Source organism: Pseudoalteromonas sp. PPB1, assembly GCF_015356275.1.
Taxonomy (GTDB): domain Bacteria; phylum Pseudomonadota; class Gammaproteobacteria; order Enterobacterales; family Alteromonadaceae; genus Pseudoalteromonas; species Pseudoalteromonas rubra_D.
On sequence record NZ_JACEQV010000023.1, the window covers coordinates 1 to 57,671 of the forward strand.

At 47.3% G+C, this 57,671-nt stretch carries 51 protein-coding genes, 1 tRNA gene and 1 pseudogene (1 of these 53 running past the window's edge); 11 read left to right on the forward strand and 42 right to left on the reverse strand.

Going from position 1 to position 57,671, the window contains the following annotated elements:
- Positions 1-320: 320 nt before the first annotated feature.
- From IY568_RS19155 to IY568_RS19175, 5 genes are all read right to left on the reverse strand, one after another.
- Complete coding sequence (locus IY568_RS19155) at positions 321-3,410, reverse strand: efflux RND transporter permease subunit (protein WP_194868423.1); 3,090 nt, start codon at positions 3,408-3,410, stop codon at positions 321-323.
- Positions 3,407-4,528, reverse strand: a complete 1,122-nt coding sequence (locus IY568_RS19160) for an efflux RND transporter periplasmic adaptor subunit (RefSeq protein WP_049864447.1) — start codon at positions 4,526-4,528, stop codon at positions 3,407-3,409. The genes IY568_RS19155 and IY568_RS19160 overlap by 4 nt, the downstream gene beginning before the upstream one ends.
- Before the next feature lie 144 nt (positions 4,529-4,672).
- The gene (locus tag IY568_RS19165) at positions 4,673-5,620 is read right to left on the reverse strand and encodes a pseudouridine-5'-phosphate glycosidase (protein WP_010386798.1); all 948 of its coding nucleotides are present in this window, start codon (positions 5,618-5,620) and stop codon (positions 4,673-4,675) included.
- A 28-nt stretch (positions 5,621-5,648) separates the two neighbouring features.
- The gene (locus IY568_RS19170; protein WP_010386797.1) at positions 5,649-5,873 is read right to left on the reverse strand and encodes an indigoidine synthase IndC; all 225 of its coding nucleotides are present in this window, start codon (positions 5,871-5,873) and stop codon (positions 5,649-5,651) included.
- A 20-nt stretch (positions 5,874-5,893) separates the two neighbouring features.
- Positions 5,894-9,769 carry an amino acid adenylation domain-containing protein gene (locus IY568_RS19175; RefSeq protein WP_194868424.1) on the reverse strand — a complete coding sequence of 1,292 codons (3,876 nt, stop codon included), beginning with the start codon at positions 9,767-9,769 and terminating at the stop codon, positions 5,894-5,896.
- 251 nt (positions 9,770-10,020) lie between these two features.
- Between IY568_RS19175 and IY568_RS19180 the strand changes: the two genes are divergently transcribed.
- On the forward strand, positions 10,021-10,515 hold the full coding sequence (locus IY568_RS19180; RefSeq protein ID WP_125562084.1) for a MarR family winged helix-turn-helix transcriptional regulator: 495 nt from the start codon (positions 10,021-10,023) through the stop codon (positions 10,513-10,515).
- A gap of 185 nt (positions 10,516-10,700) precedes the next feature.
- On the opposite strand, the gene IY568_RS19185 is transcribed toward IY568_RS19180, so the two are convergent.
- Complete coding sequence (locus IY568_RS19185) at positions 10,701-11,513, reverse strand: arylamine N-acetyltransferase family protein (RefSeq protein WP_171045103.1); 813 nt, start codon at positions 11,511-11,513, stop codon at positions 10,701-10,703.
- Between the two features lie 728 nt (positions 11,514-12,241).
- Entirely contained in the window at positions 12,242-13,819 is a 1,578-nt protein-coding gene (locus IY568_RS19190) for a S8 family serine peptidase (protein ID WP_194868425.1), read from the reverse strand.
- Between the two features lie 705 nt (positions 13,820-14,524).
- On the opposite strand from IY568_RS19190, the gene IY568_RS19195 reads away from it, so the two are divergent.
- Both IY568_RS19195 and IY568_RS19200 read left to right on the forward strand, forming a co-directional pair.
- Entirely contained in the window at positions 14,525-14,980 is a 456-nt protein-coding gene (locus IY568_RS19195) for a hypothetical protein (RefSeq protein WP_138538926.1), read from the forward strand.
- Between the two features lie 124 nt (positions 14,981-15,104).
- Positions 15,105-15,359, forward strand: a complete 255-nt coding sequence (locus IY568_RS19200; RefSeq protein ID WP_125562092.1) for a hypothetical protein — start codon at positions 15,105-15,107, stop codon at positions 15,357-15,359.
- Positions 15,360-15,394: 35 nt separating this feature from the next.
- On the opposite strand, the gene IY568_RS19205 is transcribed toward IY568_RS19200, so the two are convergent.
- The 3 genes from IY568_RS19205 to IY568_RS19215 are packed head-to-tail and all read right to left on the reverse strand — an operon-like array spanning position 15,395 to position 18,204.
- Entirely contained in the window at positions 15,395-16,684 is a 1,290-nt protein-coding gene (locus tag IY568_RS19205) for a sensor histidine kinase (RefSeq protein WP_194868426.1), read from the reverse strand.
- Positions 16,671-17,345, reverse strand: a complete 675-nt coding sequence (locus IY568_RS19210) for a response regulator transcription factor (RefSeq protein WP_138538928.1) — start codon at positions 17,343-17,345, stop codon at positions 16,671-16,673. The genes IY568_RS19205 and IY568_RS19210 overlap by 14 nt, the downstream gene beginning before the upstream one ends.
- A 22-nt stretch (positions 17,346-17,367) precedes the next feature.
- Positions 17,368-18,204 carry a MipA/OmpV family protein gene (locus IY568_RS19215; protein WP_194868427.1) on the reverse strand — a complete coding sequence of 279 codons (837 nt, stop codon included), beginning with the start codon at positions 18,202-18,204 and terminating at the stop codon, positions 17,368-17,370.
- A 138-nt stretch (positions 18,205-18,342) separates the two neighbouring features.
- On the opposite strand from IY568_RS19215, the gene IY568_RS19220 reads away from it, so the two are divergent.
- Together IY568_RS19220 and IY568_RS19225 are read left to right on the forward strand one after the other, a co-directional pair.
- Positions 18,343-19,305 carry an aspartyl/asparaginyl beta-hydroxylase domain-containing protein gene (locus IY568_RS19220; RefSeq protein ID WP_194868428.1) on the forward strand — a complete coding sequence of 321 codons (963 nt, stop codon included), beginning with the start codon at positions 18,343-18,345 and terminating at the stop codon, positions 19,303-19,305.
- Between the two features lie 241 nt (positions 19,306-19,546).
- The gene (locus tag IY568_RS19225) at positions 19,547-20,542 is read left to right on the forward strand and encodes an ABC transporter substrate-binding protein (RefSeq protein WP_194868429.1); all 996 of its coding nucleotides are present in this window, start codon (positions 19,547-19,549) and stop codon (positions 20,540-20,542) included.
- Between the two features lie 69 nt (positions 20,543-20,611).
- On the opposite strand, the gene IY568_RS19230 is transcribed toward IY568_RS19225, so the two are convergent.
- From IY568_RS19230 to IY568_RS19250, 5 genes are all read right to left on the reverse strand, one after another.
- Positions 20,612-22,006, reverse strand: a complete 1,395-nt coding sequence (locus tag IY568_RS19230) for a S41 family peptidase (protein ID WP_194868430.1) — start codon at positions 22,004-22,006, stop codon at positions 20,612-20,614.
- Positions 22,007-22,084: 78 nt separating this feature from the next.
- Positions 22,085-22,957 (reverse strand): helix-turn-helix domain-containing protein, encoded by an 873-nt coding sequence (locus IY568_RS19235; RefSeq protein WP_125562106.1) that lies wholly within the window; start codon positions 22,955-22,957, stop codon positions 22,085-22,087.
- A 197-nt stretch (positions 22,958-23,154) separates the two neighbouring features.
- On the reverse strand, positions 23,155-23,406 hold the full coding sequence (locus IY568_RS19240) for a hypothetical protein (protein WP_010386779.1): 252 nt from the start codon (positions 23,404-23,406) through the stop codon (positions 23,155-23,157).
- A gap of 194 nt (positions 23,407-23,600) precedes the next feature.
- A complete protein-coding gene (locus tag IY568_RS19245) occupies positions 23,601-24,434 on the reverse strand; it encodes a CheR family methyltransferase (RefSeq protein WP_049864740.1) in 834 nt (277 codons plus the stop codon).
- Positions 24,435-24,451: 17 nt separating this feature from the next.
- On the reverse strand, positions 24,452-25,384 hold the full coding sequence (locus IY568_RS19250) for a chemotaxis protein CheV (RefSeq protein ID WP_010386777.1): 933 nt from the start codon (positions 25,382-25,384) through the stop codon (positions 24,452-24,454).
- A gap of 139 nt (positions 25,385-25,523) precedes the next feature.
- On the opposite strand from IY568_RS19250, the gene flgA reads away from it, so the two are divergent.
- The 3 genes from flgA (at position 25,524) to flgN (ending at position 27,068) form a co-directional block, all read left to right on the forward strand.
- Positions 25,524-26,237, forward strand: coding sequence for a flagellar basal body P-ring formation chaperone FlgA (gene flgA / locus IY568_RS19255; protein WP_125562108.1), 714 nt, complete (start codon positions 25,524-25,526; stop codon positions 26,235-26,237).
- Between the two features lie 71 nt (positions 26,238-26,308).
- Positions 26,309-26,632 (forward strand): flagellar biosynthesis anti-sigma factor FlgM, encoded by a 324-nt coding sequence (gene flgM, locus IY568_RS19260; protein ID WP_049864732.1) that lies wholly within the window; start codon positions 26,309-26,311, stop codon positions 26,630-26,632.
- A 7-nt stretch (positions 26,633-26,639) separates the two neighbouring features.
- Complete coding sequence (flgN, locus tag IY568_RS19265; RefSeq protein ID WP_194868432.1) at positions 26,640-27,068, forward strand: flagellar export chaperone FlgN; 429 nt, start codon at positions 26,640-26,642, stop codon at positions 27,066-27,068.
- A 23-nt stretch (positions 27,069-27,091) separates the two neighbouring features.
- Here flgN and IY568_RS19270 read toward each other — a convergent pair whose 3' ends face one another.
- The 3 genes from IY568_RS19270 to IY568_RS19280 all read right to left on the reverse strand — a co-directional run bounded on the left by IY568_RS19270 (position 27,092) and on the right by IY568_RS19280 (position 28,550).
- Positions 27,092-27,433 carry a hypothetical protein gene (locus IY568_RS19270; protein ID WP_194868433.1) on the reverse strand — a complete coding sequence of 114 codons (342 nt, stop codon included), beginning with the start codon at positions 27,431-27,433 and terminating at the stop codon, positions 27,092-27,094.
- A complete protein-coding gene (locus tag IY568_RS19275; protein WP_125562114.1) occupies positions 27,433-27,924 on the reverse strand; it encodes an ImmA/IrrE family metallo-endopeptidase in 492 nt (163 codons plus the stop codon). The genes IY568_RS19270 and IY568_RS19275 overlap by 1 nt, the downstream gene beginning before the upstream one ends.
- A gap of 131 nt (positions 27,925-28,055) precedes the next feature.
- Positions 28,056-28,550 (reverse strand): LPP20 family lipoprotein, encoded by a 495-nt coding sequence (locus IY568_RS19280; RefSeq protein ID WP_228553457.1) that lies wholly within the window; start codon positions 28,548-28,550, stop codon positions 28,056-28,058.
- Positions 28,551-28,685: 135 nt separating this feature from the next.
- On the opposite strand from IY568_RS19280, the gene IY568_RS19285 reads away from it, so the two are divergent.
- Entirely contained in the window at positions 28,686-29,876 is a 1,191-nt protein-coding gene (locus IY568_RS19285; RefSeq protein ID WP_010386768.1) for a flagellar assembly protein T N-terminal domain-containing protein, read from the forward strand.
- Between the two features lie 131 nt (positions 29,877-30,007).
- Here the strand turns inward: IY568_RS19285 and IY568_RS19290 are convergent.
- From IY568_RS19290 to rppH, 15 genes are all read right to left on the reverse strand, one after another.
- Positions 30,008-30,082 (reverse strand) — tRNA-Arg (locus IY568_RS19290).
- Between the two features lie 129 nt (positions 30,083-30,211).
- On the reverse strand, positions 30,212-30,871 hold the full coding sequence (locus IY568_RS19295) for a FlgO family outer membrane protein (RefSeq protein ID WP_125562121.1): 660 nt from the start codon (positions 30,869-30,871) through the stop codon (positions 30,212-30,214).
- A gap of 2 nt (positions 30,872-30,873) precedes the next feature.
- Complete coding sequence (locus IY568_RS19300; RefSeq protein WP_125562123.1) at positions 30,874-31,527, reverse strand: FlgO family outer membrane protein; 654 nt, start codon at positions 31,525-31,527, stop codon at positions 30,874-30,876.
- A gap of 11 nt (positions 31,528-31,538) precedes the next feature.
- Complete coding sequence (locus tag IY568_RS19305) at positions 31,539-32,135, reverse strand: FlgO family outer membrane protein (protein WP_125562125.1); 597 nt, start codon at positions 32,133-32,135, stop codon at positions 31,539-31,541.
- Positions 32,136-32,203: 68 nt separating this feature from the next.
- Complete coding sequence (locus IY568_RS19310) at positions 32,204-32,890, reverse strand: SPOR domain-containing protein (RefSeq protein WP_194868434.1); 687 nt, start codon at positions 32,888-32,890, stop codon at positions 32,204-32,206.
- Positions 32,891-32,902: 12 nt separating this feature from the next.
- The gene (locus IY568_RS19315) at positions 32,903-35,878 is read right to left on the reverse strand and encodes a carboxypeptidase regulatory-like domain-containing protein (RefSeq protein WP_194868435.1); all 2,976 of its coding nucleotides are present in this window, start codon (positions 35,876-35,878) and stop codon (positions 32,903-32,905) included.
- 14 nt (positions 35,879-35,892) lie between these two features.
- Positions 35,893-36,705 (reverse strand): molecular chaperone, encoded by an 813-nt coding sequence (locus IY568_RS19320; protein WP_194868436.1) that lies wholly within the window; start codon positions 36,703-36,705, stop codon positions 35,893-35,895.
- Positions 36,706-36,768: 63 nt separating this feature from the next.
- Positions 36,769-37,224 carry a DUF4402 domain-containing protein gene (locus tag IY568_RS19325; RefSeq protein ID WP_194868437.1) on the reverse strand — a complete coding sequence of 152 codons (456 nt, stop codon included), beginning with the start codon at positions 37,222-37,224 and terminating at the stop codon, positions 36,769-36,771.
- Between the two features lie 35 nt (positions 37,225-37,259).
- Entirely contained in the window at positions 37,260-37,832 is a 573-nt protein-coding gene (locus IY568_RS19330) for a DUF4402 domain-containing protein (RefSeq protein ID WP_228553458.1), read from the reverse strand.
- A gap of 237 nt (positions 37,833-38,069) precedes the next feature.
- The gene (locus IY568_RS19335; protein ID WP_194868438.1) at positions 38,070-38,684 is read right to left on the reverse strand and encodes a hypothetical protein; all 615 of its coding nucleotides are present in this window, start codon (positions 38,682-38,684) and stop codon (positions 38,070-38,072) included.
- Between the two features lie 69 nt (positions 38,685-38,753).
- Positions 38,754-39,587, reverse strand: coding sequence for a thymidylate synthase (locus IY568_RS19340; RefSeq protein ID WP_125562140.1), 834 nt, complete (start codon positions 39,585-39,587; stop codon positions 38,754-38,756).
- A 152-nt stretch (positions 39,588-39,739) separates the two neighbouring features.
- Complete coding sequence (gene lgt / locus IY568_RS19345; protein ID WP_125562142.1) at positions 39,740-40,534, reverse strand: prolipoprotein diacylglyceryl transferase; 795 nt, start codon at positions 40,532-40,534, stop codon at positions 39,740-39,742.
- 9 nt (positions 40,535-40,543) lie between these two features.
- Complete coding sequence (locus tag IY568_RS19350; protein ID WP_125562144.1) at positions 40,544-41,356, reverse strand: sulfite exporter TauE/SafE family protein; 813 nt, start codon at positions 41,354-41,356, stop codon at positions 40,544-40,546.
- 66 nt (positions 41,357-41,422) lie between these two features.
- Positions 41,423-43,702 (reverse strand): phosphoenolpyruvate--protein phosphotransferase, encoded by a 2,280-nt coding sequence (gene ptsP / locus IY568_RS19355; RefSeq protein WP_194868439.1) that lies wholly within the window; start codon positions 43,700-43,702, stop codon positions 41,423-41,425.
- Positions 43,703-43,795: 93 nt separating this feature from the next.
- Positions 43,796-44,314 (reverse strand): RNA pyrophosphohydrolase, encoded by a 519-nt coding sequence (gene rppH / locus IY568_RS19360; RefSeq protein ID WP_010386751.1) that lies wholly within the window; start codon positions 44,312-44,314, stop codon positions 43,796-43,798.
- 431 nt (positions 44,315-44,745) lie between these two features.
- Here rppH and mutH point away from each other — a divergent pair, with 431 nt between their 5' ends.
- The gene (gene mutH / locus IY568_RS19365) at positions 44,746-45,420 is read left to right on the forward strand and encodes a DNA mismatch repair endonuclease MutH (RefSeq protein ID WP_125562148.1); all 675 of its coding nucleotides are present in this window, start codon (positions 44,746-44,748) and stop codon (positions 45,418-45,420) included.
- Between the two features lie 37 nt (positions 45,421-45,457).
- On the opposite strand, the gene IY568_RS19370 is transcribed toward mutH, so the two are convergent.
- The 7 genes from IY568_RS19370 to rlmD form a co-directional block, all read right to left on the reverse strand.
- Positions 45,458-45,808, reverse strand: a complete 351-nt coding sequence (locus IY568_RS19370; RefSeq protein ID WP_125562150.1) for a hypothetical protein — start codon at positions 45,806-45,808, stop codon at positions 45,458-45,460.
- A 195-nt stretch (positions 45,809-46,003) separates the two neighbouring features.
- Positions 46,004-46,366: a hypothetical protein gene (locus IY568_RS19375; RefSeq protein ID WP_125562153.1), complete on the reverse strand. Its 363-nt coding sequence runs from the start codon at positions 46,364-46,366 to the stop codon at positions 46,004-46,006.
- A gap of 216 nt (positions 46,367-46,582) precedes the next feature.
- The gene (gene eno / locus IY568_RS19380) at positions 46,583-47,875 is read right to left on the reverse strand and encodes a phosphopyruvate hydratase (protein WP_125562155.1); all 1,293 of its coding nucleotides are present in this window, start codon (positions 47,873-47,875) and stop codon (positions 46,583-46,585) included.
- A 185-nt stretch (positions 47,876-48,060) separates the two neighbouring features.
- Positions 48,061-49,695 (reverse strand): CTP synthase, encoded by a 1,635-nt coding sequence (locus IY568_RS19385; RefSeq protein WP_125562157.1) that lies wholly within the window; start codon positions 49,693-49,695, stop codon positions 48,061-48,063.
- 103 nt (positions 49,696-49,798) lie between these two features.
- Complete coding sequence (gene mazG / locus IY568_RS19390; RefSeq protein ID WP_194868440.1) at positions 49,799-50,599, reverse strand: nucleoside triphosphate pyrophosphohydrolase; 801 nt, start codon at positions 50,597-50,599, stop codon at positions 49,799-49,801.
- 2 nt (positions 50,600-50,601) lie between these two features.
- Complete coding sequence (relA, locus tag IY568_RS19395) at positions 50,602-52,758, reverse strand: GTP diphosphokinase (RefSeq protein WP_125562161.1); 2,157 nt, start codon at positions 52,756-52,758, stop codon at positions 50,602-50,604.
- A gap of 4 nt (positions 52,759-52,762) precedes the next feature.
- On the reverse strand, positions 52,763-54,088 hold the full coding sequence (gene rlmD / locus IY568_RS19400) for a 23S rRNA (uracil(1939)-C(5))-methyltransferase RlmD (RefSeq protein ID WP_194868441.1): 1,326 nt from the start codon (positions 54,086-54,088) through the stop codon (positions 52,763-52,765).
- 82 nt (positions 54,089-54,170) lie between these two features.
- Here rlmD and barA point away from each other — a divergent pair.
- Positions 54,171-56,947 (forward strand): annotated as a pseudogene (gene barA, locus IY568_RS19405) (two-component sensor histidine kinase BarA).
- A gap of 87 nt (positions 56,948-57,034) precedes the next feature.
- On the opposite strand, the gene IY568_RS19410 reads toward barA, so the two are convergent.
- The gene (locus tag IY568_RS19410; RefSeq protein ID WP_010386740.1) at positions 57,035-57,379 is read right to left on the reverse strand and encodes a 4a-hydroxytetrahydrobiopterin dehydratase; all 345 of its coding nucleotides are present in this window, start codon (positions 57,377-57,379) and stop codon (positions 57,035-57,037) included.
- A gap of 10 nt (positions 57,380-57,389) precedes the next feature.
- A protein-coding gene (phhA, locus tag IY568_RS19415) for a phenylalanine 4-monooxygenase (RefSeq protein WP_125562168.1) crosses the window boundary here: on the reverse strand, positions 57,390-57,671 show its end. 516 nt of this gene lie beyond the right edge of the window; only the last 282 of its 798 coding nucleotides appear in the window; its start codon lies off the right edge, out of view; it ends in the stop codon at positions 57,390-57,392.

Consider the following 57,671-nt stretch of genomic DNA (forward strand, 5'->3'; position numbering starts at 1 on the left):
GATAAGGGCTTTGTTGTAATCACGCCAGTTAGTGATACGCTTTTCTTTCAAAATTCAGTCTCGGTGTTTGCTTTTGAGATCTGATCACACAATGCTAGATTAGTTCAATGATTAAGGAAACAACGCCTCAGCGTGATGCTTAAGTAGATACTGGCTCGCATGCATCCGGGATGACTGAGTTGTTTGTCAGCTTTGATTGCACCCTGAACAAATTTCTGTGTTGTCCGCTAACGCAAAAAAGCGCCAGGTGAAGCTGGCGCTTTGCTGCGACTTAGGGCCTTAGAAGCCCGAATTCTGCGGCATGTTACTGGGTGTACTGATTAGCTCATGGCAAGTGCGGGTGTTGCTTTCGCAGTTGCGCGGGCTTTGACCTTACGTGCCTCGCGACGTGTCGCAAGTTTTACGTAGAAGGCCGGTAATACAAACAAGGTAAATAAAGTGCCTACCATCATGCCTGCAACCAGAATAATACCTATGCTGTTACGTGCTTCAGCACCTGCTCCGGTTACCAGCATCAATGGGAAGTGACCCAACACCGTTGCTGCAGTAGTCATCAGGATAGGACGTAACCGGGTAGCTGCTGATTCAACCACAGCATCCAGTTTACTGCGCCCTTCCTCTTGTAAATGATTCGCGAATTCCACAATCAAGATACCGTTTTTCGCAATCAAGCCTATCAAAGTAATTAAACCAATCTGAGAGTAAATATTCATCGTTGTCAGCTCAAAGTAAGACAGCGCCAGTGCGCCCATCATTGCCAACGGTACGCTGCCCAGCAAGACCACCAGCGGATCTCTAAAGCTGTTGAACTGAATGCTAAGTAGCAGATAAACAATCACCAAAGACACCGCCATCACACCCAACAGGCTGTTGCCTTGCTGTCTGATCTGTCTTGATTCACCTGCGTAATCAATCATGTAAGAAGGAGGCAAGACTTCTTTAGCGGCTTCTTCCAGCGCCGTTAGTGCCGCTTCTTTGGTTGAGCTTGGCAGCACACCACCGAAGATACGAAACGCATTTTGTTGACCAAAGCTGCTCAGCTGACGTGGTACTGTGGTCCAGTTGATTTCAGCAATGGCAGACAAAGGAACCATAGTGCCGTTGTGCGCCTTAATTTGCAGGCTCAGTAATTTCGACGGATCCGTTTTAATCTGGCTGTCTACCACAGGGATGACCTGGTACGCCTTACCCCTGGCGTCAAAGCGGTTCACATAGTTGTTCGAAAGCAGGATACCCAGCTGACGACTGACATGGGCCAGGTCCATACCCAAATCTGCAATTTGTTCACGCTTCAGAGTTACCTCAATTTGTGGCAAGTCAATTTTCAGGTCTGTGTCTGCATACAGGAAGTGACCACTGCCAAACGCTCTGCCTATCAGCTGATCGGCATACTGTTTCATTTCTTCATAACTGGCTGACGATTTGACCACCATTTCCACATCAAACTGACCCGCAGTCGGTAAAGGTGATGGCAAAATTGGCAGCGGATTAATACCCGGTAATTGTGCCAGACGACCATACACCTGAGGGATGAGTGACATCGTTGTGAAGTCACGCTCCGATGCGCTGATGAACTCTACCCCACCAAATGCACTGTTAGTGAAGATGTTTTGCCACATCTGCGTTGTGCCCGGCATTTCCAGTAAGGTATCAACCACACCATGCATGTTGTCTTCGTTGTAAGTCAGTGATGACTCAGGCGGAGACTGTACCAGTACATAAATCTGGCTTTGATCTTCAACCGGGGCTAACTCTTTTTTCGAGCCGGTGAAAAATGGCACGACCATCAGGCTTAATACCATGGCGCCCAGCAAAATTTGATTGCGCCAGTTCAATGAAGCACTCAGTACCGATTTATACTTTTTACGTAACCAGTCGAATCCACCATTTACTTTGCGAGTCAGCTTAGTTTCTTTACCACCCGGAGGCGTTACATAAGCACTCATAATAGGCGACAAGGTCACAGCTACAAATCCGGAAATCACAACGGCAATGGCCAGTGTAAAGGCAAACTCTTTGAATAAGATCCCGGTCAGCCCTGAAAGAAAGCCGATTGGCAGGTATACCATCGCCAGTGTCAGCGTCATCGAAACAATGGGTACAAACAGTTGTCTGGAGCTTTCCAGTGCAGCCTGTAACTTAGGCTTACCTTCACGAATGTAACGCGAAACGTTTTCGACTACGACGATGGCATCATCCACCACCAGGCCAACTGAGAGCACGATGGCCAGTACCGTTAGTAAGTTCATTGAGAATCCGACCACATACATGGCTGCAACCGCGCCCAGAATTGAAATAGGAATGGTCACCAGGGGCACAGCGGCACTTCTGAATGAGCCCATCATGAACAAGACCACAGCACCCACCAACACAACCGTTTCAACCAGCGTCTTAAAGATTTCGTTCAGTGCGTCACGCATATATAAGGTGCCGTCGTAGGCATAGTTAATACGGATGCCATCAGGCAGGGTTTCGTTGATTTCATCGGTCATCGCATATAAGGCATCACCAATGGCAATTTCGTTTGCACCTGGCAGCGGCCAGACCGAGATATACACGGTATCTTGCTGGCTTAAACGTGCACTGATGGTCGGCTGCTCAGAACCCAGTCTGACAGTGGCGACATCGCGCAGATAAATGGTTTCGTTGTTCGACTGTCTGATAACCATGCGCTTGAATTCATTTAAATCTTTCAGCTGGGTGTTGGCCACCAGGTCAATGCGTTGCTTACTGGTCTCGGTAAAGCCCAGGGTGGCAATCGTGTTGTTTGCAGCCAGTGCGCTGTACACTTCGTCAGCGCTCAGGCCAAATGCATCCAGTTTCGCTGAGTCCAGGTCAACTCGCAGCGCCGGGGTACGGCTACCTTCTATCGCGACCCGTTGCACACCCTCAATGCCATTAAGCACTGGTGTAACCTGACGTGATAAGTAATCCGTTAGCTGAATAAGCGACACGCCTTCATTTTCAATATTCAGATAGAACAAAGCATGAGGTCTGTCAGCGCGTTGTACAGTCACAACCGGATCTTCGGATTCTGACGGCAACATGTAGCTGACCTGACCCAGCCGGGCAGTCAGCTCAGCCAGTGCCTTGGAACTGTCTTCATTCAGGTTAAGGTACGCAGTCACAGTGCTGACCCCAGCCGTCGTGGTGGATTCCACATAGTCAATACCGGGGACCGTGGCTGTTACACGCTCTATGGGTTCGGTCACAAACCCTTTTACTGTATCTGCCGATGCGCCGATATAAGTGGTCGAGACCACCAAGGACGAGCTTTCAATTTTAGGAAATTGCAGGACGGTGATCTTCAACACAGACCATAGCCCACCGATGCAAATCATGGCAGATAACACCACGGCCAGCACCGGCATAGTTACAAATCTATCCATAAAGTGGGCTTTATTTTTCATAGCGAAACTCCTTCTTTCTGAGTGTCTTCCATTGCAACAGACTGTTCGGGTTGCTGAGGCTCTGAGACAAACGTTTTCAGGCCGCTGCGCAGTTTGAATGCACCCGCGCTAGCAATCAGGCGGTCTTCTTCAAGGCCATCCGTGATCATGACCATGTCGCCCAGACGCTCACCCAGCTCGACCTGCTGACGTGTTGCTCTGAGTGTGCCCTGTTCGTCTTTCTCCAGCAGATAAACATAGTCACCCAGTTGGTCCTTAACGATGGCCAGGTAAGGCACGGCAATAACTTCCTGATTGGTGCCTATCGGCAAGCTGATCTTAACCAGCTGATTCGTGTTCAACTGCTCGGTACGCTCGATGCGCGCACGGTATTTCAGTTGTCTGGATGCTGCTGTCATACCAGGCTCTACCGACTCAACGTAAGCCACTTGCGGGGCCGCGTTGTCACCAACCAGAGACACGCGAATCGGGGTATTGATGGCCAGTGCCTGATAGGTTTGTGGTACCGAGAAATCCACCCACATGTGCTCCTGCAATCCAACCATGTTGGTCAGTACAGTGTTAGGTGCCAGGTATTGGCCGACTTGCAGGTCGTGTATCCCAACATATGCGGTAAACGGTGCCTTAATGACTTTCTTATCAATACGCGCTGTAAGTAAGTCAACCTGTGCGCGGAACTCAGCCAGCTGCGTGATGGCTTCTTCCAGTTGCTGGTCGCTGAACTTTTTGCGCTCGTGCAGGTTGCGATAACGGACCAGTGTGCTTTCCTGCTGCGTGACGCGCGCCCTGGCCGCGGCCAGTTGTGCCAGCTCTTCTGCATGATCAATCTCTAACAGGGGCTCACCCGCTTTGACTAAGTCGCCCGACTTAAAGTGCAACTGAGTGATTTTACCCGATACCTCATTCACCAGATTGATGGTTTGTGGTGCTTTAATCACACCACTGATATCTATGTATGACTGATACGGTACTGTCTCTACACGCATTGCTTCTACCGTCGCGGCTTGCTCTGAAAACTCGGTATTACGTGCTTCGATCATGCGCCCTTTAAGGGCAATACTTCCTACTACCAAAGTGGCAACAACACTTGCTGTTGAAATCCAGGGTTTAATATTCATGACTTTCTCCTTTTCCTTTACCTTGGGGAACAGCCCGAAGGCTGCTCCTGAATAAAACTTTGCAAAAAGATACATCAAACAAAGAATCTTTATATAAAGATATATGACCAAAAAAATTTGTCAATGTCTTTTGTGCGTATTTCCTTATGCTGCGCTATCGTGCTCGCGCTGCTTTTGATTTGCATGTGCTACAGCCAGATAGCCAGCCACACGTGCCGTGTTAATCAAAACCGCGGAATTGGCTTGTGCTGAACGACCATTGGTAACTTTATCAATGGCTTTCATGATGTATTTAGTGACCGCATTACCACTCACACCTTCGGCCTCAGCGGCACGCACAGCATCATTAATCGCTTCATTGACTTCTTCACTGTCAATCGCATCTTCCTCACGGGTAGGCGTTGTGATAACTACACTGCGTCCTTCATCTAGGCGCCACTGCGTTTCAATGATTTCGGCCAGCAAATCAGCATCGTCGATACGTTGTGGTGCTTTAAAGCCACTTGAGCGACAGTAAAAAGCGGGGAAATCATCAAACTGATAAGAGATCACGGGTACGTTATGGGTTTCCAGGAACTCCAGCGTCAGGCCCAAATCCAGGATATTCTTCGCACCGGCACACACGACAGCAACGCGCGATTGGGTGAACTGAATTAAATCCGATGAAATATCCATGGTTTCCTGTGCACCACGGTGTACCCCGCCAATCCCTGCCGAAGAGAAGAAATCAATGCCCGCAATCTCTGCCGCGATTAGCGATGAGGCTACGGTGGTTGCACCCAGCTGTTTCTTGGCCAGTACCACAGGCAAATCACGAGTACTTACTTTAGGAATATTGGCCGTTGTTGCGAACAGCTCAATTTCTTCCTCGTTCATGCCTATCAGGAATTTACCGTCTGCAATACCAATGGTAGCAGGCACAGCACCTGATTCACGCACCGCGGCTTCAACCTTCAATGCAGTGAGGCGATTATCCGGGTAATCCAGTCCATGGGTAATAACATTAGACTCAAGTGCGACAACAGGTTTGCCTTGTCTCAGTGCTGCTTGAACTTCTGGTTTAATAACTAATGGGATTGATAAGTTGTTCATAATTTTGTCCTTGTCATAATTCGTAAATTTAGTAATTCGGAAATTTAATCAGTTTATCTTTTTGCGCCGTAATTAACGGCTGGTATACGTTTTGCTGCCAGTCCTCAGGTACTTGAGGGCACAAGGCAACTGAAATCACTTCTTCACCGCAATTGAGCTCTTTACTCAAAATTGCCGTAATGGTTTGTGCAATGGCTTCTTTCGCTATGTCAGAAACCGGGCACGCAAAATAATGAATATCTACATGTGGCATGGTTTTTCTCCTTAAATACGTTAGGCGGTCAGCAAGCGGTTAAAGGCTTCTGCTTCACTCTGGTAATCAACAATACAGTCAAACAACTCTTCAACACCCGGGTGTTTAAGCAAGGCATAGTGGTCTGCCTCCAGGTGAATTGTGCGAGTTTCGTCTTCTGCATATCCCGGAATGTTCTCCAGGAATGAATAATCATCTCCTTGCGCTTTGAATATCACCTTAGGTGCCTTCACATTACGCTCCAGCAATTCGTTAAAGGTGTATTTAAACTCGTAGGTTTGCACCACGATATCGACAATGCGTTTCACCATGTCCTGATTGAGTGCTCTGTGGTTGGTGCACACAAAGTCGATAAAGCTGGCTTTGTCGGTCACGACTTCCAGGCACTTTTCAAGCACCGGACCGCTGATCTTCTGGAAGAACACTGAGTATAAGATGGTGACAAATGCCCCTGAACTGAAACACGGTACGCGTGCCCGGCTGGCAAACTGCGGCAGCTCCGGCGATCCAGGTGCAATCAGGTATAGATCCTTCACCTCATCCCCTGCCTGCTCCAGCTGGTGTGCTACTTCAAACGCCACTCTGGCACCAAATGAATATCCCCATAATGTGTAAGGACCTTCTGGTTGTGCTTCTTTTAGCAATTTAATGTCTGCACGCGCCATCTCACTGATAGTCTGGTACGGCACTTCCTGCTCATTGATACCATGAGCCTGAACACCAATAAATTCAGCCTGATCAGCCACTTTCTCTGCCAGAGGCTTCAGGCTCATGGGGTAACCACCCAAACCCGGCCAGCAGAATACTTTGCTGTCTTTTGATGAATTATTTAATGAGATCAGTCGATTGTCTGTGTCGTGATCACTTTCCTGAATATGCTGGGCCAAATCCTCAATACTGGGGGCCTGGAACAACGTCTGCATAGGCAGGTTCAAGCTGAGTTCCTTATTAATGCGGTTAAGTAAGGTCACCGCTGTCAGTGAGTTACCGCCGCTTTCGAAGAAGTTGTCTTTAACAGACGCTTTATCCCATTTCAGTGTTTGCTTCCAGATTTCTGCAATGTGCTCTTCAAGCGGGTTACGTGGCTCGATATAAGGCACGTCATTACCTAGCTGAGACAGCTTCTCGTTGTCACGTAAAGCGATATAATCCACTTTGCCGTTGGCAGTTTGCGGGAATGCATCAAACGCCACGATTTGATTCGGAACCATGTAAGTCGGTAAGCGGCTTTGCAGGTCATCCTTCAGGATTTCTACCGGACCACGCATGTGGATGGCGTCTTCTTTCATCCCTTCGCTGCGCATCTGTTCATCAGAAACTTTGCCGCCGATACAGAAATAGAACGGCTTCATCTCTTTGCCTTGCTCAGCCAGGATAGCGCCGAAGCGATCCGCTGATGGCAGGTTATTCCCACTTTTCGAGCTGTAACCGGATGACATCAGACCAATATTCAGCTTGTTCATTTGCAGCTGTTGTAAGCGTCTGCCCAGGTCGACATAGTGTCGCCATGCTTCAGTCGTGTGACTGAGCATAGATACACCAAAGCTGGAACGCTCATAGACCTGCTGATTAATCGCGATGACGCTTTTCTTCTCTATGAGTTTTTCAGACAGTGGCACAAATTCACCACCTTGCAGCGAATACTGACCATTCTCCAGACCCTCAACACCTTGGATCTGCACTATTGACTCGACTTCTTGCAGCGGCACGCCTTGCGCCGCCGGGGTAATTTCATAACTGCCCAAGTATTGATCATCGTGCTCAACCGCGAGGCACTCTTGCAGTGACTCAGTGAATTCCCCTTTGCCAACAGCCAGCCCGAATAAAGGCAATACCTGATCAAACAGCCCCAGCATGTGTCCAGTTTCCATTTCCAACACTTCCAGAATGTTGTTTTTATAAACCGGCTCGATTGCCTGCTGCTTACCCAGGAAATGAACTTTCAGCTGAGCTTCACTGCGCTCGGCAACCGGGCGTACTAAATGCAGTGTGTGTTGCTCTGGCTGGTAGTAGTAAATACCGGCATCCAGGTCGAAAAGCTGATGAATTTCAACAAATAACTGAGTTGCGTATAGCGCACCTGGCGAAGCATAGCCATATTTAGGTAACAAACGCTCCTCACTTTTGAATTGACCAAAATAGCGCATGATCTGACCGAACTGACCATAGCTTAACTGGGCTACATCGATACTCTTTCCCGCACGCTCTGGTGTTGCGAGTAACTCAACGATGTCCTGCTGTGTCAGCTCTCCCCCTTCAAAGAAACGATAGGTTTTGCGTGCAAACACCGTTTCTGACTGACCTTGTGTTGGTTGTTTATTTGGTAATTCAAAAGATGGCTCATTTTTGAGTACCGCCTCTGAGCGGAAACCCGCATTAGAGAGCTGCGCTTTTACCTGAAGCTTGTTTTTCTTCGACTGGTGGTGCTCACCATGATTGCCCTGATCCATCACTGCCGCTTCACGTTTGTTCAGCTCAATACAGGCAATCAGATTCTGAAATCCAGTTCGCTCATCATTTTTGATCACCATAGCCGCGTTTTTAACCCAATCGTGCTTTTCTATCGCCAGGCGGATCTCATCCAGCTCAACCCGATAACCACGTAGTTTGACCTGATTGTCAACGCGACCCAAGAAGTGTGCATTGCCCTGATCATCGAGCTTAACGACATCCCCACTTCGATAAAGTACGCTGTGCTGCGGCTCATCAGAGTGCGGGTTAGAGATAAAACGCTCCTTGGTGATATCAGCTCTGTCAAAGTAACCACGCGCGATCTGCGCACCACTGATGTACAGCTCGCCTGATTCACCTGCTGCAACCGGTTGTAGCTCATCATCCAGCACATAATAGTGCGTATTTGCAACGGCCTGACCAATTGAAATGGCCTCGAAGTCCTGCTCCAGTGTGCTTTGGGTTACTGTATAGCTGGATGAGTTAATGGTGCACTCAGTGGGGCCATAAAGGTTGGTTAACTTAAGACCCGGAAGCTCTTCAAAAAACTGTGCGGCAAGCTGTTTTGTCAGTGTTTCACCACCACTAAAGACGTGTTGTAGCGAGCTACAAAGTTGGATCCCCGGGGTGTCCAGCAGAGCCTGCAACAAGGTGGGTACACACTGTAAAACGGTGACTTCGTTTTCAATCATGGCATCAATCAATGCCATAGGATCGCGATACATGCCAGGCTCACTCGCCACCACACATGCGCCCATGGCACACGCCAGGATTTCCCATTGTGCCGCATCAAAGCTAAATGGCGTTTTTTGAATGATGCGTGTGCTATTATTAAACCCAAACTGCTGACGCAGCCAGCGCATCTGATTAACGATATTACCGTGCTCAATCATGACGCCTTTTGGCGTCCCAGTACTGCCCGAGGTATAAATCATGTATGCCAGATTTTCCGGGGCAACCTCTGCGCAGTATGTCTGCTCATTACTCAGCTCTTCCAGGCAAATGACCGTAACAGAAGGTCCAACAAGCGAGATGATTTTTTCTTTCAGGTGTGATTGCGTCAGTATCAACTGGGTTTTTGAGTCAGTGATCATGTGTAATACCCGTTTGTCCGGGTATTCAGGTGACAGCGGTAAATAACCACACCCGGCATATAAGCTGCCCCACACGCCGACTACCAAGTCATCGGAAGGCTCAACAAATAGGCCTATATAGTCGTCTGGTTTAGCGTCAAGTTGCTGTAATGTAGCAGCAATCTGCTGTGCTCGCAGATCCAGCTGCGCAAAAGTCATGCTCTCATGATGACCAACAACTGCGGTCGCATCAGGTTGTGTTGCAACCTGATGGCGCATTAATTCAATTAGATTTATTGCTTTTATTTCCGCTTCAGCAAGCGCAACACCACTGGCTGATTGATGCGTGTTTGGTGAGTTTAGTAAGTTCATTTTTAAATCCCTTAATTAAATTTCGTTCATCTAAGTTTCTAAGTCTTCACAAATCCACTTGATGCCACTTCCCATCTTTAGCTTTTAAAGCCTAGTAGCTAAATCCTATGCAACAAGTTCCATACTAAGATAAATAAATATATCTTAATGTCAACATACTTTTTGTGAAGATATTTGATGTGATAACTCTTGCCACCAAGTTTGTTTTGCAGTATCTTTAACGCATCAAAGAAAACAGAGAAGTAGTTTTTATGCAGAAACATGATTTAGTCGACACCGTAATTGCTCAATGGGAGAAAGAAAGGCCCGATATCGATCCCTCACCTATGGCCATAATGGGCCGCCTGGTCAGAACGGATGCTATATTCAGCAAAGAGCTGCATGGTGTATTCAGCCGGTTTGGCCTAAATGGGGGAGAATTCGATGTACTGGCGACATTACGTCGTTCAGGTGAACCATACACATTAACGCCTAACCAGTTATTACAGACATTAATGCTGACCTCTGGTTCCATGACCAACCGCATTGATAAGCTTGAAGCAAAGGATTTAGTTAAACGTAATCCGGACCCCAATGATCGCCGCGGAGTCATGGTCAGTTTGACAGAACAAGGGCTGGCGCTGATCAATGAAGTGGTCACCGAGCACGTGGCCAAAGGCCATTACTTGTTATCACCACTGGAAGAGGAAGAAAAACAGCAGCTGGCAAATCTGTTAAAGAAACTACTTGTCAATTTGCATCACTAATCAGGTTGCCCATGATGGCGCTACCAGGAAATAAATAAAAAAGAGGTAACGTTTAACGTTACCTCTTTTTTTTGGCTGTGGTAATGGCTTAGTGGACGCATTACCTGTGCCTAATCTCTCAAAAAAAGTCTGCCATCGCAGCGTAGTTAAAACTAAACACTACGCTGCGATGGCCATTCAATAGGTTATGCGCTTTGCATTCTCATGCTTTTCTGTGCACGGGCAAATAAACGCTCCGCTTCAGAGGTACAAACATTAAGCAGAAACTTTTGCCGTATTAGAGACAATAACTGCTGTGCTGACGTGACTTCGATGACTGTACTGAATTGACTTACTTCGTGCAGCTCCCTGTAGAGCAAGTTGCGCAAGGTAAAGCGTTGCCCGCCCGTCACTCGGGAAAGTACCAGGTTATTCACAAAATTAGACTCAGGGTGCTGGTGGCTGTAAAAGTGCACCACATCAAAGTCCTTCTCCGTAACGGGAACCAGCGAGACACTGTAAAGGCTAACCTGCTCAGGTTGTAACAGCTCAATACGCACGTCTGACGCTGTGCGGGTTATTTTATAATGGTAGTTTCCGACCTCGATGGTGCCGGACTGAGAAATACACAATGGCTCTTTCGGTGATTTTGAGCCAAAACCTACATCAAATAAGTAACTGTCATCCCCGATCTTCACCAAAGTAACCCGGTGAGTTCTGGCATTGTCTTCATTGCCGTTTAACAGTACCTTGGCCAGCAATGGCTGAACCTCATAACCCAAGTGTTCCAGTGCCAGGTAAGCCAGCTTATTTTGCTCAAAACAGTAGCCTCCTTTTTTCCTGAGTACCAGACGATCCAGCAAGGCTTCCTCCTGAAGCGATATTATCTCTGCGCCCAGTGCACTAATGCTTGAAAAGCTATACATTTCAAGATGCTTTTCCTGGATTTCCCTGAGCTGTGCCAAACAGGCATGCTGCTGAGTCAACTGAAGCGATTTAATATAATCTTGAATCATCATGATCATTTTCCTTTTCTTTGAGATTAACTTAAGGCTAGAACCTCAACTTAAGTTAAGGTCAAGAAAACAAACTAAATTTTTTGCCAGCAGTCGCGAAAAAGTGACTCTGCCTGGATTTTACCTGAGTTATCTCACCCTACACATGGTTATCCTGGACAACGTCAACTCCCCAGGTGGCCTGTCACTTCCTGCTAACACAGAATTTTGAACGCTTTCACGGTAACTGTCTGCTCATTGCGACATTTTTTTTGATGAACCAGCCAATCACTTGATATAAATCACACTCTACTCACACCTCAGTCACTGTAAAAGTACTGATTATTGCACCTAATGCCGATTGTGCCGAAACGGATCATTATAACCAAAATAAGGATAGTGCTTGTTCATGACTAAATTAAAGACACGACCTCTTATCTGCCCTTCTTTTTATTTCACACCCACTTCATTATGTGGGCACGTTAAAGGCATACATTTAGGTGTTACATTTGCCACCAGCAACTCATGTTAGACATGCTCCCTCTGACTCACAATCACTGGAACACCCCAGCCTTTGGTAAAAAGTACATGACGAATAAAGCCAAACCTTAGCAAACTTGCCTCGATATAGTGGCACTACCATAGGCAACGTCAACTTATCGGGATTTCTTTAGATTCGATAATCTGAGCTTGTAAAAAGGCGCTCAATGAGCGCCTTGGATTTTTATGGGTAAACCTGGCCTAACAGGCGTTTATTTATAAGAATAATTCAACGTCACACCGCTGTAATTGTTGTAGCCATAAAGGCTTATGTGCCATACACCCGAGCTTGGGTTAGTAAATAAGCATTGCTCTTCATTGCCATTCTTCCAGGGACGACAGGTGTAATTGTTTGCATCTGGCTGAGCGTTGTACCTTACATACAGATCAGCATCTCCAGTACCACCGGTGATGGTCAGCGCCATCTCTTTAACCCCCTGTGGAATATCCCAGGTGTAGTGCGTCCAGCCATTCTGGTTGCCCTGTAAATTTGGCAATGAACCATTCACAGGCGTTACACCACCCGGATCGCCGCCTCCCTGACAGCCATTGGCAGCAATGTAGTCTGATGCGGCTTTGGCCTGAACGATACCATGGCCATAATAATTGTCACGACCCGCCGCACCTTTGTCTTTGGCAGTTGCGTTCAGGGCGGCCCGGATCTGCTGGTTATTACACTGACCGTTGTGGCTCCACACCAATGCTGCGACACCAGCAACATGAGGTGAGGCCATGGATGTACCGCTCAGACTCCGATAAGTATTAGTCGGGTAGGTTGAGTTAACGCTGGAACCAGGACCCGCAAGCTCAACCTGATCGTTGTACTGAGAAAACGATGAACGACTTTCGCTTGAAGTAACAGATGCCACAGAAATAACTGAGTTGTAGGAAGCCGGATAAGACTTAGAGCTGTTACCATCGTTACCAGCAGCAGCCACTAATATCATGCCCCCATCAACGAAATTCTGCATCGCAGTATTTTCACTGTTGGAGTAATTACCACCACCCAGACTCATATTCACAACCTGAGCACCGCCATCTTTACATTGCTGAATTGCATTCACCAGGTTCGAGGCATAAGTCCATTGCCCGTTGTCATCGAAAATTTTGACAATGTGCAGATCCACACCGGGATACACACCGACCACGCCCTGATTGTTATCCTCTGCCGCGATAGTTCCCGCAACGTGTGTACCATGGCCATTGCCATCATTGTTCCAACGGCCCACCGCATTGTTGTTCGCAACCCCGGTTACATTACCATAAGGTAAATCAGGGTGGCCAAGGTTGTAGCCTGTATCAATCACGCAGACTTTTCTTGCAGAGGTATTGGACTGAGGCAATAAGTGACCCTGCACCATAGTGATCCCATACGGTGTACTCTGTGCAAAAGGTACGATTTGATTCGCAGACTTAGCTAAGGGTAACACATAACGCTTGGGGTCTATTTCGATTGAGTCAACGGACGAAAAGCCTCGCAGTGTCTCCAGGCTGTACTCATCCAGCTCTGCCACCATCGCTTGCTGACCATTGAGTGCAAACAATGGCTCCGCACCTGCAGTAAACAGATAGTTGAGTGCAATATAATTATTAAAACTGTTTTTGCCCCCTGACAATGTCTCTTTAAAGCGCACTATGTAACGATTGCTGGCACTCTTTTTAGATTTGCTTTGTAGTTTTGCTTCTTCGGTATGCCCCTGAAAAACAGGTTCTTGTGCGAACGCAGGCAAGCTCAATGCAGTAAACATTAGGGTGGATAGGGTTGATAGTTTAAAACGTGTGATACTCATGTCTTCTCCTTGTTGTACCTTGTTGTATTGTTACTCTTTTTCTAACTGACAATGCACTTAAACAACCGCCCATAGCCACCGGGCAAACAAGTGGTTTAACTACTTGTACCTATACAACAAGGTCACTTACTGCGATAAACATGTCAGTACTGTGTTGTGAAACTGTTAACAAAGGTAGCAACTGGAACGATCCAATTGCAACATACATTCAAAAAAACTGTTATAATATTTCATCCAGCAGACTATTAAAAATGACATAAAGATTGATATTTAATGTAAAATTATTGAAATTTATGTATCTGCACTTGAGGGAAACTGAAGGAACATAACAATACTGGTCGCACGAAAATTAAAAATGTAACGCTCATGATGAATATTATTCAGCGAGAAAAATGACAGTAATAACGCAACTCCCCCCAGAAACCGACACGACTCTTAGCACTCTTGGCGCTGTGCTGCATTTGGAGTGGATACAACTATCATCGGCATAAAACTCAGCCACCCATGGCCACCTTAACCACGAACTCACTGGCTCCAAAAACCACACCGCGTTTACCGATACCTTACCCATAGCTTTTTGTTTATCACAGTACACTCAAATTGTACCTAGTGATAAACTGGGGACTTCACATAAATAGCATAAGCAGGGTCTGTATTTTTCCCTCACTTTGCAATCAATCATTTTGGTTTATAGGCAGTCACCATATGAAAGTACTAAAGGTTTTGGGTATTGGGATTAGTAGCATTTTTGTCTTCTTTATTGGGATAGCGATTATTACGGGATTAAACAAAGCAGATCCGGACGAGACCTTTATTCCCTTCTTAGAACAGCAAATGCCACAAGTCACGAACTGGGATCTTGATTTTATTCAGAGCCTTATGATTGAACAAGCCGTATCATCCGCAACACCAGAACAATGGCAAATGTACATAGAGAAAATCTCGACACTGGGTAAGCTTGAGCATATTGAAGGTATACAACTTGAAAACATGAATACAAGAACTTCCTTTACAGGCAATACGACAACGACCGCGGTTTATCTGCTCTCATTACAGTTCAGCACGGGTCCCGCACATGCCAGACTTATTCTACTGCACACTGAAGAGGGCGGCGTCAAAATTCAACATCTTAAGTTTTTAGCAGACAGGCTAATGCAGTGATGGCTGCCAGCAAGTTCTGCTTCTAATCGATGAACGAGCTCGGCTTATATCTTGCCAGCCTGACATCACCTGCTCTTAGCTTTAATCTATGCAGACAGGTTCAAAACTGGTGTAGCAGCCCGCGATGACCTGGCATAATGAAGGACTGATTGTCGATACAGGCGTTGACTCAATGAAATATCCATTTTTCTTCTTAATCCTTGCACTGATATCAAACAACGCCTGGGCCTGGCGAGTCGGTCAGTGCAGTGGCGAGTGTGGCGACTTTCTTCGCGCAATCTCAGGCGGCAACACGGGCATACTGGCACTGGAAATTGCGCTGTTTGTATTTGTTGTCCTTTACCTTTTTATTAAAATCTTGGAGAAATGGGATAAATAAACAGGCACAAGCTTATACCCTGTTTCACCTTAGACTCACCCGGAAAAATCGATTGTGACACAGATCTGACTCCCCTCTATGCGTTGCGTGTATTGCCAGTTTTGTTGGCGACAAACACGTTCAACAATGATTTTTCCGAGCCCATACCCTTGCTCTGTGCCAGAAAAAAACTCGCGGACATGCGCCGATTGCCCGGGTTGTAATGTATTGCTCACGCTAAAAGTACTGTCTGTCACACGCAGCTCTATGTCCGCATCTGTCGAGTGCTGAATGGCATTTCTGACCAGGTTGCTAATCACAATCAGTCCATTCACGCGTGTGATGCTTGGGCTATTTTGCGACGATGCGATCAAAGACAGCGTTTTGCCATTTTTATCCGCCTGACACTGAAACGCTAACAAGACTTCCTCAACCACTGAGGCCAACTCAGCCTGCGCAGTTTGTCCTGTTTTATCCTCTCTTGCCAATTCAAGTAGTACGGTGATCATGTCTTCCATACTATTAACTGCACGCTCCAGTCGTGCCAGCGGTTTTGCCAGCGCCGGCTCCCTTTCAATGTGCAGTTTTAACAGCTCATTGGCGCCTTTGATCACCGTCACTGGGGTGCGTAATTCGTGACTGGCAAAACTGGTAAACTCGCGCTCTCGCTGAACGAACGCTTCAATACGCTGCGCATAGTCAGCCAGTGTTTTATTCAGCAGGCCGATTTCATCATCTTCATATTTGTATTCATTGATAAATCGCGCATCTGACGACCCGTCACTTTTTTTAACCTGCTCAATCAAAGTAAACATCGGCGCAAGCGAGCGTTTCAACACAAGATGAAAAATCACAAAAAACAGCAAAATAAACAACGTAAAACTGGAAAAAATAATCTGCATCATCATGCGCTCGAGGTTTTCGGAAACTTCCACCTCATTGACATCATAAATGAAGTAATACAAAGAATTATCCGGCATTCTGGCAACGGCATAATGAAAGTCTTGTTCGTCGGGATGTTCCAGCTCAAACACGCCAGGTGTGGTGCTGTCGATGTACTCAGCAAGCAATGGCGGAATATCAGCAAACCGGGCATAGGCCACTATCCCTTCAGGGAATAAAAACGTGTGTCTCTGAGCATAGTTTTGACTAAACTGAGTCACAGCCCGGCTCAGTTGCTTTTCAAAAATATAATCCTCTGTGCCTTTGGTTGCGGCAAATACCACCAGCAAACTCAATATGCAAAACACACTAAAGCTGGCGATAAACGTGGCCTTAACACGCTGACTCAGGCTCAAAGTACGGGCAAAGCGAGCTAACTTTGACTGACAATCAGATAAAAACAAGCTGGTACCCCTGACCATGTTTTGACTGGATCTTTAAGTGTTCCGCACACCCCGCCAACGACTTTCTCAGATTATAAACATGACTTCTCAATACATCATTCTCTGGCAGCAGGTCGCCCCAGAGTTGAAACTCCAGCTCTGCTTTATCCACTAGGTTTGGGTGACTTTTACATAGTAAAGTCAAAATTTTAAAGGTGGTTGGGTTTAACTTCAGGGCCTGGCCATTGAAACATGCCGTTTTGTTCTTCTGATCTAACGCCAGACCATTCACGGCCAAAACAGAGTGGTAATCATTTTGTGCCTTACGGGTGTGGGCAAGCAACCTGGCATATAATTCAGCAATAGCGAAGGGCTTAAGAATATAATCATCCGCCCCGGAATCAAATCCGTTCAGCTTATCATCCAGCCGATCTTTTGCTGTCAGCATTAAAATGGGCACCTGAGGCTGCTGCCCCTGGCGTATCTGAGCCGTGGCTTTTAACCCGTCCAGTTTGGGCATCATGATGTCCATCACAATCGCGTCAAACGTTTGCGATTGTGCCAGACTCACAGCCATTGCCCCGTCATAAGCAAAGTCAACCTGATGGCCTTTGGCCGTTAAGTAATCTCCGATATTCTCTGCAATATCCAGATGATCTTCTGCTATTAATATTCGCAACACCGCGTTACACCTCAGTTCTCAATTAAAAGCGATAGATCAGACCAAGGCTGGCCTCGACTTCATTGTCACTGCCCGCTCTCACTAATGGACTGTCTGCCACTTTTGAGGCATACACCTCATAATCCACTGCAAACGATAATAACCAGCTTTTGTTAAACGCGTATACCCCGTTTGCACTTATCCCGTAAGACTTTAATCCACCACCGAGCTGATAAGATGAGTAAATACTCTCCCTGGCTTGTGCAGCCGTAATACCAAACTCAGTTTGCATGTGGTCACCGTTTGCAAAACTGATATCAGCCCCCAGCTCGAGTTTTAAATCTGACTCATTCACTATTCGATAGTGGACTGTCACAAACCCCACACTGCCCTTTTTGGGATCTCCCCCTGTATAAGTTTGCGCAAACACGCCCAATGTCAGTGACCCATGAATTTGCCATGCAGCCCCAGCGCCCCACTCCATCATTTCATCTATGTCACCCAGTCCATCTAAACTCGTGTCACTGGCCTCGTTTTGCTCCCTTCCCTCTTCAAAGTTGAGCCAGCCACGCAACACAAGAGCAGGCTGAAGTTGATAGAATACCGCGTTGCTCATCAGGTTGGATTGAAACGCCCAACGTTGGGATCGATAAGCAACTTCAATATAGGGGTCAGCCTCTGTCACCGTCTCGCCCGAGCCGTGATATTCAGGTTCGGATTCAATGCCAAGCCCAAGGGCATATCGCCAACCCGCTGGTGGCTCAAATACAGCGACAGGTCCGGCGATGTCGATTGGCATAGACATCATTTCGGGCTCTGAGTTTGCCAACACAGGTAAAGCGTACAAAGCAGATAATAATAAAATAGCGTGGTGTTTCATTGGTCAGTCATCCTCTGATACGGTTACTGGGCACTGTGACAGAGAGAATGTCAATGAAATGTCGAACCAGGCATTGACACTTCATCGACAATTAAATGGGTACGCTGAGACTTCCTTTAACTGCTCGGGCTAAAACCTATGATGCCTATTTTATTTCTGCTGTTTCTGAGTGTCTGTGCCATGATTTACGTCTACCGTTTCCGGGGCTGTGCGCGATTTACCACTGTGCATGAATATCTGCGTAAAGGCTGGCCTATTTTTGCGCCGTTAAATGTTTTTCTCTATGTGACATCTCACCGACGTGCGCGGGCACCTTTTACCAGTGTGGATGATTACCCGGAACTGAAGCTGCTACAGGATAACTGGCAAATCATTGCTGCCGAGGCGTCACAGTTGATGGCCAGCGGCCAGTTTATTCAAACGACTGCGCGGGAGAACGCCAGCTATTATGATGTCGGGTTTCGTACTTTTTATAAATATGGCTGGAGTAAGTTCTATTGCACCTGGTACGGAGAAACACTCCACTCAGCTAAAGCGTTGTGCCCCAATACCGTTGCACTCTTAAAATCGATCCCCAGTGTAAACGGCGCCATGTTTACCCTGTTGCCCCCGAATGCCCAGCTTACCCGTCACCTTGACCCGGTTGCCTGCTCTTTACGCTATCACCTGGGGCTGGACACGCCGAACGATCCCGATTGTTTTATTTCTGTCGACGGAAAAAGGGCGTTCTGGCGCAATGGTCACGCATTTATGTTTGATGAAACCTACCTGCATTACGTGAAAAACGACACCAGGCAGTACCGACTGATACTGATGTGTGATATCGATCGGCCAGTGAATATACTGGGCCGCCCGGTCAACTGGCTCTATAAAAAGTTTGTACGCTTGTTACTCGTGCCAAATTTACCGGGCGATCAATCCGGACCATTTAACCGACTATTTGCTCGCCTCATGCCCACGCTGAGCCGGGCAAAAAAACTAAAAAGAACCAATCCCAGGCTCTATTACCTGCTGAAGTGGCTAGTCAACTTCAGCCTGCTCGGTACCCTGTTACTGGTACTTGCCTTGATATTTAGGTTGATCATTGCGGTGGTTAATTAGATGCCTTTACCAGATGCGGATACCTGATTTATGCAGGTGTTCGCAAGTGCCTCTGGAATATAGCTTGCTTTAGGGGTCCGAATAATGACATTCATGTCATGGGCCACTACTGAGTGCAATGCAAGTGATAAACAGCCTGGCACCTTAATGTGAGGAGGCAACTCCCAAAGGGGGCGTGACTTTGGTCATTAAGTTAATCACTTCTATACTTATTTGATGTTAGAAAAGTTGTATATCAATAATGCACACTGAAAAACCCGCTGAGGAGCCTGCACTGGTTGATCTGAGTAGGGCATTTATCCATTGGGTGCTTGGTTTCCTCATTTGTGTACTACCCGGCCCTATATCAGCAATGAGCAAATCAGCCGAGATTGTTATTCCACTGAACAATTGGGCGAGCCAACGAGTACTGTCACATGCCGTAGGTGACATGGTCAAACGCTATGGATTTGCCGTTAGCTACCGCGATATGCCTGCGCGCGACCAATGGGGAGCTTTGCAAAAAGGGTTAATTCACTTTCAGATTGAGATCTGGCAGCAATCCATGGCGGGGTCATTCAACAGAATGCTGGATAACCAGTATATTGTTGATTTAGGCATGCACGACGCGATGGTCCGCGAGGAATGGTGGTACCCCGACTATGTCGCAGCGCTTTGCCCCGGGCTGCCCGACTGGAAAGCACTCAATGCCTGTGCTTCCTTGTTTTCAGCCAAACCTGAAGAGGCCAAAGGCACCTTCTATACAATTGACTGGGATTATCAGGACGCGGACTTAATACGCGCATTAGGACTTAACTTCACAATAGAACGCCTCAGTAATGAAGCAGAACTTTGGCAGAAACTGGAACAAGCCAGTGAGCGCAATCAGCCAATTGTGCTCATAAACTGGACTCCTAACTGGACGGACTTTTACCGACCCGGACAGTTTGTCGAGTTTCCTGCGTATGAAAAAGCCTGTGAGACCGAAGCTGGCTGGGGTATCAATCGCAACCTGATCAATGACTGCGGTAATCCGCAACAAGGCTGGTTAAGAAAAGCAGGCTGGCCAGGTCTGGAGCAGACTTACCCTTGTATTTATAACCTGCTAAAGAAAGTCAACTTTTCACAAAACATGATTGCTGATGCGTCGGCTCTGTCTATTATCGAGGGGCATACGGAATTGCAGGCTGCCCAACTATGGCAAACCAAATACGCCCCTGAAATAGCACACTGGCTGGATCCTGCTTGTTTAAACTAGCAATCTGCGCGGCAATGACCGCGCAATAAATTGCTTAATGACGAAGTTATTTGCCGAAGGAGGTGACAGCTAAAGTCCGACTGTAGATTGTTCCAGCTCAGCTAAAGTATCTTGCAACATGTCTTTGTCTTCCTTATCAGACGCCAACTTTAATCCCCGCTTGATAACACTTGTTGCCTGCTGCATATCATTCAGCTCAGCGAGCGCTCTGGCCCAGTAGGCAAAAAAGTACATATTTTGATTATTCAGTTGCACAGCTACATCAAATAGAAACACAGCGTACTTAGGCTCTTTATCCCAATATTCGTAAGCCATTTCGGCAATCACCCGATCTGGTTCAGGTAATTGCTTTACCAATTCTGAAACCTTAGTGGCATAAATAGACTTGATGTCTGACAGGGGTTTATCGCTCAGTCTTACTTTTTGTAGTAAAGCAAACAACCTGTCTATCTCAACTTCTCGTCTGGCCTTTTCAGTTAGCCAGTTGGTCTCAACTACTTTGTTTGCCATTTCAACCGCTTTATCCAGTGCTTCATTAGCACCAATCGCCACATCAGGTTTTACGCCTGAGGTTTCCCAATTTGTTTGAGTGACCGGATTGATGGCTGTGCCTGTAGCAATGAACATACGCAGCTCATCATTTATTGTGAACATCCCCCCTGGGTTGGCAGCGCCTCCTGTTGTTTCACCGACGAGCGTCGCCCGCTTTCTGGTCAGCATGTTATAACTAAACTCTTCTGCACCCGAGTAGGTCTTACTACTGGTCAACACATACAAAGGAACATCAGGCATTTTCTTGCCACCCACTTCATCCAACACGTAGAAATCGGTTGTCTCGTCGCCGTCTCGGAAATAAAGACTGTTCAGCAGCAGCTTTTCATCAAAAAAATAGCTGCATATATACTGGACAGTTCGCGGTGAGCCCCCACCATTTTTTCGCAAATCAATGATCACCGCATCGGTTTTTGCCATCAGCTTCATTGCCGCATCAATATAAGGTTTACTGTCGGCCAGTCGATAAAAAGCACGTAAATCTATATAGCCAATATTGTTCTCTAATACTCTCGCGGAGAGGACGCCGTAATTTAAAAACTTATGTCGTGTTGGTTTGAGTAAGTTGTCACGTATTGAAGACTCAATTCCGCTCACCTCTTCACCCACGGGGTTAGCTCGCACTCTTAAATGACGGTCTTTTGCCGTTGCTCTTAACCACTCGGTCAGGGCTTTGGAAAATGATGTATGGTCTTGTGCAGACGCGAAGTGGCCCGCTTGAAATGCCTTGTATAGTTTATCATTGGTTTGGGTTGCGACCTCTGGAAAAACATAATGCTCGGTCATCAACTGAGTAATTTTTTCTATCGCGGCTTGTTTTTCGTTTTGTGATATCGCACTTGCCTGTGATGGTGTAACGACCAGCCCCCAAAATAATGCGAGTGCAGCTGTTGATAGGTGTTTTAGACTCATAGGTTAAACTCATTGTGCTGTTTGTTTTCCCTATTTTTAACTTTATTGACGAAAAAGAATTGTAAAAAAGTAAAGAGCTTAAAAAGGGTCATAGTCGCCAATAAAGCGACTGTAAACCACCTGAGATGACTGATGTTTATCGTAGCCGCTTTGGGCCGTTAAATAAGCTTTCGGAGTCTGACCAATTACCGCCTTAAACTCTCGGTTTAAATGAGCTTGATCAAAATATCCGGATAGCAGCGCAGAACTCGTGAGGTCACCCGGATAGTGCGATGCATTAAGTAAAAAGCTGTTCATCCGCCACACTTTGCATAACTCTTTCGGTGACATACCAATTTTTGACACAAAGTGATTACGTAAAGTGACTTTGCTAATCTCAAACTGCTGGCAAATATCTGCAACTTGTATATTGCCACGCGCATCGAGAATGGTATTTGTTTTCGCTCTCAACAGCTCCGGAAGAACAAAATCATGGTTATAGAACAGCCTTTTGAGCCAGGGCATTAACTTGGTCAAGGCGCTCTGAAACTGACCTTCCAGTAACTGCGCTGGCCAGGTATTTAAGCTCAAAAGTAATGATTCGAGCTCCCGATTGGCAGCAAATATATATTGCATACTTTCAAGGGTGTTTTTAACCTCTGAGGCTGCCAACTGATGTGGCTGAAAGTACGCAAAAGGTTTTAGTCTCACGCCTAGCACCCATTGTGGCTGCACGCTCGAAATCTCATAAGCTGATAGCTGTTGCCCGACAAGACTCACCCCTGCGGGGACTGTTTTTGGTTCATGAAAAGCGGATGAGTAGGTCAATGGCATACTATGAAACAAGAGTTCAAACACACCTTGTGGAAAAAATGAGACGGAACCAGACACACGACGAACCCAAAAAGGCTCCAAAAAAGGAGATAACCAACCGGGTGGCAAGCATTCTTTATAATCTGACTGGTCCATCATTTTACTGCATCAATACATTCTTGTTGTCTGCTATCTTAATAGACGAAAGCGCCTGCATACCAGCCTGTTTTTTTATAGATGGCACTTAAGGCGGCAGCATACCCTCAGACACGCGCCCATTTAGTTATCAATAGCAGGTCAATGTGAAGTGAATATTCTCAAAGCAACCACAAAATATTTTACGGGTTGTCTGGTCACTACTTAAACCACACTTTACCACCAATCATTTTAAATGCAGGGGTGCCACGGACCAATGTGTCCCGGGCAAACTCAGTGCCGCAACCTGGGCACTGCCCCCCTTGCTCGGTATAATCTGTCACAATCCGCTCTTTAAAACACTTAACCAGCGCGCCTTTTCCACCTTTTCGGTATTTATACAGCGGTGCTTTACATTTGGCACAGAAAATATCGACTGTTTTAGTAGGGCCTTTCTTGTTTGGCTTAGCCATAGTTCAGAGTTCATAGAGGCAATACGTCATGTACTAAAGTATATCTGCTTTAATCTCAGCAAGACAGCTGGCAAGCGTGCCGGCAATGTTCACTTTAGTAGTCTATTGGCTGTCGTAGGCTCGTTTGGGTTTGGGCAGATTCAGGGGAAGGTGACAGAAATAAGCAGGCCGCTCTGAGCGACCTGCCGAAAGTGCTAAGATTTTTTCTGATAGATGATGCCGGGATTGCAACGCAGCATATCAAAGTCGTTATTAAGACCGGCCATAGATTCAGATGCACCCAGGAACAAATACCCATTCGGGTTAAGTGCCTGAGCAAACTGGCTGATGATCTTCGCTTTTACATCTGGCGAAAAATAGATGAGTACATTACGACAAAAAATTACGTCAAACTTACCCAGTAAGGCATAGGAATCAAGCAAATTTAAATGCCTGAAGTTAACCATGCGGCGAATTGGCTCATTGACTTTGGCCATACCATTGCCACTGTCTGCAAAAAACTTTTTCTTGCGTTCCGGTGACAGGCCACGTGCCAGTGCCAATGCGTCATATTCTGCATTCTTACACATATCCAGCATGGTGTTTGAGATATCAGTACCAACAATCTGCACACCCATTTTGAGCGCGCCGGGATTGGAGGTCTGATATTCATTGGCAGACATGGCTATTGAATAAGGCTCCTGCCCGGACGAACTCGCCGCAGACCAAATTTTAACAGGACGACGCAGGTCCTTAAATTCAGGAAAGATCTTGGTCTTGAGCAGTTCAAAAGGGTATTGATCGCGGAACCACAAAGTTTCGTTGGTCGTCATCGCATCCACGACGGCGGCACGCAATTGCCGCTCATGCGGGCTGAGCGTTTTGCTTACCAAAGCTGACAGAGAGTCAACGCTAAAACGAGACATCAGAGGCGCCAGTCTGCTTTTCACTAAATACAGTTTATTGTCGCCCAGTACAATCCCACACTGTTGTTCTAAAAAAGTGCGAAACTGATCATACTCGCTTTGTTCTAAGTGTTTATTTTCCAAAGTATTACCGCCACTAATTAATCGCAATGAACCCATTTTTTCACGGCTGTTGCCAATTCATCGGGGTTAAATTTAGCAATAAAGTCGTCAGCACCGACCTTTTCGATCATTGCGTGGTTAAATACGCCACTCAATGAAGTATGTAAAATAACATGCAAAGGCGCCAGCTTAGGATCCGCTTTTATCTCGGCGGTGAGGGTATAACCATCCATTTCAGGCATTTCAACGTCTGATATCAGCAAGCCTACACGCTCAGTGACGTCATTCTGACAGTCCATCTCCGCAATCTCTTTTAACCGGATCAGGGCTTCTTTACCATTTTTGGCCAGCTCAGTCTGAACCCCCAAAGGTTCTAATGCCCGTTTAACCTGATTACGTGCAACCGCAGAATCATCGGCAATAAAGACGATACGCTCACCAAGGTCACGTTGCATTTCCCCATCAGCGACAATTTCCTGACTGACCTCGGTATTGATCGGACAGATCTCATTCAGGATCTTCTCTACATCCAGGATCTCTACCAATTCATTTTCGATTTCAGTCACTGCCGTCAGATAGGAGTAACGACCCGCACCGGAAGGCGGTGGCATTATTTTTTCCCAGTTCATATTCACGATTCGTTCAACCGCACCGACCAAAAAGCCCTGCACCGAACGGTTGTATTCAGCGATGATAATGAAGCAGTCTTTGATATTCTCAATAGGTGGTCCGCCGACAGCCAACGACATGTCAATCACGGAAATGGTTTGCCCCCGGATGTGCGCAACGCCGCGAATAAAAGCATTGGACTTAGGCATTGCCGTTAGGGGTGGACATTGTAGTACTTCTCTTACTTTGAATACATTGATCCCAAAGCGTTGACGCCCTCTGAGGCGAAATAGTAAAAGTTCAAGTCGGTTTTGACCCACCAACTGCGTTCGTTGGTTTACTGAGTCCAAAATACCTGCCATGTCATTCTCCTGCTATAAAACTGCTTATCGGAACAATGTTTGCTTGTACTCTACCATTCAAAGTCGCCCTTGAAGCGGTGAGGCAAATCACGCAAAATCTTTATACCTTGTTTCACCCCATAAGCATAGTCGAAACATCATGAGTTTGTTAAAAATTACATTATCCGCTTATTTCTTTCCCATAGTGGCATATTTTTTAGCCACGTCATTTGCTTATGGTCAAACCTATGAGTCAAAAGACATTGAAAAATTGGCAATAGACTTTATCTCGGCACAGCTCCCAACGCCAACTCAGGCAGAAGAGCAACAACATGTGTCGGCACTGCCACTGGATACACGCATCCCTGAACGTCAATGCCTGCGTCCACTGCAAGTCGGCAGTAAGTCTAGCCCGCCATTTAACCGCCAAGTCACGGTCATGGTGCGCTGTGACGACCTCGAGTCCTGGGTTCAGTTTGTTCATGTAAAAATCGAAACACTGTTACCTGTCATAGTGAGTACCCGAATGCTAGACAAAGGGGTGCTATTAACTGCAGAGGATGTAACAATCGAGATGCGACCCAAGCACTTTGTTCGGGCTGCCAATATTGACGATATAGCTTTGCTTGTTGGCAGTAAAACCAAACGCCGCATCCAACAGGGCAAACCGATTAGCATGTTTCAGATTTGCATGATTTGCAAGGGAGATAACGTGACAATCCTCGCCAGTGATGGCACACTTATGATTAAAACCAGTGGTATTGCCTTGCAGGATGGGAACTTAGGAGAACAAATCCGAGTCAAAAATGCAAGGTCAGGAAAAACGGTGCTTGCACGGGTGAAAGATGTTGATTCAGTAGCAGTCAAAATCTGATTTTTTTGCTAAAGTAAGCGTACGGCTTGCCGATATAAAGGCTGAAGCAATTTAACTAACGGGTCATCATCATGGTAAACAACATTAACGGTCAAAATCAGCCGAACAATGTTGCAACAAATGCAAAGCAACAACGTGCTGAATTACAAAGAAATGAAGCAAGTAATACCGCTGCTAAACCGCAAGCACAGGTAAAAGCGGCTGCCGACTCAGTGAGTCTGACGCCACAAGCACAACAACTCAAGGGGCTGCAAGAAAAAGCGCAACAAGCACCTTCTTTCGACAGCAAAAAAGTCGATGAGCTGAAAAAAGCCATTGCCGAAGGCAAATATCAGGTAGATGGTGAAAAGTTGGCTAAAAATATTGCTGCCTTTGAGTTCGATTTATTTGGATAGAGTATAAGTGGACGATCAAACGGCACTGTGTGCCCACCAGCTATCAGCGCAAATTAATCTTCTGGAAGCTCTGACCCAGCTTCTGGATGATGAGTTGGAGGCGCTAGCTTCTCGCAACGGTGACAACCTGAAGGAAATCGCACGCACTAAGCTCACGACCTTAAATCAGCTTCAAAAACTGGACAAAGATCTGTCCAAATATCCGCAAAGCACGTTTAGCCATGACGAAATAGTCCCCTTAACCGACCAGGTTAAAGAGTTATTATATCACTGTAAGAAACAGAATGACGTAAACGCACAAGCGGCACATCAGGCACAACTCACCGTGCGTGAACTTAAAGATATTTTAATTGGTGCACCAACTTCGATGACGTATGGCCAGGATGGCAGTGTTGTCTCTAACATGGGTGAGCTGGTTAAAAACCTCAAAGCCTGATCCGTTAGGTCAGGTTGATCAGGTTATGCTTTTGTGGGAAACAAATTTTTGGTGATCACCAGGATCACGCCAAATACTTCGGCCAGAGTCCCTGCCATATATAAGTTAAGCGTCCACTCCTCAAAGTGCAATTTATCCATACCAACCAGCACCAGTACCAAATTCATAATGAATAACTGAACAACTAGAATACCGATAAACCACCAGGCGTATTTCTGCTTCAGGCCACGGTCTGACTCTGCATCTTTGACCTTTTGAACCTGCATGGGGTCCACATTGGTAAACTTATTTTCTTTAAAGTTATGCTTAATTTGTGCAGCAAGTGATGAGTGCTCTGCCTTTTGCGCTTCCCTGCTTTGTGTCATTACAACAGCTCCAGCGCATTGAGCTTATATTTGAGTGCCTCAACAGAAACACCAAAGTGAATGGCCATCTCAAAATGGGCGACTTTCTTACGATGCAGTCTTTTCACTTCTTCATTGGGCATCAACAAGTTTGCCGCAAACTGATTAGCAAACACTTCTTCTTCGTCTTCGCCAGTTGACGCACTTGGTCCTCTGAGGTCGATGTATTCGTATTCTTTATCTGTGTTGTCAGATTCGATACGAGAAATATAATGACCCAGCTCATGGGCACAGCTAAACCGCTTACGATTTAAATGATCGTCCTGATGCAGCACGATAACAGGATCGACGCCGACTTCTTTGATCAACGCCCCGGACACTTTATCCGGCAACGCCATCTCAACAACTTCCAGCCCAAGTGACTTACAGATAGTAACAGGATCAACCGGAAACTGGCTGTCACACCATAAACGACTAAGCACTTTTTGAGCTTCATTTCTCGGGTCCAGCACCGACAAACCTCCTATTGACCTGACCATTCACCTCAGTCACGCTGAGGTAGTGTGTATATTTAAACAGTATAAATTGAAGGCACACTGAAAGCAAAGGACATAATTTGCCGGTTTTATTGACTAAGCTGCGCTCAGTAATACGTTACCCGTTCCACCTTGCGTGGCTTAACCTCACCAATATACAAATCGTAAACACGCTTCATATCCAGCTCCAGCTCAGTGGTGTAAATATCCCCGACCGCATAGCTCTTCATGACCTTAGCACCACGAATAAGACCCTGCACCTGGCTGCGTAGACCATCATTTTGCGCCACAGCCCCCTGTACCGTTGTACTGGCACTTAATCTGTGGCCATATACCTGTTCAGCCAACTCACGGTAAGCTTCCAGTTTGGATACCTTAATAGCCATCAGCATTTTTTCGCTCTCACTGCTGCCTGGCTGTGAACTCAAAGGAGCATAGCCAACGGCCTTGAGAACCGGGTAAGAGTCGGGTTTCACATAGCTGTATTCAACATGTTTATCTATGATAGAGCTACATCCTGCCAGCCCCAGTACCGTTGCAACAATACAGGACTTGACCAGGCCGACTACCCGTTGATGCCAAAGCGCTCTAAACTGATTCATAGGGGTAACTCCTCTGTGTGGCCCATTGGCCATATCATCAAGTAAGCAATCTGTATGCACAAACCTTGCCAACACCATTGGCACGGGACTTGCTCAGTTAGAACAGAGATTTGCAATCAGTTCGGTAATAAAGTCATGAAATTGTCGCGTATTATGAGTGTGTTACTGGCTACCGCCAGTTTTGGGGCCAGCGCAGAGTGGTTTGAAGTCACAGGCTATGCCAATGCCCACACCGAAGATATGGCCGAAGCACGACAAGAAGCCGTGCAGGACGCCATTACGCAGGCGCTGATCTTCTCCGGTGCGACCGTATCCAGTGTCCAGACACTGGCTGACGGAGTGTTAACACAAGATCAGATCAAGATTAAAAGTCATGGCGAGATCCAGCAGATCAACCTGGTATCTGAGCAAAAACAAGATGGTATCGTCAGTGTAACGTTGCACTTAGATATTTTCCCCAAGCTGGAACAATGCACTCAGGCCGCTGTTGCAAAACAAGTAACCATCACACAAAGCCAGCTCATTCAGCCACATCAGGCACGCCTGGGTCAAATTTTTGACATTGCCAAGGCCACCAGTGAACGACTGTATCATACCCTGGCACAACGCAAACTGACGGTGAAGCCCATTCCTTATCTGGATCATGCGATCAACGCCCGGCCCTTTTTCACTCAACGGTTTGAATATGATGAACAACTGATCGACTCTTTGACCACGTTAAGCAATAGTCAGTATGTGTTGATGAGTCAGATCACTGACGTCGCTGCCGGGGAACAAATGAATGATGATTACGCATTCTGGCAGGATGAGGAATACGTGCGCAGCTTTAAAATCGATTTTGTCGCATTCGATGCCCTTACCCGGGATAAAGTGTGGCAAAAGCACTATGCCGTCAGTGGCGTCTGGCCTTACGAAAAGACCAAGATTGTTGACGTCTATAGCGACACCTTTTGGCGTACCAATTATGCCAAACAGATCCAGAGCGTTTTTAACAGCGTGGCACAGGATCTGGACTCAGCCCTGTCCTGTTTGCCCAGCAGAGGCAAAATTTTACATCGCGAGCAGGGCAAGCTGGTCATCAATCTGGGCAGCAACCATGGTATTGAGATAGGCCAGTTGCTGACGATCTCTCATCGTCGGGATATGCAAAGCGCAACCAACCAGTTTTTTGCACAAAGTATCAAAACACTCAATCAAGTCCGTGTCACTCAGGTGAATGCTCAAAATGCGATCGCCGAAAACATCTCAAAACGTCCGCTGAATAATATTCAGATCAATGATTTGGTGGAAGTCATGGTACAAAAGCAGGAAGACTTTGCGCTGTAAGCGCGATACTCCGATAGAACACACAGTGAGGGTTAATAACCCACCGATAATTTGGATTACCTATCCCATTTAAAGCCGTTTTTACTGAAGTGTGATTGCTATATCAGAGTTGATTTGTAAAAGAAAAACGCTGGCGGCCCCTGCAGGAATCGAACCTGCAACTATCCCTTAGGAGGGGACTGTTATATCCATTTAACTAAGAGGCCGTGTCGCTGCGAAAAATACTAAGCGTTTTCGCTTAATTGGTCAACCATTTGATTATTAATACAATAAATGATTTTTTTACGATGGGTGGGCCGCGGCAAAGGCAAAATCAGCGCTTTGCCGCTAAATAGCTATCTGGCCGCGGTTGCGCCTGAATCCAACACAAAATAAGGGATCGTCACCATGCAACTGGCAACTACAAGACGGCTTTCAAAGTCTAGCAAGCGCGCATTGACCTCAACACCCCGATCACGATAAATCATCGTGCCAGAGAGCACATGACTGGGGTCGGGTTTACCCGGCAAGGCTCTGCTATCCCGAGAAAAAACAAAATCACCGCTACGTGTGACCTGGATCTGTTGCTGCGACTTAAAATCCAGGGCCGCATAGCCGAGCTTCTGAAAAGCATGGATCAGGTTCTCAGACAGCTGATTACCCAACTGGTTGCTGCTTCGCAGCGTATCGTCAAAGCTCACAAAGCTCGTCACCGCCACCGAATGTGGATGTACGCCCAGCAAAGAGTCGGATAACTCCAGCGCTATCTGAGACGCATAGTTGGCGACCTGTTTACGATGTCGCTCGCTTACAAACCCAGGGTCAACCGGATACTCGGCCTCAGGCGCCTGTTCTTCCAAAGCCTCGTACAACACTTCTATTTCACGAAATTTAGCCACTTTAGGCGTCATGGCAGTAGTCGTCACTGTTGACGAAGCAGGTTGATTGCCCATCATCTGACAACCGCTCAACATCACGACCGACAGCGTTAAGCCACTCAAAATGCGTGTTTTCATGATCACTCACCCGCTCTTTGTAACCGGATCCCGTCGTGGATCGCACCGTCTCTCAGTGCATTCACCACCGATTGAGGTAAAAACCCTTGTGCTGTACCGACCACCATTTTGCTTTGCATGCCCACTATCCGAGCGTTGACTAAGATCCCGCCCTGGTGATGCGACAATGTGCCTGCCAGCACGTATTTAAACGGTAACTCGTCAGACAGCTCTAAAAAGTCACGGCTGAAAATGAAATCACCATGTTTGGTGACTCGCATAAAATCCGTTGTTTTAAAGTCGATGACCGGCACGCCAAAATTATGCAGCTCGTGTATGAAACTTTCAGCAATCTGATTACCCAGCAAGGTGGCATGATTAAAGTCTTCATCTAAAAAGACAAAGCTCGATACCGCTACTGGTGTCTGATCATTAATGTATTTCACATTACTGACCATGTCTTGCATCAGCTTTTGTACGTAATGCGTCACGTTTTTGGCCGCCATACGTTGTGATACTGTCATTTGTTGCACCCCTCTGGGGTGCGCCTGAAACTGCTCCGCAGCACTAAACTTGCCAGGCGCCGCTGTTGTTTCCTGGTGCTTTGTCATGCCCAGTTGTGCACACCCAACCAAGGCAAGGGCAGGTAACACAAGCGCTATCACAGATTTTTTCATCTTTGTCTCCACTAATACTGGCCGCGATGTAACTTACCGTCTCGCATTTGGGCTTTTTCATTTCCCCACAATACCGCTTTGGGCACAGATATGGTCGCAGCGGATGCAGTGCGGCTGTCAAGCATAGTGATCAATCGCGCATTGATCGTGTAATGGTCATGGCTTTCACTGATGGTGCCCGTTAGCGCGAGGTCAAATTTATGACGTTCACGCAACAGCGTTATATCACGGTTTAATAGGTTATCGGCACTTTCCGACAAAGTTAAAGTGCGTTGTAACCGAAACTCTACCACTTCCAGCCCCATTTGCGTTACATAGCTGATCAGACTTTCCTGAACCTGAGTGCTTAAGCCACTGCCCTGGTTGCTCGCGACTGCATTACCCAGCTGGTCAGCAAGGTAAAAGCTCGTCACTGCAACAGTGGCGCCGGGCTTAAGCGGGCGACTGTGCTCCCCCAAAGCGGCAGCAAGTTGCCCCATATACTGATGTAATGTCGGCAAGGGGGGCGCTTGCTCCACCTTGTCTTGTTCCTGCGCTTTCATTATTCCAGCGCAGCCACTGAGCAGCACCGACAGGGCCAGTGCGACTATCACGGCAGGAAGTTGCATAATGATCACCTCTTTCTATTTGACGAGACAAATGCAAGAAACGATCCATTATGCGGTTTACGGGCATGTTATAACGTGGTCGGATTGTCCGTGTAGTGACTTAACAAACACTGTGGGTGAAACGGTCTGAGCTCAGCGCACAACGCCTGTCCCTGCGCCTTATTTTCAAACGCGCCAAGTTTTAGCCGGAAATACCGTTGACCACGGACCTCCACTTGCTCGACATTAACCGGATGCTGCCACAGTGGTGGATAGTCTTTTACCAGACGTTGGTGCACGATTTTTAGCTGGCTTTGCTTTCTGGTAGAAGCCAGTTGTACTGCAAACTCAGCCTTTTTTTTACCAGCCACTGTAGGCCTCTTTTCAGCGAACGCTTCCTTGACAGGTGCTTGTTCGGGTACAGAGACTTCAGGTACTTCAACAAGTGGCGTCGGCGCAGTCAAGCGCTGCTCGACGATGCCTGGCGACTTACTCTCTTGGGCGACCATCACCTCAGATTTTGTCCGTTGTGGATTTAGCGCTAACTGCAACTGTGTGCTTAACAAGTCAAGGTCCTGCTCAATGGCCAGTAACTCATTCACTTGCGGCGCCACCTGTTGCCACAGCGCAATACTGTGCTTCATCTGCTGCACTTCTGCATTCAGTTGCGTGATTTGCAGCTCTAATTCGGCCAGTCGCTGGTCATCCTGACCATTACTGGCGCACCCACTGACCAAGCCCAGCAAAGGCCATACCAGATAAGGTAATAACTTCATAGCTCGCTCCCTTTATTGTTTTATTTCTGTTTGTTCAAGCTGACAAGGCACACCAGCTGTTTGCAATGCATTACAACGTAGTTGCAGTTGCGCTGTATCAACATCATTTTGCGTGAATGCAATCCCCAGCATGTAAGTCTCTGTCTTGTCGTCAAAGAGATAAAATGGGGGAGCAGTGATCAATTGACGGTGTCGCTGACGCAGTAACATGGCGTAGGTTTTTAATACCGGCAGAGAGGTAAAGCGCCCGACAGAGAGCACCGTGATAGCCTGAGTTGACAGAGGTGCCAGCTGCAAGTCAACTTCCACCAGCACATCCCCCTGTTGTGATAACGCCACTTCTACTTGCTCGCTGTGCGTCAGCCCGCGCTTGGTCGCATTGGCAACCCGTGCCCGATAGCGACCCGGCTTAATGTCTGTGAATACATAATATCCGTCATACGCCGCCTGGGTGCGTGCAATCTGAGCTCCTTGTTCATCAAGCAAAGTTACATCGGCGTAGGGCACAGGGGCGTTTTCAGTATCGGTTTGTTGATACACGACCCCCTCTATTTCACTGGTGTTGACCAAAGGGAGCTCCAAATACTCAACATAACCTCGCCGTGGTGTTATCGCCATCCCTTCAATCGCAGGGGTAACAAAAGGCATCGCAAGGCTGTCAGTATCAATCACCATATCGGTTTTTTGATTAACAGGCATACCACTGAGTAACACCAGCCCCTGCTCGTCGGTGGTGCCCTGCATATAGTTTTGTAATGCCCGCACTCTGACTTCGGGTACCACTTCATCTAACTCGTCAAACACCCCATTGGCATTGTGGTCCAGATAAACTTTGACCAACACCGCGCCATTGCTGGCCAATCGTCGCTGACTGAACAACAGCCGTTCGCTTTGAGGGTGATAACCAAAGCTAAACTGCCCATTTATCCCCACTTCCCATTCATCGTAACTGTCGTAACTGAGCTGGCTGTTCAAACGAATTTTGTCGCCCAGCCAGTTCAAACCCAGTTCGCCTTTTTGATAATCAGTTTCAAGCGTCTCTCTGAAACTCAACTCAACGTTAAATTGCTCATTTAAACTGCGATAAAAACGCGTTTCATAGGCTATCAACTCAGTGTGTGGGTGCAAATCATAATCAAAAATCAGGCGACCAAATATACGCCCCAAACGAGTCTGAAATCTCAACTGACCCGACGTTGCGTGGTCGCCAGCAGCATTGTTAGATTGCCACTGCACCTGATTGCTGATATTCACACGACCTAAAGAGAGACTTAATCGATTGGTCAGCAAAGTATATTCAGTATCCTGATCGGAGCGATTCCATTGCACCTGATTTTGATAAGATAGCTGCTTATTCAGGACATTAAACATGCCCGACATACGCATATACAGCCCTCGAGTATCACGATGGTCATTATTCACTTTTGACGTGTTGAGCAATCGACGCTGTGTCTGCCAGCCCGCACTGATGGCCTGCCCAGCCCATTCAGTTCTGGCACTGAGTCTGGCACGGTGCTGCGATTCGCTGTCGTGGGATAAGTCCAGATTGAGGAGCATTTTTTTCCACAGACTTAGCGTACCACCCGTCGTGACTGTGCGCTCAATAAGCGCTTCATTCGACAGCGCCTGAGCAATACCGGCATAGACCGACATGGAGTCAGACAGACCCAGGTCGTAACGACCGTGAAAATGCAGACCTGATTGCGTAGTCAGGGCAAAATCATTATTTAATATTGAACTGCCGTTGTCAGTGACGGACACATCAAAGTAGCCCTGACCACTTTTCAGTCCGGTGCCTTCAACAAAATAGCTGCGCTGCTCACGCTCTACCTGTCCTTGTGGCCCATATTTAACCAGTTCAAATTGATTACTACCAAAGTACAAAGGGATACGGTCAAAATCATAACGACCTGTTTGGATCTGGAGTTGCTGCGCAACCAACAAATCATTGTGATACAACTCGACGTCCCAGCCAGCCTGCACCGAGCCACTGATCTGGACACTTTGCTCCTGTATTTCAGAATTCAGCGGCTTGTCGGACACTCGCACCCCAATACCTTGTCCGGTGGACTGCCCGGTACCAATATGGGTTGCCTGAATATCACCAACCTCTAACTGTGTGGCCTGCACCTGACCTAACAACCGCCCCTGGGCATCCTCTCTCTTCCCCTTAAAGCGACCCTGATCCAGCGCATCTCCCTCTGTGCCTGCAATAAAGTACTCTACATTCCAGAATGCCAGGTCATGTGCGCCCAACACCGAATAATAAAAAGCATCTTCATCATTGTCGCGACGATACCCGAACTGCGTGTCCATTAGGGGAGAAGATAATATTTGGTAAGGGTTAGGTTTCCAGGCGAGTCTAGAAGCTGAGCCGACGTTATACTGTGCAACCTTGCGATTAGCTCGTGCCTGACGCTCCAAAGCAGGCAACGGCAAAGGAGACTGTAACAACAATCTTTGGTCGCTATAGTTGAACTGAAGGTGCAACCCAAACCAGTCTGCAATCAGCGCAGACTCAACGAAAACTTCGCCCTGTACATGGGAAATATCCTGCTCCGAAAGCCGATATTCCTGCTCGTTGACCCTGGCTCGTTTTTGCGCACTATCAAGTAAAAAAGTACGCTCAGGGCTAAGGTACCAGCCGGTAAAATAGTCAGGCTGATTGTCATCGCTGATGGCAAAGTCCAGCACGGCAAACAAGCTGCGTAATTCGACTTGCGCATCGCGCTTACTTTTGACCGCAAACACCTCACCCAGATACACCCCGTCAGCATAAACAGACAAGAACAGGTCTTCCCCTTCCGGGATCCCGGCCTGCTCAGGCTGATTATTCACCGTCAGACTGGCCTGTGACTGCGACAGTTTTGCCTGTATGCGTTGCAGCGTATTGAGAACCTCAGAGAAATCCTGTTGTGAGGCACTATGTGCTGGCATTGTACTTGCGCAAATCAAAGCGAATACCACGCATGGTGCGATTCTAGCCATTAACCAGCCTGTATTCAGGGCACAGTAATAGAGAAAATGCGCTCAGCAAATGACTGTCCTTGATATTCATCACTGCCTGTATAAACCACTTTTAACTGCCCGGAGCGCACTCCCTGGAACATGCTCGGTTCCAGCAGTTTCAGCTGCAATTGTGCCTGACTAAGTTCCGGGTAAATACTGAAGCTGTTAACCAGTGCAGCCTCCTCCCAGTTTGCTCCACTTTGGGCACGCCAGAAAACGCGCACTCCGCCAAAGGGACTCGCATCTCCCTTGCGTGACAAAGTCAGATTAACCGTTTCTAATTGGCCGGTCTGGCCACGGCTCAGAGTGGCTTCATCAATAGACACTTGAGGTGTGGATGCGGACTGACGGTAGAGCAGCGGAATGCTGTAACTCATGATCATATTAAGCCTGATCCCTACCCCTTCCTGATCCAGATCTTTTTTCTCAGGTAATGCCTGAAAGAACAGATGCGAGCGATACTCTCCCACAGCCATGTCTCTTTGGCGGCGCAATGCCAGCTTAACGACCTGACGCTCACCTGGCGCAAGACGAACTTGTTTCGGTGTCATTCTGAGCAACCCACTCAGGCGCATGGGATTTTCCTGCTCAGACACATCTGTGTAGCCACCTTGTGGCAACGCCATTTTTTCTTTAAAACTCAAACGATAGGTTTTATATTCCTGACTACTGTTGATCAGAAACACCTTAGCACTGCGCTGACGCTCATCAAAGACAACCCGAGTGGGTGAAATCAATAAATTCGCGTAAACTTGTGCTGTCCAAGACAGTATTGCGAACAACACGACGTGGGTAATATACTTCATTGAATTTTGCCTATTTTACTGCTCATAGAGGCGAGTATCGGTGTTTCCCAGCTATTAGCTAAGTCAATAGCTTACTTCGACACTGACTGTAGTTGCATATTGACCATCGACATAAAGCGCTGCTGACCCCTGACTTTGTAACGTACCGCCAATTAACAGGCGGGCGCGGCCATCCCGGTCAGTGAATACCTTGGCAGGATGATGTAATTTAGTCACACTCAGTTTTCCCTCGGTGATGAGGTTACTATGCGCTAACTGATCATTGAGCAAATCAGTCGATATATTCAGATAAACACCCGCAGGAAACGATTCCAGCAGAAGTTCAGCCGGGTGTCCTTTTTTGATCACATGAATGCTGCCCGATGAGCTTGTGCCACCGCCTGGTGACACCACAACACTGCTCGCAACACTGGGGTCTGCCACGATTATAGTGCCAAAACTCAGATCCGCATTACGTACAATATTGGCCTGACTGCTCCAGCTGCAGAACAAGCCCAAAAGCACAGCCAGCATTTTCATGGGAGACCAGCGGACACCTTGCCCGCCTATACACACTAGTAGCTTAGCTCTACGTTAAAAGTGCCTTCATATTGACCATCAAGGTAATTGCCCTTATCCGCGCTTTCTGTCGTAAGCGTCGCGCCCACATTAAAGGCGATTTTACCGTCGGCATCAGCCTGAAGCGTAGTCGTTGCAGCAGCGGGGGTGGTGCCAGAAGTTACATAATAAGTAAAAGCGCTCAACTTGAAGCTTGGTGTACCTGGTGGCAAACTTTGTGGCAAAACATCCGTCTCAGTCGGGTTGGTAATGGTCAAAGAGGCATAGGGTGCGACACCATCAACAGTAAACTTAGCAGGAGTACCTGGCTCCAGAATCGCAATTTCGGCTTTTGACACATCAGTTGAAGCGGCTCGTGGTGCCGTATTGGGATTGGCAGAAATAATCAAAGTAGCCGTTTCTACACCACCCACATCACCACTGGCACGGATCGTACCAAAGCTCAGCGGCTCAGTATTTTCAAAAGTGAAAACATTTTTTACTGTTACTGACGCTTTAAACTCCGCAGGCTGTGCAGTAGTCAGTACCGGCATTGCAGCCAGGATTGAGAGTAGAGAGTACTTTTTCATTAACTTTTCCATCAGTAGGTCCTTTTTATCAAATAGCCGTATCCGTAATCGGCCAACAAATTTCGTGCACAGTGCATGGTCACCAAACACGTAAAACTACAACTTTATAGTGATTATTTATCATTAATCGAACGCCCTTGGGTAGAAAGGTGCTCAATTTGAATAAAAACACTACTCAGATGTCTAATATATCGTGACTAAATATAAAACTTCCAACTTTATTTCAAGTGTTTTTAGTTAGTTAACTAATTTACAGGGTTGACCACTGGCCTTAATTAAACGACAAAACAAGATACTTTCCTGCTCTGACCCAAACCCCGAAGCCTGTGTAAGGAAGAACTGGGAGCCATTTTGCGCAGGCGTTTGTGAATAAATTGTAACAGCATTAAATATCTCAGGATAATAACTTTGTATGAGTGAAAGAGATATCTTGATCCGTTGATTCTGTGCCTGTGCACGCGTATCTAGCAGATGACGACCAAATTGCACCACATACTGACTATGTCCCGATGTAGCAAAGGTATTCGTGACCGCTGTCGGCTCCGCCCGGTGGGTAGTAACAGGCTTTTCTGACTGAGTCAGCTTTTCTTCAATTGGCTTAATCCCACTGGAATCAGATAACAAAGTCAGCAGCTGAGTCAGGTCCTGCTCCATCTTAGCCACTCGTTCAATACTAGCTTTGTGCTGATTGTAGGTTTTGATTAATTCAGCCCGGGCTAGCGCCTCGGCCTCTTCATCCGGTGATGGGTTTGAACTGCAAGCAGATAAGAGCACAGTGACTGCAAGTAATATCGCATACATTATCGCACGCGTTGTGGTGCGTCGATGACACATGCCGGAATGGATCAACATCGATGTCGTGCTCCTTTTAAAACAAGCGGCCTTCACTGGCCGCCTACAACATATTACGTCTTGAGTACCTTAAATTGCAACAGGCGCTTTAATGTTAGGGTCAGCATCATACCCCTCTATTGCAAAATCTTCGAAACGGTAATCATAGATAGAGTCTGGCTTACGCAGGATATTTAGCGTCGGCAGGCCTTTCGGCTCTCGCTGTAACTGTTGCTCAATCTGCGCCATATGGTTTGAGTAGGCATGCAAATCACCAAAGCTCACAATCACTTCTCCAGGTTCTAGGTCGCATTGCTGCGCCAGCATATGCACCAGCAGAGACAAACTGGCGATGTTATACGGCAGTCCCAGGAAGATATCTGAGCTGCGGATGTAAAGTTGGCCGGATAATTTGCCATCTGCCACATAGAACTGATAAAGCAAGTGGCAAGGTGGCAACGCCATACGACCAGCCTCTACGTTCTCCTGTGGACTCATAGACTCATCAGGCAGATACTCAACATTCCAGCCATGAAATAAAATACGGCGGCTATTCGGGTTGTTTTTCAATGTATCAACAACATAGTCAATCTGGTTAATCTCACCACCTTCTTTGGTCGGCCACGCCGTCCACTGCTTACCATAAATCGGGCCCAGATCTCCGTTTTCCAGCGCCCATTCATCCCAGATTTTAACGCCGTTTTCATTCAACCAGGTTTTATTGGTATCCCCTTTTAAGAACCAGATCAACTCATTGGCAATACTCTTAAAGTGCAACTTTTTGGTGGTCAGCAACGGAAAACCATCCTGGAGGTTATGACGGATCTGACGGCCAAATACGGAGCGCGTACCTGTACCAGTTCGGTCCCCTTTCTGGGTGCCGTTTTCTAATACATCTCGCAACAACTCCAAATACACTTTCATGCTTTACTCCTCAAAATGATCTCTCTATTGACCCTACACAAGGGGTTTGTCTGGTACAAAAGTATACTACGTTCGCACGCCGGGGTAACTAATTCACGATGGGATTTATTGCAAGGCAGACAGGGACCCCGAGCTCGGGGTCCCGAAGTAGTTTAAGCGCTCGCTGTCGAGGTGCGCTTGTGGCTCCAAAGCATCAAGCCAAGGCCACCAATCATCATAGGTAAGGATAAAATTTGACCTTGAGAAATCATGCCAGCATACAAACCAATATGCGCATCCGGTTCACGGAAGTACTCAACGATAAAGCGGAATGTACCGTAGCCAACCAGGAACAAACCAGCAATACTGCCAGCCGGACGCGGCTGCTTGCGATACCAAATCAGCATGATGAATAACACCAAGCCTTCCAAAAAGGCTTCGTAGAGTTGCGACGGGTGACGAGCAAGCGGGCCGCCTGTCGGGAAAACCACCGCCCAGGGCACATCTGTGGGGCGACCCCACAACTCACCATTGATGAAGTTACCAATACGCCCGGCCAACAGGCCCACAGGGACCATAGGTACTACAAAGTCGCCCACGGCCAACGGTGACTTCTTAAATCGCCATGCAAAGATAAATATACCAGCAATGACACCCAATGCGCCGCCATGGAAGGACATGCCACCCTGATCGATGCGCAGCAGGTACATCGGGTTTTCAAGGAAGAGGTTGAACTGGTAGAAAAATACGTAGCCAATTCGTCCACCCAGGATAACCCCCAACATGCCATAAAATAGCAAGTCACTAACTTCATCTTTAGTCCAACCCGAATTGGGCTTATCGGCTTCTTTATTCGCCCACCACATGGCAAACGCAAAACCGATTAAATACATCACGCCATACCAGCGCACACTCAGGGGTCCAATCGAAAAGATAATTGGATCGATTTCTGGAAACTGCAAAGCCATCGCTTTCCCTCAATAAAATAACATTTTTCCCGCAATCACCACGAGCAGTAACGCGAACACTTTCTTAATCACTGGCACCGGCAGATAGTGCGTTGCTTTGGCGCCCATTGGCGCGACAAACCAGGATGTCAGCACAATACCAAATAATGCCGGCAAATACACAAAACCGGCAAACCCGTCTGTTAATTTCAATGCCTGTCCACCCGACACGACATAGCCAACAGAGCCAAATAAGGCAATCACAATCCCACTGACTGCCCCGCAGCCTATCGCTCTGCGCATATCCACAGAAAAGTAGCTCAACAGTGGCACAATCAATACGCCACCGCCAATCCCTATCATCGCGGACAAAGCGCCCATCAGGGTGGTGATAGCGGTTAAAACCGGGCCAGGCGGCAAGTCGCGCGGCTTTTCAGGGGCTGATGATTGAGAACTGAAGACCATTTTAACGGCAATAAGCAACACTGAAATGACAAACGTCCACTTTACCCAGTGCACCGGGATCAGTGAAACCATAAAGCCACTGACTAAAGCGCCCAGAGCCACGCCCGTCATCACCCAGGGCGCAATCTCCCAGGGCACATTGTGATTTCGGTGGTGCGCCAGCGCGGAGGAGGTTGACGTAAATAATATTGACGCCAAAGACGTCGCAATGGCCACAACAATCACATGTTCATTAGCCAGCACCTCGAAATACAATAAAATTGCCGACAGTACCGGGACGATGATCAAACCGCCGCCAATGCCTAATAACCCTGCAAGGAAACCAACCACACAGCCAAGCAAGGCGCAGCTCAAAATGAGTAACACACTGATTGTCATAAAGACGCTCTTATTATTATGGGCGCGTTATAGTAACGTATCTGAGCGAACGCCTCCAGTCGCGGTTCAGACAGTATCACTTTTGGTATAAAGTAACTCACTTAGCCCATGCGCTATCAGAAATTCACGTAATAGACGGTGAACCTGTTTGGCACTGGATGCCATAAGGCACTGAGTGAGCAAGGCTTCCATATCTTTTACTGCAAGCCGGCGCAGTGTCCACTTTATCTTATTCAGGGAGGAAATATTCATACTAAGACGACGAAATCCCATTGCCACAAGTAAGATGGCACCTTCCGGCTCACCACCCAGCTCACCACACAAACTAAATGGTAGCTCTAGCTGCTGACAGTCATCGGCAATTTTTTTCAGTACCCGCAGCACACTGGGATGATAAGGCTCAAACAACTCAGCCACCTGTGCATTGGCCCTGTCTACTGCCAGCAGGTATTGCGTTAAATCATTGCTACCCACCGAGCAAAAATCGACTTTTTCAGCCCATTCAGGCAATAAAAAGATACTCGATGGCACTTCAAGCATCACGCCGATGTCGGGTTTATCTATGGTATAAAATTGGTCGGCCCATTCTTCTTGTAGTTCAAAGTAGGCCTGTTCAAGCAGACCCAGAGCTTCATCAACTTCCTCGGTATGGCTAACCATAGGCAGCATAATACGTAAATTGCCCAGGCCCGCATTGGCTTTAAGCATGGCCTTGAGTTGATCTAAAAACAGCTCTGGATGATCAAGCGTAACCCGGATCCCTCGCCAGCCAAGAAAGGGGTTATCTTCACTGATATTAAAGTAGTCCAGTACCTTATCGCCCCCTATATCCAGCGTACGCATAATGACAGGCTCAGGATGATAGCGAGCCAGCACATCGCGATACCAGCTCTCCTGCTCAGCCTGAGAAGGGAATTGTCCACGCTGCATAAACCAGGCTTCGGTACGATACAAGCCCACACCATCACAGTACTTAGCACTGAGATGCTCGGTCGATAAGTCCAGGCCGGCATTGAGCAACAGACTGATGCGTTCACCATCCGCAGTGACAGAGGATAAATGGTGTTCAGCTTCAAATTTGTCGTGTAGCTGGCCCTCTTTGAGCTTGAGTGCGGAGTACTCATTACGTAACACGTCGGAAGGCGAAATGTAAACACGCCCTGCGTAAGCATCGAGGATCATATCTTTGCCATCGAACTGCAACAAGGGTATGTCTTCAATCCCCCAAATAGCAGGGATCCCCATTGCCCGAGTCAAAATGGAGGCATGTGAGTTTGCCGAACCGTGCACACTGATGACCCCTTTGAGTTTGTTTTTAGGGACCTCGGCCAGCATCGCGGGTGTCAGTTCGTTGGCAATTAAAATGGTGTTATCCGGGTAGCTCTTAACCATGCTCTCGGTGCTGACCAGGTGATGCAGAACTCTGAGCCCCAGATCTCGAACATCGACCGCCCGCTCTCGTATGTATGGATCAGACATGGCTTCAAACTGCGTCACCAGCTCAGTAATAACATGCTTTAGCGCAGATTTAGCATTCCACCCCTGCTCCAGTTGCTGTTCAACACGCTGCCCCAGACTGCGGGCATCCAGCAGTTGCTGATACACTTCAAACACAGCCAGAGCTTCTTTGGGTAACGAATCGCTGAGAGTATTTTTCAGCACATGAAACTCTTGTCGGGTCGCAGCAACCGCCTGCTGGAATAATTGTCGCTGCTGATGTATTTGCTCACACTGCTGAGATTCAATACTGGCAAAGTCGAGTTTAGGGATAACGACAAAGGCTTCACCCAGGGCAATACCAGGCGCACTTGCAACCCCTTTAAGCACCGATGTTTTATGACTGGAAGCATCCTGCTTCAGGACAGATTGTAATTCCACCTGCGCAAGTTGTGAGGCCAGCTGGGCAGACAGTGTAATTAAGAAGGACTCCTCATCATGGCTGAAGACGCGCTCTTCTCGTTGCTGAACCACAATCACGCCCAGCACTTTTCGTTGATGCACAACAGGTACAGACAAAAAGGCATTGTAGCCCTCTTCGTGCACCTCGGCGTGTAATTTGAATCTGGGGTGACTCTGGGCATGCGCGATATTGATGGGCTCTTCACGCTGGGCAACCAACCCAACCAGACCCTCTGTGAAGCCGACCCGAAATTGGCCAACGGCGTCCGGATTGAGGCCGTCACTGGCCATCAGTACAAAGTTGTCCTGACTATAATCGGCAAAGTAAACGGAACAACACTCAGTGTGCATTGCTTCCTTAACCATCATCACAAAGCGAGATAAGGCCGTTTCGAGGTTATCCTGCTGTGAGACTACCTCCGCGATGGTTCGTAATGTTGCTAACACACCTGACTCCTAAATTGGTAGAAATCGCTCTGTACTGCTCATTTACTCTTTCTGTTAAGCATAACCAACACTGGTGACGATACGCTATGCTATCTAACGACGTCGCCAGTGGTCTTTATGTGCATGTTCTTTACGATTAAAAGGCATCGCAAAGGGGGCAAACTCTTTCATCACCCTGCGGTATACATCGCGTTTAAACGACACAACCTGGCGCACAGGATACCAATAACTGACCCAACGCCAATCATCAAATTCAGGGTGATGTGTGCGCATTAAGTCTACATCTTCATCTTTGCACTTGAGTTTCAGCAGAAACCATTTTTGCTTCTGGCCAATACACACTGGACTTGAGTCTTTACGGATCAGTCGCTTTGGTAATTTATAACGTAACCAATGTTTTGAGCTGGCAACGATTTCCACATCTTCCGGTCGTAGCCCAACCTCTTCATGCAGTTCACGGTACATGGTCTGCTCGGGCGTTTCACCTTCATCCACACCCCCTTGCGGAAACTGCCATGAATGCTGGCCATAGCGCCGCGCCCAAAATACCTGCCCCTGATTGTTACAAATAACAATTCCTACATTGGCACGAAATCCTTCGGCATCAATCACCTTAAGTGCCTCGTATATTTGTTTGATATGATTTTGATTGTTCCACAACTCAGAGCACTGGGCAAATTTAATTCCTGCTTTTACGCAACTTACCCACAACTTGTGCATAAGTTTGACTAATCATGATGATTTTACAAACAAATCCACAATAACCTAGTCAAATTTGCATTTTCTCCACAGAATCTGTGGATAATTATGTTTATATACTTGTATTTATCCAATGGATGGCCATTTTTGACTCTGAATGATGTTGGATGAAATTTAAAAAAGCCATATAAATCAGAAAATTAAATCGAGATAGTGAGAAAGTCACAGCTTAAAGAATAACCCACAGAGAAGGCGTTCAAAAAACACACAAACCTGTATTAATCCACATTTCCTAATTATTTTTGTTACCATACGAGGCCAATCAGATAGTGACGAGCCAGACTGTGCAAAAGCCAACCCCACCCCAATCCATTGCTGAACTCATGACCCGTGTAGATGCCATTGCCGGGCAGACCCTGGGGGAACTGGCTGCGCAGTTTCATTTTAAAACCCCACAAGATCTGACCCGGGAAAAAGGCTGGCCTGGCCAGCTCATTGAATATGTGTTGGGAGCCAGTGCAGGCTCTAAACCAGTGCCTGACTTTGAGTTTATCGGTGTCGAACTAAAAACCCTGCCCATAGGCTATAACGGCAAACCACTCGAAACCACCTATGTGTCAGTGGTTCCCCTCACCAATCTGACCGGTTTACGCTGGCAAGACAGTACCGTAAAGAAAAAGCTTACTCATGTATTGTGGCTGCCGATTTTAGCGGAACGAGACATCGCCCCGGTTGATCGCACAATAGGGACAGGCTTTTTATGGCAACCAACTGCGATTCAGGAGCATCAGCTACAACGAGACTGGGAAGAACAAATTGAATTAATTGCACTTGGGCGTGTAGATGAGATCAGTGGCAAACTTGGTGAAGTAATGCAGATCCGACCAAAGGCCGCCAATAGTAAAGCGCTAACAGACGCCATTGGTCCACAAGGTAAACTGATAAAAACCCTGCCACGCGGGTTTTATCTGAAAATGCAGTTTACACAGGGTATTTTGTCGCAACAGTATGCTGGTTGAGCCTGATTGAATATGTCAGGCTCTCTGTATCAAATGACTACTTTTTCAAACTGATATGGTAAAAGCCATGATCTTCAAAAGTAACCCAGCTTCCTTTGTTACAGTCCGCTGCAGTCCCTTTGCTGAAGTATACTACCACCTCTTTTTGTGCACCAAGTGCAACCAATAAGCTACTGTATACCGCGTTACAGAACTTGCCTTTTTCCGAATCGTTTAAAAAACAGATCCCACCATTACTTACTACACCATCTATAGAAGCATACAATCGACTATTCGCTCCCAGTGATACTGAACTCACTTTACCTTTACATGAGTAGTTTGCAAATGCAGGTGCACTAATGCTGGCTGCAACCAAAGAAATAGACGCAATAAGTTTTTTGAATTTCATAATAAGTCCATTATTAATTATTATCTGGCCGGGTATGATACAGGAACATAGAGTAAATTGCACAAAAAAGCCGCGTTAAATTACGCGGCTTTTTTATCTGGTCAGATTGATTACTGACCTATAAACCAAGGCAATTTAGCTAAACAACTTGTGGGTTAGTGGCAGAACGCATCATTCCCACAGCCGCTTCAATGGTTATTTCTTCAGAGCAAATTTTTTCATGCCCAGTTTATCTAACGAAATCCATCTTCCTGTTGGACAGGTTGTGGTGTCTTTAAACCAAAAAGTGACCTCCTGCTGAGTTGTCAAAGCCACCAATAAAGCGCTATAGATACCCTGACAGTATTCACTTTGGCTGCCATTCAAATGGCAAATACCTGCATCGTGTGCTCTGCCACTAGATCCATTCCAGTTGGTCATGGTAACCAGTAATCGACTACCCGGGTCCAGCTGAACGTTGCTTACTTTTGCCGTACACACAGCTTCAGCCGCATTTACGTTAGCTGAATATCCAAATGCGAGTGCGCCGAGCATAAGGCAAGAGCTTAAATACTTCATAATTTTTGATGGTTCCTATCAGTTCCGAGTGAAAGCCTGTTGACGAGTTCAGACTACTAAGCTTCACAATAAAATTGAGGGACATTATACTGATTTTGTAGAGCGGACTGAAGTTCAAATGCTGTGGGATGAGCTAACTGCATAATAGAAAAGGCCAGCAAAAAATGCTGGCCTAAAAGCTTTCTATCTAATTTAGGACGGATCAGATAACAGAAATTACTGACCTTTGATCTCGCTACGACCTTTGTAGACAGCCTTATCGCCAAGCGCTTCTTCGATACGTAATAGCTGGTTGTACTTAGCAACGCGGTCAGAACGACACAGTGAACCTGTCTTGATCTGGCCAGCTGCTGTACCCACAGCTAAGTCTGCAATCGTTGCGTCTTCTGTTTCGCCTGAACGGTGAGAAATAACCGCTGTGAAGCCTGCATCCTGCGCCATCTTGATTGCATCCAGTGTTTCAGACAGTGAACCAATTTGGTTGAACTTAATCAGGATAGAGTTACCGATCTGCTCATCGATACCACGCTTAAGGATCTTCGTGTTGGTAACGAACAAATCGTCACCGACCAGCTGGACTTTATCACCGATCTTATCTGTCAGGATCTTCCAGCCAGCCCAATCACTTTCGTCCAGGCCATCTTCGATAGAAACGATTGGGTAACGTGCTGCCAGATCGGCCAGGAAGCCTGCGAAGCCTTCAGAATCGAATGCTTTGCCTTCACCCTGCAGGTCATATTTGCCGTCTCTGTAGAACTCAGAAGCTGCACAATCCAGCGCCAGCGTCACATCCTGGTTCATTTCATAACCTGCTGCGGCAACCGCTTCAACGATCACTTCCAGAGCTTCTTCATTTGATTTAAGATCTGGTGCAAAGCCACCTTCATCACCTACAGCGGTATTCAGGCCACGTGACTTAAGTACTTTTTTCAGGCTATGGAAGATTTCTGCACCCATGCGCAGTGCTTCACGGAAGCTTTTCGCACCAACCGGCTGAACCATGAACTCCTGAATATCAACGTTGTTGTCTGCGTGCTCACCGCCGTTCAGAATGTTCATCATAGGTACAGGCATAGAGTACTGACCAGCAGTGCCATTGATGTCTGCAATGTGTTCGTACAGTGCAACACCTTTTTCCTGAGCAGCAGCCTTAGCGGTTGCCAAAGACACTGCCAGAATCGCGTTTGCACCCAGCTTTTCTTTGTTTTCAGTGCCGTCTAAATCCAGCATCAGCTGATCGATTGCACGTTGTTCCAGGGCATTGTGTCCGTTCAGGGCTGCTGCAATTTCATTGTTCACATAGTTTACCGCAGTCAGTACACCTTTACCCAGGTAACGAGCTTTATCTCCGTCACGTAATTCAAGTGCTTCGCGAGTTCCTGTTGATGCACCTGATGGTGCACATGCGCGGCCCCATGCGCCCGACTCTAAATGAACATCGGCTTCAACGGTAGGGTTACCACGTGAGTCCATAACTTCACGGCCAATCACTTTTACGATTTTTGACATCTTGATTCCTCTTTTCCCAAAGTGGTGAGTGTGTTGTGTGTCTGCTTTCGCATTGCTATATAACCGCGCTGGGTTTATTGATGGCCCATGCAAAGTGGAGCCTGACAGTTACATAGCGATGCGCTGGATTATTTAACGCATTCGGTAATTAAAAAAGCCGTGCACTGAGGCACGGCTTTTTATTATTAAGAGTCAGCTTTTTGGTAGCTGAACGCAGCTGCAACGAAACCCTCAAATAACGGGTGGCCGTCGCGTGGCGTAGAAGTAAACTCAGGGTGAAACTGAGCGGCAATAAACCAAGGATGATCTTTATTTTCGATGATCTCAACCAGCTTTTTGTCTTCTGACAGGCCAGTGAATGCCAGACCAGCCTGCTCAAGGCGCTCAACATAATGGTTGTTCACCTCGTAGCGGTGGCGGTGACGCTCTGTGATCTCCGCATTGCCATATACGTCGCGTACTTTTGAACCTTCTTTCAGGTGACACAGCTGAGCACCCAAGCGCATTGTGCCGCCCAGATCCGACTCTTCGGTACGGGTTTCAACCTTACCATCAGCATCTAACCATTCAGTGATCAGACCAACTACCGGATGAGGTGATTTGGTATCGAACTCAGTCGAGTTAGCACCTTCCAAACCCGCTACATTGCGTGCGTATTCAATCAGTGCAACCTGCATTCCCAAACAAATGCCCAGGTAAGGTACCTTGTTTTCACGAGCATATTTGGCCGCCAGGATCTTACCTTCAACACCACGGTTACCGAAACCACCCGGTACCAAAATCGCATCCAGATGCTCGAGCAGTTCAGTGCCTTTGCTCTCGATGTCCTGTGAATCAACATACTCGATGTTTACGGTCACTCGATTCTTAAGTCCCGCGTGCTTAAGTGCTTCATTGACTGACTTGTATGCGTCTGGCAATTCAATGTATTTGCCGACCATACCAATGGTCACTTCACCAGTCGGGTTTGACTCCTGATATAACACTTGTTCCCACTCTGACAGGTCCGCTTCCGGTACATCCAGATAGAAACGACGACATACCAGGTTATCCAATTCCTGAGATTTAAGCAGCGCAGGGATTTTGTAGATGCTATCTACGTCCTGCAATGAAATAACGGCTTTTTCTTCTACGTTCGTGAACAGTGCGATCTTAGCACGCTCATTGGCTGGTAATTTGCAGTTTGAACGACAAACCAAAATATCCGGTTGAATACCAATTGAACGCAATTCTTTAACAGAATGCTGAGTTGGTTTAGTTTTCACTTCGCCCGCAGCGCCCAGGAAAGGTACTAGGGTCAAATGCATAAATAAAGCGTGCTCACGGCCCAGCTCAGTACCGAGCTGACGGATCGCTTCAAGAAAAGGTTGTGACTCGATGTCACCCACAGTACCACCAATTTCAACAATGGCGATATCGTGGCCTTCAGCGCCTTCAAGTACACGACGTTTAATGTCGTTGGTGATGTGTGGGATCACCTGAATAGTCGCGCCCAGGTATTCACCTTTACGCTCGCGACGCAGCACATCTTCAAAAACACGACCTTGTGTGAAGTTGTTACGGCTGGTCATTTTGGTGCGAATGAAACGCTCATAGTGACCTAAATCCAGGTCAGTTTCTGCGCCGTCTTCTGTCACAAAGACTTCACCATGTTGGATCGGGCTCATCGTGCCAGGGTCAACATTGATATAAGGATCCAGCTTAAGGATAGTGACGTTTAAACCACGCGCTTCTAATATTGCAGCTAATGAAGCAGCAGCAATACCTTTACCCAAGGAGGAAACAACTCCGCCCGTTACGAAGATAAATTTTGTACTCATGCGAACCCTAGAATATCAGGAAAAATGGAATTTAAATAAGAATCAAGACGGGGCAATAGTATAGCAAAAACGCTAGGGGCAATCCAGCGAAAAATCACCCCCTTTAATTATTCTCACCTGAACGCTGACGTCGCTTGACCTCTTCCCAGGCATCATCCATTTGCGCCAAACTGGCGTCAGATAAGGCTATCTGTTGTTCCGCCAGAATACCTTCAATGGCGCTAAAACGGCCAATAAATTTGTCACTCGCGCGACGTAGTAGCTGTTCCGGGTCACGTTTTACATGTCGCACTACATTCACGGTGGCAAACAACAAATCTCCCAACTCCTCAGCACTGTGCTCAGACAGCGGGTCCTGACTCAGTGCTTCATTCACCTCAGTGACCTCTTCAGCCACTTTATCCAGCGCGCCCTGATAAGTAGGCCAGTCGAACCCCAAAGAAGCCGCGCGCCTTTGAATTTTCGCCGCCCGCGAAAGAGCGGGCAGGTTTAATGGCACATCGTCACCAAAGCCCGTAGACTGAGCACCACGCTCAGTGTCTTTGATTGCCTGCCACTGCGCCTGTAATTCGGCGTCACTCAATGTCGCATCCGGTGTGTCAAAAACATGGGGGTGACGGCGTACCAGCTTATTGTTTAGCCCCTTCACTATGTCTTCAAACTCAAACAACCCGGCTTCTTTACCCAACTGGGCATAAAATATCACCTGAAACAGTAAATCCCCCAACTCATCTTTGAGCCCGGCAAAATCTTGCTTTTCTATGCTATCGGCCACTTCGTACGCTTCTTCCAGTGTATGTGGCACTATGCTTTCGAAGGTCTGTTGTTGATCCCAGGCGCAACCCTTTTGTGGATCGCGCAGGGTCGCCATGATATCCAGCAACTGCTGTAACGGGGCACTCATACTCAGTGTTGTCTCCTGGCTTCAAACACGCCTTCAATCTGCATCAGTTTAGTAAGTAGGCGATTCATTGCACCTAGGTCGCCCACTTCCAGTTTCATCGTGAAAATCGCGACATCTTTGTCATCCAGGGTATTGACGTTCATATTCATCACATTGAGTTTTTCGTTGGCCAGCACCGAACTGATGTCGCGGATCAGGCCATGGCGGTCATTAGCTTCAATATGTAGGGTAACGGCATAACTGGAACGGACTTCGTCCGCCCAGCTGACAGCGATTTCCCGCTCTGGGTGCTGCTCACAAATATGGGCAAAAGAATCACAATCGGCGCGATGCACCGCAATGCCCCGCCCCTGGGTGATATAACCCACGATTTCATCACCGGGTACGGGCTGACAGCACTTTGCAACATGGCTCATCAGATTACCAACGCCCTCCACCACAATGCCATTACTATCGCCCTTGTGTTTTTTCGGCGCGCTCATTTTGAGCTTAGGCATAGGCTCAGGTTTGTCCTGCACGTAGTTCAGGAACTGATTAATACGAATATCACCGGCCCCAATGGCCACCATCAAATCGTCGAGCTCTTTAAAATTAAACCGTTCAATGGCTGAGTCTAGATCCTTGTAAGTCAAATCCAGCTTTTGCAGGTGCCCATCGAGGATCTCTTTACCAGCCTGAAGGTTTTTATCTCTGTCTTGTTGCTTAAACCAGTGATGTATCTTGCTGCGCGCTCTGGATGAATGAACATATCCCAAAGACGGACTAAGCCAATCCCGACTTGGCGAGGGGTTTTTCTGAGTCAGTATCTCGACCTGATCGCCAGTCGATAACTTATGGGTAAACGGCACTATCTTGCCAAATACCTTGGCACCAATGCAGCGATGGCCAACATTGGAGTGAATATAGTAGGCAAAATCCAATGGCGTGGCGCCCAGTGGCAGATCAAAAATATCGCCTTTGGGTGTAAAGACATACACTCGGTCTTCCACAACCTGATTTTTTAACTCTTCCGCCAGTTCACTACCATCAACCACTTCTTCTTGCCATTGCAGCAGTTTTCTCAGCCAGCTGATTTTTTGCTCGTACCCCGAGCCACGACCCGGCAAAGCACCTTCTTTGTACATCCAGTGCGCCGCTACGCCCAGTTCTGCATCCTGATGCATGGCCTGGGTACGGATCTGGATCTCAACGGTTTTACCTTCAGGGCCAAAAACCACCGTGTGAATTGACTGATAACCATTCTGTTTAGGCGTCGCAACATAGTCATCAAATTCTTTGTGCAGATGTCGCCAATTGGTATGCACTATGCCCAGCGCACCATAACAATCCTGAATTTCATTGACCACCACCCGCATGGCGCGGATATCAAACAGCTGATCAAACTCATAATTCTTTTGCATCATTTTTTTATAGATGCTGTAAATATGCTTAGGACGGCCGTACACTTCAGCCTCTATACCGGCGTCTTTAAGCTTATTCTGGACTAACTCCACCATACTGGCCATGTAGGCTTCACGATCAAGGCGTTTGTCTGACAGCTGCTTGGCAATGTTTTTATAGGTTGTTGGATGCAAATAGCGAAATGAGAGATCTTCGAGCTCCCACTTGAGTTGCCCTATTCCCAACCGGTTTGCCAACGGCGCAAAGATATTAGCCGTGGCCTTTGCGGCCACCACGCGTTCTTCTTCAGAAGCATTTTTTACCGCGCGCAGGTAGCAGATCTGCTCGGCCAGCTTGATCACCACAGCACGCACATCTTCTACCATGGCCAATAACATGCGACGAATTTTGTCGATTTGCAGACTGCCTTTCCCTTGGTGTGCCAAAGTACTGATCGACGCCATTTGTTCAACGCCTTTGAGCAACAAGGCAACATTTTCACCTTGTGCCTGCTCAATGGCATCAAGCTCAACTTGCCCGGATAGGAAGTAAGGGGTCAAAAATGCGCCAGCCAGCGACTCTGAATCAAAATTCAGCTCTGCCAGTATCTCAACCATTTCAATGGCTTTGGCCAGGGTGGTGGTTGAATCATCTTGTGGACACAGAGCATAAACCTGGTCCAGTCGGTCTCGTTTTTCCTGCGCTAAGTTCAGTAACGCAAGCCGAGCATGAAAATCAGCTGGCAGACCGGATTGATGAGACTGGCGAGTCGCAACCATATAACTACCTCCTTTGGAACAACGCCATGGTTTCTATATGTCCTGTGTGTGGGAACATATTCATTAAGCCTATTTTATCGACCACAAAGCCAGCTTCCAGTAACAGTGCCGCATCTCTGGCCATAGTCACCGGATCGCAGGACACATACAAAACCTGTTTAAATTGCGTCAACGGCAACTGGCGTAGTACTTCATACGCACCTGTGCGTGAAGGGTCTAACACCAGTACGTCCAGCGACTCATGAAACCAAGTTGCTTCTGTCAGTGGTTGAGTCAGATCAAACTGATGAAAACTGACTGTGTCGATGTGGTTAGTGTGCGCATTTTGTCGTGCCATTGCAACCGACTCAGCTACCCCTTCGACAGCAACCACTTCGTTCGCTTGTTTTGCCAGCAATAGCGAGAAGTTACCAATCCCACAAAACAGATCCAACAGACGCTCCTGGCCTGTCAAAGCCAGCCAGTCCAGCGCCTGATTTAGCATCAACTCGTTAATGTCCCGATTAACCTGAATAAAGTTACTCAGTTTAAATTCAAACGTCACACCGGCACTTTGATAAGCTGGCAATCTGTCATAACTCGGCTCCGTCTTGCCATCATCCCAGATCAGCTGCCAGTTATGCGCCGCAAGGCGCTCAGCGACATGCATTTTAGCCTGCTCACTGACTGCGCGAATATGACGAAACAGCACAAATGCGCCGTTGTCAGCCGCACACAGCTGAATATGGCTGACGCTGCGTAGCTCCGGATGACTATTTAACGCTTGCCGTAACGCGTCAAAGCCACCCGCAAAGGCATCGACCATCACCGAACAGTGGTTAATTTCGATGATCTTCTTCGACCCTGCTGCCCGAAAACCCAATTTAACCTGATCGTTTTGTTTATCATAAATACAGGCGATGCGCGCTGCACGACGATAATGCCGCGCCTGGCCTGTCAAGGGTGACATCCAGGGCAGCTCAGTTGTACCGGCAAATTTGTCAAACAACGCACTCACCGCTTGCTGTTTGTGTACCAGCTGCGCACTGGCGTCCAGATGTTGCAACGAGCAGCCACCACACTGTTGATAGTACTCACAAAATGGCGTAACCCGCTGCTCACTTGGCGTAAGCACTTTGACGGTGCGCGCTTCGAAAACACGACTTTTCTGGGTGTGAATGCGCGCTTTAACCCGCTCAGAACTCAGTGCGCCATCGACAAAGCCAACTTTGCCCTGGTGTCTACATACACCTCGTCCCTGGTGATCTAATGAGTCGATCTGCAGTTCCACTGTCTCGACTTGCTTACTACGTTGTTTAGAAGATTTTCCAGCACGAAATATTTGTGCCATATTGCCGCCCCTATAAGATTGCTAAACACCTGTTAACTCGATACTCTAGGACTCAGACTACTTACTGTTTTACATCCAATTTATGTCTAAATTGAGTTTACGCGACAGCGTATTAGTGTTGACCCTGATCCCGACGGTGTTAATCGGCCTGGTACTTGGCGGCTATTTTACTATAAATCGCTACGTTGAGCTTGAACAAATCCTCAAGCAACAAGGCACCAGTCTGGCCAATACATTGGCAATGACAGTGGAGCAACCGCTGGCCGAAAGAGATAAAGCCAGATTGCACCGGGTGATCACCACTACGCATAATCAACATGGCAATTTCGTCAATAGCATCGCGCTGTTCAATGAAGACAATCAGTTGCTTTTAACCAGTAACTACCACAATGACTTTAATCAGCTGCATTATCGTGGCAATGTAACTGAGCTGCATGCGACAGAAATCGTCCAGTACCTCGACAGATACATTATTTTTGCGCCGGTAAAACTACAACAACAACCCGCCTCCGACTGGCAAAATGCCCATACCCGCACCACCGCCGTGTTGATGATAGAACTGAGTAAAGATCAAGCAATCATTGGCCAACAACAGGCCCTGCTATTCAGTGGTGCTATTATCATGGTGGCCTTGTTGCTCAGTGCCTTTGTATCAACCCGACTGAGTCGGATGTTCTCAACCCCCCTGTCTCATTTGTTGCTGGCCACAGACAAACTCCTTGAAGGCAAAACCAAAATCGGTGTAGAACAGCCGATGCAGGGCGAGTTTGACTTGCTCCGTGAAGGCCTGATCACCATCAGCGAAAAAATGGTGCTCCAACGCGATGAAATGCAAAAGCACATCGATCAAGCAACCTGCGATTACCGGGAAACCCTGGAGCAATATGAAACTCAGAACATTCAGCTGAACATTGCCAAAAAAGAAGCACAGGTCGCCAACCGGGTTAAGTCTGACTTCCTGGCCAAAATGAGTCATGAATTAAGAACCCCGCTTAACGGCGTTATCGGCTTTACCCGCCAACTGTATAAAACCCCACTCAACAAACACCAAAAAGACTATCTGGATACCATAGAGTTGTCTGCCAATAGCCTGTTGACCATCATCAGTGACATTCTGGATTTCTCTAAACTCGAAGCCGGCGCGATGGAGCTTGAAAGTATCCAATTCCAGCTCAGGGATGCGGTCAATGAGGTCATGACGCTGCTTGCACCCAGTGCCTATGAAAAGCAACTGGAACTGTCGATTGCCATTAATCGCCAGGTACCGGACAACCTGGTCGGCGACCCTACGCGCTTTAAACAGGTGCTGATCAACCTGATCAGCAATGCCGTGAAGTTTACCGAAAAAGGCTCAGTCAAAGTCGACATCAGCCATCGCCTCAAAGGGGATAGTCAGACATCACTCCTGATTTCTGTTAGTGATACCGGTTTGGGCATTGCTCAGGAGAAACAAGACACACTCTTTACCCCGTTTGCGCAAGCCGACTCCAGCATTACCCGCAAGTTCGGCGGCACGGGGCTTGGCTTAATCATCACTAAACACATTGTTGAAGCCATGAGTGGTCGAATCACGCTGAACTCTGCCCCGGGCAATGGCTCCTGCTTTACCTTTAATGCCATTTTTAACCTGCCAAGCCGCTTGTTCGACGATGACCTGCCGACTAAGCCGCTTGAGAACAAGCGCGTGTTGTATTTTGAACCACAAGAGCATACCCGCAATGCCGTTCAGGCTCAGCTGGAAGACTGGGCAATGCAGGTCACCTGCTGTAAAAATGAAGACACTTTCTTCGCCGCATTAGAGCAAGAGTTTAGGTATGACATCTGCCTGATAGGCAATATGGCAACGGTAGACGACATGCAAACCGTAAAGGCCTATATCACTCAGGCCAGAGAGATGGCGGATTACCTGTATTTGATGGTGAATACCATCTCTCACAACATGCGCGAGTCGTTAATTGGCAGTGGTGCAGACGCCTGTATTAGCAAACCCATGCATCACCGTAAACTGTGCGATATGCTCGCTGCACCTTACCGCTTAGATCACCCCAGTGTGTCGATTGACGATACGGATTTGGCGCACTTACCGCTCAAAGTCATGATAGCCGATGACAATGATGCCAATTTAAAGCTGCTTTATACTTTGCTGGAAGAACAAGTAGACACCATAGACACCGCCCACAACGGCGCACAGGCCGTCAGCTTATGTAAATCACAAAAGTATGACCTGATATTTATGGATATTCAGATGCCGATTATGGATGGCATCACGCATGCCGAACAATCAAAGAATCCTCACTCAATGACGATACCCCGATCATTGCAGTAACGGCCCATGCGTTGACCGGTGAAAAAGAGCAATTGATCAAAGACGGCTTCAACGGCTATATGACAAAGCCCATAGACGAAGACATGTTACGTCAGATCATTTGTGATCACAGCCCCTCGCTGCCACCGGAAAAACAAAAAACACAACAGCCTCAGGTTGCCAGTATTGCCCCGTTTGAAAGCCATTTGCTGGACTGGGAGTTAGCATTACAACGTGCAGGTAATAAACCTGAACTGGCGCTGGAGATGCTGGACATGCTGTTGCAGAGTGTGCCCGAAACCTTAGAGCAGCTGAATGGCTCTGCACAACAGGAAGACACCCAAACTTTGCTGACCGTGATCCATAAATTTCATGGTGCCTGCTGTTATACCGGCGTCCCCACGCTCAAGAACCTGGCCGAAACGCTGGAAACGGCATTAAAACAATCACGCGATTTTGATTACATTGAACCGGAATTGTTGGAGCTGATTGACGAACTGGAACATTTAGAGCGAGATTCACAAACAGTATCGGGACCGACACTCACACATTAGCGCACGTAAAGGGGTTGCCCGCTATACTTCAGCAACCTTACAGGCATTAAAAAAGGCGCTGATGCGCCTTTTTTATTTGCACGACACTTATAGTGCGGCAAAGATCTCGTCAGTTTTCGCAGCACAGATGAAGTCATTTTTGTGCAGACCTTTGATAGAGTGGCTCCACCAAGTTACCGTCACTTTGCCCCATTCGGTCAGCAGACCAGGGTGATGACCTTCATCTTCCGCCATATCACCCACTTTGTTAGTGAATGCAATGGCTTGCTTGAAATTCTTGAACTTATAAACACGCTCAAGCTGCATAATGCCATCACGTACTTCTGGCACCCAATCCGGGATCAGCTTGATCAGTTCAGCTAATTCGGCATCTGACACTTTAGGCGCATCCGCACGACACGCTTCACATTTTTGTGCACTTAAATCAGACATCAATAAATCCTTAACTTGCTAGTTTGTTTTTAGGTGGGAACTTAGGCTCAAACAGGCCCAGCTCTTTGGCCTTGCGTACAAGCGCCATAATATCCATTTGTGAGATCTCAAACAAATCATCAATGGCGTTAATGGTGTAGTACAAAGGCTGCATAATATCAATTCGATAAGGCGTACGCAGTACATCAAGTACTTCTAACGGGTTAATCTCTGGCTCACCACTGTAAACATATTGAGTCTCACCCGGGCTCGACAAAATCCCACCGCCATAAATACGCAGACCATCTTCGGT

Bases quoted from the DNA above. Each gene is read 5' to 3' on its own strand.
- IY568_RS19155 (WP_194868423.1), bottom strand. From the start codon at position 3,410: ATGAAAAATAAAGCCCACTTTATGGATAGATTTGTAACTATGCCGGTG.
- IY568_RS19160 (WP_049864447.1), bottom strand. From the start codon at position 4,528: ATGAATATTAAACCCTGGATTTCAACAGCAAGTGTTGTTGCCACTTTG.
- IY568_RS19165 (WP_010386798.1), bottom strand. From the start codon at position 5,620: ATGAACAACTTATCAATCCCATTAGTTATTAAACCAGAAGTTCAAGCA.
- IY568_RS19170 (WP_010386797.1), bottom strand. From the start codon at position 5,873: ATGCCACATGTAGATATTCATTATTTTGCGTGCCCGGTTTCTGACATA.
- IY568_RS19175 (WP_194868424.1), bottom strand. From the start codon at position 9,769: ATGAACTTACTAAACTCACCAAACACGCATCAATCAGCCAGTGGTGTT.
- IY568_RS19180 (WP_125562084.1), top strand. From the start codon at position 10,021: ATGCAGAAACATGATTTAGTCGACACCGTAATTGCTCAATGGGAGAAA.
- IY568_RS19185 (WP_171045103.1), bottom strand. From the start codon at position 11,513: ATGATGATTCAAGATTATATTAAATCGCTTCAGTTGACTCAGCAGCAT.
- IY568_RS19190 (WP_194868425.1), bottom strand. From the start codon at position 13,819: ATGAGTATCACACGTTTTAAACTATCAACCCTATCCACCCTAATGTTT.
- IY568_RS19195 (WP_138538926.1), top strand. From the start codon at position 14,525: ATGAAAGTACTAAAGGTTTTGGGTATTGGGATTAGTAGCATTTTTGTC.
- IY568_RS19200 (WP_125562092.1), top strand. From the start codon at position 15,105: ATGACCTGGCATAATGAAGGACTGATTGTCGATACAGGCGTTGACTCA.
- IY568_RS19215 (WP_194868427.1), bottom strand. From the start codon at position 18,204: ATGAAACACCACGCTATTTTATTATTATCTGCTTTGTACGCTTTACCT.
- IY568_RS19220 (WP_194868428.1), top strand. From the start codon at position 18,343: ATGATGCCTATTTTATTTCTGCTGTTTCTGAGTGTCTGTGCCATGATT.
- IY568_RS19225 (WP_194868429.1), top strand. From the start codon at position 19,547: ATGCACACTGAAAAACCCGCTGAGGAGCCTGCACTGGTTGATCTGAGT.
- IY568_RS19230 (WP_194868430.1), bottom strand. From the start codon at position 22,006: ATGAGTCTAAAACACCTATCAACAGCTGCACTCGCATTATTTTGGGGG.
- IY568_RS19235 (WP_125562106.1), bottom strand. From the start codon at position 22,957: ATGATGGACCAGTCAGATTATAAAGAATGCTTGCCACCCGGTTGGTTA.
- IY568_RS19240 (WP_010386779.1), bottom strand. From the start codon at position 23,406: ATGGCTAAGCCAAACAAGAAAGGCCCTACTAAAACAGTCGATATTTTC.
- IY568_RS19250 (WP_010386777.1), bottom strand. From the start codon at position 25,384: ATGGCAGGTATTTTGGACTCAGTAAACCAACGAACGCAGTTGGTGGGT.
- flgA (WP_125562108.1), top strand. From the start codon at position 25,524: ATGAGTTTGTTAAAAATTACATTATCCGCTTATTTCTTTCCCATAGTG.
- flgM (WP_049864732.1), top strand. From the start codon at position 26,309: ATGGTAAACAACATTAACGGTCAAAATCAGCCGAACAATGTTGCAACA.
- IY568_RS19270 (WP_194868433.1), bottom strand. From the start codon at position 27,433: ATGACACAAAGCAGGGAAGCGCAAAAGGCAGAGCACTCATCACTTGCT.
- IY568_RS19280 (WP_228553457.1), bottom strand. From the start codon at position 28,550: ATGAATCAGTTTAGAGCGCTTTGGCATCAACGGGTAGTCGGCCTGGTC.
- IY568_RS19285 (WP_010386768.1), top strand. From the start codon at position 28,686: ATGAAATTGTCGCGTATTATGAGTGTGTTACTGGCTACCGCCAGTTTT.
- IY568_RS19295 (WP_125562121.1), bottom strand. From the start codon at position 30,871: ATGAAAACACGCATTTTGAGTGGCTTAACGCTGTCGGTCGTGATGTTG.
- IY568_RS19300 (WP_125562123.1), bottom strand. From the start codon at position 31,527: ATGAAAAAATCTGTGATAGCGCTTGTGTTACCTGCCCTTGCCTTGGTT.
- IY568_RS19305 (WP_125562125.1), bottom strand. From the start codon at position 32,135: ATGCAACTTCCTGCCGTGATAGTCGCACTGGCCCTGTCGGTGCTGCTC.
- IY568_RS19310 (WP_194868434.1), bottom strand. From the start codon at position 32,890: ATGAAGTTATTACCTTATCTGGTATGGCCTTTGCTGGGCTTGGTCAGT.
- IY568_RS19315 (WP_194868435.1), bottom strand. From the start codon at position 35,878: ATGGCTAGAATCGCACCATGCGTGGTATTCGCTTTGATTTGCGCAAGT.
- IY568_RS19320 (WP_194868436.1), bottom strand. From the start codon at position 36,705: ATGAAGTATATTACCCACGTCGTGTTGTTCGCAATACTGTCTTGGACA.
- IY568_RS19325 (WP_194868437.1), bottom strand. From the start codon at position 37,224: ATGAAAATGCTGGCTGTGCTTTTGGGCTTGTTCTGCAGCTGGAGCAGT.
- IY568_RS19330 (WP_228553458.1), bottom strand. From the start codon at position 37,832: ATGAAAAAGTACTCTCTACTCTCAATCCTGGCTGCAATGCCGGTACTG.
- IY568_RS19335 (WP_194868438.1), bottom strand. From the start codon at position 38,684: ATGTTGATCCATTCCGGCATGTGTCATCGACGCACCACAACGCGTGCG.
- IY568_RS19340 (WP_125562140.1), bottom strand. From the start codon at position 39,587: ATGAAAGTGTATTTGGAGTTGTTGCGAGATGTATTAGAAAACGGCACC.
- lgt (WP_125562142.1), bottom strand. From the start codon at position 40,534: ATGGCTTTGCAGTTTCCAGAAATCGATCCAATTATCTTTTCGATTGGA.
- IY568_RS19350 (WP_125562144.1), bottom strand. From the start codon at position 41,356: ATGACAATCAGTGTGTTACTCATTTTGAGCTGCGCCTTGCTTGGCTGT.
- IY568_RS19370 (WP_125562150.1), bottom strand. From the start codon at position 45,808: ATGAAATTCAAAAAACTTATTGCGTCTATTTCTTTGGTTGCAGCCAGC.
- IY568_RS19375 (WP_125562153.1), bottom strand. From the start codon at position 46,366: ATGAAGTATTTAAGCTCTTGCCTTATGCTCGGCGCACTCGCATTTGGA.
- eno (WP_125562155.1), bottom strand. From the start codon at position 47,875: ATGTCAAAAATCGTAAAAGTGATTGGCCGTGAAGTTATGGACTCACGT.
- IY568_RS19385 (WP_125562157.1), bottom strand. From the start codon at position 49,695: ATGAGTACAAAATTTATCTTCGTAACGGGCGGAGTTGTTTCCTCCTTG.
- mazG (WP_194868440.1), bottom strand. From the start codon at position 50,599: ATGAGTGCCCCGTTACAGCAGTTGCTGGATATCATGGCGACCCTGCGC.
- relA (WP_125562161.1), bottom strand. From the start codon at position 52,758: ATGGTTGCGACTCGCCAGTCTCATCAATCCGGTCTGCCAGCTGATTTT.
- rlmD (WP_194868441.1), bottom strand. From the start codon at position 54,088: ATGGCACAAATATTTCGTGCTGGAAAATCTTCTAAACAACGTAGTAAG.
- IY568_RS19410 (WP_010386740.1), bottom strand. From the start codon at position 57,379: ATGTCTGATTTAAGTGCACAAAAATGTGAAGCGTGTCGTGCGGATGCG.